At 69.4% G+C, this 55,265-nt stretch carries 55 protein-coding genes and 1 pseudogene (2 of these 56 running past the window's edge); 23 read left to right on the forward strand and 33 right to left on the reverse strand.

Going from position 1 to position 55,265, the window contains the following annotated elements:
• Positions 1-1,167: the 5' portion of an ATPase domain-containing protein gene (locus NL115_RS04425; protein ID WP_254831997.1), read on the reverse strand. 294 nt of this gene lie to the left of the window's left edge; the window shows 1,167 of its 1,461 coding nt (coding positions 1-1,167); its start codon is at positions 1,165-1,167; the stop codon falls past the left edge of the window.
• A 187-nt stretch (positions 1,168-1,354) separates the two neighbouring features.
• Between NL115_RS04425 and NL115_RS04430 the strand changes: the two genes are divergently transcribed.
• Together NL115_RS04430 and NL115_RS04435 are read left to right on the forward strand one after the other, a co-directional pair.
• Positions 1,355-2,338, forward strand: coding sequence for a WD40/YVTN/BNR-like repeat-containing protein (locus NL115_RS04430; protein ID WP_254831998.1), 984 nt, complete (start codon positions 1,355-1,357; stop codon positions 2,336-2,338).
• A 160-nt stretch (positions 2,339-2,498) separates the two neighbouring features.
• Positions 2,499-3,581: a geranylgeranyl reductase family protein gene (locus tag NL115_RS04435; protein WP_254831999.1), complete on the forward strand. Its 1,083-nt coding sequence runs from the start codon at positions 2,499-2,501 to the stop codon at positions 3,579-3,581.
• A gap of 90 nt (positions 3,582-3,671) precedes the next feature.
• On the opposite strand, the gene NL115_RS04440 is transcribed toward NL115_RS04435, so the two are convergent.
• The 3 genes from NL115_RS04440 to NL115_RS04450 all read right to left on the reverse strand — a co-directional run bounded on the left by NL115_RS04440 (position 3,672) and on the right by NL115_RS04450 (position 9,334).
• Positions 3,672-7,385, reverse strand: coding sequence for a PAS domain S-box protein (locus NL115_RS04440; protein ID WP_254832000.1), 3,714 nt, complete (start codon positions 7,383-7,385; stop codon positions 3,672-3,674).
• Positions 7,386-7,590: 205 nt separating this feature from the next.
• The gene (locus NL115_RS04445) at positions 7,591-8,820 is read right to left on the reverse strand and encodes a PGF-CTERM sorting domain-containing protein (protein ID WP_254832001.1); all 1,230 of its coding nucleotides are present in this window, start codon (positions 8,818-8,820) and stop codon (positions 7,591-7,593) included.
• Between the two features lie 142 nt (positions 8,821-8,962).
• The gene (locus NL115_RS04450; protein ID WP_254832002.1) at positions 8,963-9,334 is read right to left on the reverse strand and encodes a hypothetical protein; all 372 of its coding nucleotides are present in this window, start codon (positions 9,332-9,334) and stop codon (positions 8,963-8,965) included.
• 123 nt (positions 9,335-9,457) lie between these two features.
• Here NL115_RS04450 and NL115_RS04455 point away from each other — a divergent pair, with 123 nt between their 5' ends.
• Together NL115_RS04455 and NL115_RS04460 are read left to right on the forward strand one after the other, a co-directional pair.
• Positions 9,458-9,769, forward strand: coding sequence for a DUF7562 family protein (locus NL115_RS04455; protein WP_254832003.1), 312 nt, complete (start codon positions 9,458-9,460; stop codon positions 9,767-9,769).
• A gap of 57 nt (positions 9,770-9,826) precedes the next feature.
• Entirely contained in the window at positions 9,827-11,185 is a 1,359-nt protein-coding gene (locus NL115_RS04460; RefSeq protein WP_254832004.1) for a ribonuclease catalytic domain-containing protein, read from the forward strand.
• A 417-nt stretch (positions 11,186-11,602) separates the two neighbouring features.
• On the opposite strand, the gene NL115_RS04465 is transcribed toward NL115_RS04460, so the two are convergent.
• Entirely contained in the window at positions 11,603-11,830 is a 228-nt protein-coding gene (locus NL115_RS04465) for an H/ACA ribonucleoprotein complex subunit GAR1 (RefSeq protein WP_254832005.1), read from the reverse strand.
• 28 nt (positions 11,831-11,858) lie between these two features.
• Positions 11,859-12,137, reverse strand: coding sequence for a signal recognition particle subunit SRP19 (gene srp19, locus NL115_RS04470; protein WP_254832006.1), 279 nt, complete (start codon positions 12,135-12,137; stop codon positions 11,859-11,861).
• 224 nt (positions 12,138-12,361) lie between these two features.
• On the opposite strand from srp19, the gene NL115_RS04475 reads away from it, so the two are divergent.
• A complete protein-coding gene (locus tag NL115_RS04475) occupies positions 12,362-14,614 on the forward strand; it encodes an NADP-dependent malic enzyme (RefSeq protein WP_254832007.1) in 2,253 nt (750 codons plus the stop codon).
• A 101-nt stretch (positions 14,615-14,715) separates the two neighbouring features.
• On the opposite strand, the gene NL115_RS04480 is transcribed toward NL115_RS04475, so the two are convergent.
• From NL115_RS04480 to NL115_RS04505, 6 genes are read right to left on the reverse strand one after another with little or no spacing between them, the layout of a single operon-like run.
• The gene (locus NL115_RS04480) at positions 14,716-15,633 is read right to left on the reverse strand and encodes a bile acid:sodium symporter family protein (protein ID WP_254832008.1); all 918 of its coding nucleotides are present in this window, start codon (positions 15,631-15,633) and stop codon (positions 14,716-14,718) included.
• A complete protein-coding gene (locus tag NL115_RS04485) occupies positions 15,630-16,820 on the reverse strand; it encodes a nicotinate phosphoribosyltransferase (RefSeq protein WP_254832009.1) in 1,191 nt (396 codons plus the stop codon). The genes NL115_RS04480 and NL115_RS04485 overlap by 4 nt, the downstream gene beginning before the upstream one ends.
• 52 nt (positions 16,821-16,872) lie before the next feature.
• Positions 16,873-17,445, reverse strand: a complete 573-nt coding sequence (locus NL115_RS04490; RefSeq protein ID WP_254832010.1) for a cysteine hydrolase family protein — start codon at positions 17,443-17,445, stop codon at positions 16,873-16,875.
• Positions 17,446-17,469: 24 nt separating this feature from the next.
• Entirely contained in the window at positions 17,470-18,294 is an 825-nt protein-coding gene (locus tag NL115_RS04495; protein WP_254832011.1) for a YqcI/YcgG family protein, read from the reverse strand.
• Between the two features lie 25 nt (positions 18,295-18,319).
• Entirely contained in the window at positions 18,320-18,871 is a 552-nt protein-coding gene (locus tag NL115_RS04500) for an MOSC domain-containing protein (RefSeq protein ID WP_254832012.1), read from the reverse strand.
• A gap of 54 nt (positions 18,872-18,925) precedes the next feature.
• On the reverse strand, positions 18,926-19,309 hold the full coding sequence (locus NL115_RS04505; protein ID WP_254832013.1) for a DUF192 domain-containing protein: 384 nt from the start codon (positions 19,307-19,309) through the stop codon (positions 18,926-18,928).
• Between the two features lie 198 nt (positions 19,310-19,507).
• Between NL115_RS04505 and NL115_RS04510 the strand changes: the two genes are divergently transcribed.
• Positions 19,508-20,956, forward strand: a complete 1,449-nt coding sequence (locus NL115_RS04510; protein ID WP_254832014.1) for a hypothetical protein — start codon at positions 19,508-19,510, stop codon at positions 20,954-20,956.
• 6 nt (positions 20,957-20,962) lie between these two features.
• On the opposite strand, the gene NL115_RS04515 is transcribed toward NL115_RS04510, so the two are convergent.
• The 6 genes from NL115_RS04515 to NL115_RS04540 all read right to left on the reverse strand — a co-directional run bounded on the left by NL115_RS04515 (position 20,963) and on the right by NL115_RS04540 (position 25,315).
• Positions 20,963-21,121 (reverse strand): DUF7550 family protein, encoded by a 159-nt coding sequence (locus NL115_RS04515; RefSeq protein ID WP_254823585.1) that lies wholly within the window; start codon positions 21,119-21,121, stop codon positions 20,963-20,965.
• An 82-nt stretch (positions 21,122-21,203) separates the two neighbouring features.
• Entirely contained in the window at positions 21,204-22,661 is a 1,458-nt protein-coding gene (gene hemA / locus NL115_RS04520) for a glutamyl-tRNA reductase (RefSeq protein ID WP_254832015.1), read from the reverse strand.
• Positions 22,658-23,332 (reverse strand): precorrin-2 dehydrogenase/sirohydrochlorin ferrochelatase family protein, encoded by a 675-nt coding sequence (locus NL115_RS04525; RefSeq protein ID WP_254832016.1) that lies wholly within the window; start codon positions 23,330-23,332, stop codon positions 22,658-22,660. Before NL115_RS04525 ends, hemA begins: the two co-directional genes overlap by 4 nt.
• Positions 23,333-24,439, reverse strand: a complete 1,107-nt coding sequence (ahbB, locus tag NL115_RS04530; protein ID WP_254832017.1) for a siroheme decarboxylase subunit beta — start codon at positions 24,437-24,439, stop codon at positions 23,333-23,335.
• Positions 24,440-24,482: 43 nt separating this feature from the next.
• Entirely contained in the window at positions 24,483-24,899 is a 417-nt protein-coding gene (locus NL115_RS04535) for a DUF5778 family protein (RefSeq protein WP_254832018.1), read from the reverse strand.
• A gap of 221 nt (positions 24,900-25,120) precedes the next feature.
• Positions 25,121-25,315: a cold-shock protein gene (locus tag NL115_RS04540; protein ID WP_254823590.1), complete on the reverse strand. Its 195-nt coding sequence runs from the start codon at positions 25,313-25,315 to the stop codon at positions 25,121-25,123.
• 130 nt (positions 25,316-25,445) lie between these two features.
• Here NL115_RS04540 and uppS point away from each other — a divergent pair, with 130 nt between their 5' ends.
• Complete coding sequence (gene uppS / locus NL115_RS04545) at positions 25,446-26,372, forward strand: polyprenyl diphosphate synthase (RefSeq protein WP_254832019.1); 927 nt, start codon at positions 25,446-25,448, stop codon at positions 26,370-26,372.
• Between the two features lie 15 nt (positions 26,373-26,387).
• Here uppS and NL115_RS04550 read toward each other — a convergent pair whose 3' ends face one another.
• Positions 26,388-27,236 (reverse strand): cytochrome b family protein, encoded by an 849-nt coding sequence (locus NL115_RS04550; RefSeq protein WP_254832020.1) that lies wholly within the window; start codon positions 27,234-27,236, stop codon positions 26,388-26,390.
• Between the two features lie 174 nt (positions 27,237-27,410).
• Between NL115_RS04550 and NL115_RS04555 the strand changes: the two genes are divergently transcribed.
• The 5 genes from NL115_RS04555 (at position 27,411) to NL115_RS04580 (ending at position 29,687) form a co-directional block, all read left to right on the forward strand.
• A complete protein-coding gene (locus tag NL115_RS04555; protein WP_254832021.1) occupies positions 27,411-28,067 on the forward strand; it encodes a helix-turn-helix domain-containing protein in 657 nt (218 codons plus the stop codon).
• Positions 28,068-28,122: 55 nt separating this feature from the next.
• Positions 28,123-28,563 (forward strand): DUF2240 family protein, encoded by a 441-nt coding sequence (locus NL115_RS04560; protein ID WP_254832022.1) that lies wholly within the window; start codon positions 28,123-28,125, stop codon positions 28,561-28,563.
• The gene (locus NL115_RS04565) at positions 28,563-29,009 is read left to right on the forward strand and encodes a DUF7993 family protein (RefSeq protein ID WP_254832023.1); all 447 of its coding nucleotides are present in this window, start codon (positions 28,563-28,565) and stop codon (positions 29,007-29,009) included. The genes NL115_RS04560 and NL115_RS04565 overlap by 1 nt, the downstream gene beginning before the upstream one ends.
• Before the next feature lie 80 nt (positions 29,010-29,089).
• A complete protein-coding gene (locus NL115_RS04570) occupies positions 29,090-29,371 on the forward strand; it encodes a DUF433 domain-containing protein (protein ID WP_254832024.1) in 282 nt (93 codons plus the stop codon).
• A gap of 79 nt (positions 29,372-29,450) precedes the next feature.
• Positions 29,451-29,687, forward strand: coding sequence for a hypothetical protein (locus tag NL115_RS04580; RefSeq protein ID WP_254833147.1), 237 nt, complete (start codon positions 29,451-29,453; stop codon positions 29,685-29,687).
• A gap of 6 nt (positions 29,688-29,693) precedes the next feature.
• On the opposite strand, the gene NL115_RS04585 is transcribed toward NL115_RS04580, so the two are convergent.
• The 6 genes from NL115_RS04585 to NL115_RS04610 all read right to left on the reverse strand — a co-directional run bounded on the left by NL115_RS04585 (position 29,694) and on the right by NL115_RS04610 (position 33,833).
• Entirely contained in the window at positions 29,694-30,335 is a 642-nt protein-coding gene (locus tag NL115_RS04585; RefSeq protein WP_254832025.1) for a hypothetical protein, read from the reverse strand.
• Positions 30,336-30,481: 146 nt separating this feature from the next.
• Positions 30,482-31,294 (reverse strand): arginase family protein, encoded by an 813-nt coding sequence (locus NL115_RS04590; RefSeq protein ID WP_254832026.1) that lies wholly within the window; start codon positions 31,292-31,294, stop codon positions 30,482-30,484.
• 35 nt (positions 31,295-31,329) lie between these two features.
• A complete protein-coding gene (locus NL115_RS04595; RefSeq protein WP_254832027.1) occupies positions 31,330-31,704 on the reverse strand; it encodes a translation initiation factor IF-5A in 375 nt (124 codons plus the stop codon).
• A 120-nt stretch (positions 31,705-31,824) separates the two neighbouring features.
• Positions 31,825-32,622: a CPBP family intramembrane glutamic endopeptidase gene (locus NL115_RS04600; RefSeq protein WP_254832028.1), complete on the reverse strand. Its 798-nt coding sequence runs from the start codon at positions 32,620-32,622 to the stop codon at positions 31,825-31,827.
• Between the two features lie 118 nt (positions 32,623-32,740).
• Complete coding sequence (locus tag NL115_RS04605) at positions 32,741-33,355, reverse strand: class I SAM-dependent methyltransferase (RefSeq protein WP_254832029.1); 615 nt, start codon at positions 33,353-33,355, stop codon at positions 32,741-32,743.
• 40 nt (positions 33,356-33,395) lie between these two features.
• Complete coding sequence (locus tag NL115_RS04610) at positions 33,396-33,833, reverse strand: Rieske (2Fe-2S) protein (RefSeq protein ID WP_254832030.1); 438 nt, start codon at positions 33,831-33,833, stop codon at positions 33,396-33,398.
• 108 nt (positions 33,834-33,941) lie between these two features.
• Here NL115_RS04610 and NL115_RS04615 point away from each other — a divergent pair, with 108 nt between their 5' ends.
• Together NL115_RS04615 and NL115_RS04620 are read left to right on the forward strand one after the other, a co-directional pair.
• The gene (locus NL115_RS04615; RefSeq protein WP_254832031.1) at positions 33,942-35,552 is read left to right on the forward strand and encodes a phytoene desaturase family protein; all 1,611 of its coding nucleotides are present in this window, start codon (positions 33,942-33,944) and stop codon (positions 35,550-35,552) included.
• A gap of 2 nt (positions 35,553-35,554) precedes the next feature.
• Positions 35,555-36,451: a prenyltransferase gene (locus NL115_RS04620; RefSeq protein WP_254832032.1), complete on the forward strand. Its 897-nt coding sequence runs from the start codon at positions 35,555-35,557 to the stop codon at positions 36,449-36,451.
• Between the two features lie 705 nt (positions 36,452-37,156).
• Here the strand turns inward: NL115_RS04620 and NL115_RS04625 are convergent.
• On the reverse strand, positions 37,157-38,626 hold the full coding sequence (locus tag NL115_RS04625; RefSeq protein WP_254832033.1) for a replication factor C large subunit: 1,470 nt from the start codon (positions 38,624-38,626) through the stop codon (positions 37,157-37,159).
• A gap of 848 nt (positions 38,627-39,474) precedes the next feature.
• Between NL115_RS04625 and NL115_RS20700 the strand changes: the two are divergent.
• The 6 genes and pseudogenes from NL115_RS20700 to NL115_RS04655 form a co-directional block, all read left to right on the forward strand.
• A pseudogene (locus NL115_RS20700) lies at positions 39,475-39,792 on the forward strand (transporter substrate-binding domain-containing protein); the annotation flags it as partial.
• Between the two features lie 7 nt (positions 39,793-39,799).
• A complete protein-coding gene (locus tag NL115_RS04635) occupies positions 39,800-40,525 on the forward strand; it encodes an amino acid ABC transporter permease (RefSeq protein WP_254832035.1) in 726 nt (241 codons plus the stop codon).
• Entirely contained in the window at positions 40,522-41,286 is a 765-nt protein-coding gene (locus NL115_RS04640; protein ID WP_254832036.1) for an amino acid ABC transporter ATP-binding protein, read from the forward strand. Before NL115_RS04635 ends, NL115_RS04640 begins: the two co-directional genes overlap by 4 nt.
• A complete protein-coding gene (locus tag NL115_RS04645) occupies positions 41,283-42,275 on the forward strand; it encodes an amino acid ABC transporter permease (RefSeq protein ID WP_254832037.1) in 993 nt (330 codons plus the stop codon). The genes NL115_RS04640 and NL115_RS04645 overlap by 4 nt, the downstream gene beginning before the upstream one ends.
• Positions 42,276-42,332: 57 nt before the next feature.
• On the forward strand, positions 42,333-43,145 hold the full coding sequence (locus NL115_RS04650) for a metal-dependent hydrolase (RefSeq protein WP_254832038.1): 813 nt from the start codon (positions 42,333-42,335) through the stop codon (positions 43,143-43,145).
• On the forward strand, positions 43,142-43,678 hold the full coding sequence (locus tag NL115_RS04655) for a GNAT family N-acetyltransferase (protein ID WP_254832039.1): 537 nt from the start codon (positions 43,142-43,144) through the stop codon (positions 43,676-43,678). Before NL115_RS04650 ends, NL115_RS04655 begins: the two co-directional genes overlap by 4 nt.
• 26 nt (positions 43,679-43,704) lie before the next feature.
• Here NL115_RS04655 and NL115_RS04660 read toward each other — a convergent pair whose 3' ends face one another.
• On the reverse strand, positions 43,705-44,238 hold the full coding sequence (locus NL115_RS04660) for a DUF7978 family protein (protein WP_254832040.1): 534 nt from the start codon (positions 44,236-44,238) through the stop codon (positions 43,705-43,707).
• A gap of 74 nt (positions 44,239-44,312) precedes the next feature.
• On the reverse strand, positions 44,313-45,056 hold the full coding sequence (locus NL115_RS04665) for a metal-dependent hydrolase (protein ID WP_254832041.1): 744 nt from the start codon (positions 45,054-45,056) through the stop codon (positions 44,313-44,315).
• A 206-nt stretch (positions 45,057-45,262) separates the two neighbouring features.
• On the opposite strand from NL115_RS04665, the gene serB reads away from it, so the two are divergent.
• From serB to NL115_RS04680, 3 genes are all read left to right on the forward strand, one after another.
• On the forward strand, positions 45,263-45,895 hold the full coding sequence (serB, locus tag NL115_RS04670; protein WP_254832042.1) for a phosphoserine phosphatase SerB: 633 nt from the start codon (positions 45,263-45,265) through the stop codon (positions 45,893-45,895).
• Between the two features lie 82 nt (positions 45,896-45,977).
• Complete coding sequence (locus NL115_RS04675; protein WP_254832043.1) at positions 45,978-46,250, forward strand: hypothetical protein; 273 nt, start codon at positions 45,978-45,980, stop codon at positions 46,248-46,250.
• A 41-nt stretch (positions 46,251-46,291) separates the two neighbouring features.
• Positions 46,292-46,807, forward strand: a complete 516-nt coding sequence (locus NL115_RS04680; protein WP_254832044.1) for a hypothetical protein — start codon at positions 46,292-46,294, stop codon at positions 46,805-46,807.
• Between the two features lie 12 nt (positions 46,808-46,819).
• Here NL115_RS04680 and metX read toward each other — a convergent pair whose 3' ends face one another.
• The 5 genes from metX to NL115_RS04705 form a co-directional block, all read right to left on the reverse strand.
• Positions 46,820-48,046, reverse strand: a complete 1,227-nt coding sequence (metX, locus tag NL115_RS04685) for a homoserine O-acetyltransferase MetX (protein WP_254832045.1) — start codon at positions 48,044-48,046, stop codon at positions 46,820-46,822.
• A 1-nt stretch (position 48,047) separates the two neighbouring features.
• Complete coding sequence (locus NL115_RS04690) at positions 48,048-49,400, reverse strand: O-acetylhomoserine aminocarboxypropyltransferase/cysteine synthase family protein (RefSeq protein WP_254832046.1); 1,353 nt, start codon at positions 49,398-49,400, stop codon at positions 48,048-48,050.
• Between the two features lie 253 nt (positions 49,401-49,653).
• A complete protein-coding gene (gene carB, locus NL115_RS04695; protein ID WP_254832047.1) occupies positions 49,654-52,845 on the reverse strand; it encodes a carbamoyl-phosphate synthase large subunit in 3,192 nt (1,063 codons plus the stop codon).
• Between the two features lie 81 nt (positions 52,846-52,926).
• On the reverse strand, positions 52,927-54,981 hold the full coding sequence (locus NL115_RS04700; RefSeq protein ID WP_254832048.1) for a hypothetical protein: 2,055 nt from the start codon (positions 54,979-54,981) through the stop codon (positions 52,927-52,929).
• Positions 54,982-55,071: 90 nt separating this feature from the next.
• Positions 55,072-55,265, reverse strand: the 3' portion of a protein-coding gene (locus NL115_RS04705) for a hypothetical protein (protein ID WP_254832049.1). Its footprint extends 34 nt past the window's final position; only the last 194 of its 228 coding nucleotides appear in the window; its start codon lies off the right edge, out of view — the gene reads right to left on this strand; its stop codon occupies positions 55,072-55,074.

Here is a 55,265-nt window from a genome sequence, read left to right on the forward strand (position 1 = left end):
GTTCCGGAGGTACCGACAGAGGCTGTGGAGCTGCTCGAGCAGGCCGTCCTCGTCACGGAGCGAGAGCCGGTAGCCGGCGGTCCCGTCTATCATCACCACCTCCGTCCCGTTCTCCTCGACGTCCATCCGGACCTGATGGGCGAACTCGTCGGCGGTGAGGTCCATCGGCTCGATCTCCTCGACGCCGAGATTCCCCTCCGACATCATCTGGCCCACCGGGATGTCGATGGCCTCCGACCGGTACGTGAACTGCTCGGTGGCCTCCTCGAACAGGTAGATGGTCGAGCGCTCGCCACGGGCGGCGGCCTCCTTCATGAAGTGGGTCCCGGTGGTCGTCTTCCCCACACCCGACGGGCCCGTGATGACGCTCACCGTCCCGCGCTCGAAGCCGCCGCCGAGGAGCTGGTCGAGCTCGTCGATGCCCGAGGAGATGGTGTCCCGGGTGAACTCGCGGTCGTAGTCGCCGGGCACCAGCGACGGGAAGACGTGGATACCATCGCTCCGGATACGGAGGGCGTGCGAGCCGCCGCGGAAATCCGACCCGCGGAGCTTCTCCACCTCGATGCGCCGGCCGGTGTCGCTCCGCGAGAGCGTGAGAATCCCGTCGCCGAGGAACTGGAGGTCGTCGTCGGGACTGTTCGGTGTCGGCTGTGTGGTGTACAGCGCGGTGACGTCCCGGTTCTTCAGAAACGCCGTAAGAGAGGCCATCTCCTGACGGAACTGGTAGTTGTCGGGCGCGAGCAGCCGGAAGCCGGTCAGCGGGTCGATGACGACGCGCTTCGGGTCACGCTCCCGGACCGCCTCGACGATACGTTCTGCGGGCTCGTGGCCCTCGACCTCGGAGGGCTCGAAGGCGGTGTAGCTCCGGTCCTCGAGGAACCGGTCGGCGCTCGGGCTCAGGTCGAGAATCTCCACGCCGTCGAGGTCGAACCCCAGCCCGGCCGCGTTCTGCCGGAGGTCGGCGGCCGGCTCCTCGAACGCGACGAACAGCGGGTCGTCGCCCGCCTCGACGCCCGCGGTCAGGAAGTGGAGCGCCACGATGGTCTTGCCTGTGCCAGGGCCGCCTCGGAGGATGTAGGCCCGTCCCCCGGGAAGCCCCCCGCAGATGAGTTCGTCGAGCCCCGAGATACCGGTCGGGACCCGGCTGGAAGATTCCGGTCCGGACATTGATTGGTAGTCGTTCGCAGGCGCCGATAAGTGTAGTGGCTAATAACCTGCCTTCGTGGTGTTTTCACCTAGATATCCAAGCGATACAAACCGGACATGACCGGGTAATATCACCTGTTCAACTAGGCGAGTGGCCGGCGTCGTGCGCGCGGGCAGCCTCATGTGCCTGGGCGCCCCATCGACGCGCATGGACGCACTCCTCGTGCTGGACGACCGGCTGCTCGTCGTCGACCTCGACACCGGCGAGGCGGCCGCCTTCCTCGAGGGTCGCACCCTGGAGTGTCTGGCCGTGACCACCGGAGCGGTCGTCGTGGGAACGTTCGACGACGGCCTGTGGCGGGCCGAGCGAGGCGACGATGGCCCCGGTCCCTTCGAGCGCGTCGCGCCCGAGACGCTCCCCGAGCGCGTGACCGCGCTCGCCATCGCGCCGAGCGACCCCGAGGTCGTCTTCCTCGGTGCCGAACCGAGCGCCGTGTATCGCTCCGAGGACGGCGGGGAGAGGTGGCGTGCGTGTGCGCCGCTGACCGACCTGCCCTCGGCCGACGAGTGGTCGTTCCCGCCACGGCCGGACACTCACCACGTCCGGACGCTCGCGGTCCACCCTGCGGACCCGGCACGGCTCACAGTGGGTATCGAAGCCGGCGCGCTCGTCCGGAGCGAGGACGGGGGTCGGGGCTGGACCGAGCGCCCACCGGGGTCCCGCCGGGACAACCACGCGCTCGCGACGCACCCGGACGCGCCCGACCGGGTGTACGCGGCCGCAGGGGACGGCTACGCCGAGTCACACGACGCGGGCGCGACCTGGGACCACCCGACCACCGGGCTCGGGCACGGCTACGTCTGGGGACTGGCCGTCGACCCCGGGGACCCGGACCGTCGCTACGTCTCGGCGGCCCACGGCGCGTACGCGGCACATCGGGTCGAGAACGCCGACGCCCACGTCTACCGACGCGAGGGAGCCGGGGAGTGGCAGCGCTTCGACGGGGAGACGCTCGGCGCGGGGGTGCCCGTCGGGGAGGGCGTGTGCCGGGCAGTGCTGGCGGCACCCGCACCGGACGAGCTCGTGGTGCTGCACAACCGTGGGCTGTTCCGGTCGACGGATGCAGGAGCGTCGTTCGAGCAGGTACTGGCGGGGGAGTGGGGCGTTCCGAGAGCAATCAGCGTAATATAGATATAGAACATTTGTACCGGATACAGTACAAATATTCCAGAAATTCTCCAGCTAGACCCATATTTCGCATCGAAGTCTACCGAGACAGCAGCACCGTTCGCGTCCGTCGTCGACCCGGAGCAACAAGCTACTTAGCCGCCAGTCACCGACCACCGTCCAGATGCACGACTTCGTCGTCGTCGGCTGCGGGCCCGCGGGCGCCCGGTTCGCCCGGAGCGCCGCCGAGCGGGGCCACGACGTGCTCGTCCTCGAGCAGGGGGAGGTCGGGGAGCCCCTCGCGTGTTCGGGCCACGTCTCGCTGGACATCTGGGACTACGTCCCCGACGGCGCCCGCGAGGAGCTGTTCCAGAACGCCATCCGGGGCGCACGGTTCCACCTCGGCGGCGCCGACTCGACCGCCCACGAGTTCTACCGCGAGGGACCCATCTCGAACGCCATCGACCGGGTCGGGCTGGACCGCACCCTGGCCGAGGCCGCGGCCGAAGCGGGCGCCGACGTCCGCGACCATCATACCGTCACCGCGGTCGACGAGCGCCAGGGCGGGGTGACCGTCACCGCCCGCGGCCCGGACGGCACCGAGCGTCACGAGGCCCGGATGGTCGTCGGCGCGGACGGCCCGCGCTCGCGGGTCCGCGACGAGTGTGGCCTCCCCGAACCGGACGAGTTCCTCCACGGGGTGCTGGGCTTCGACGAGGCCCCCGACGCCCAGGACTTCGTGGACGTCCACCTCACCGTCCCGCGCTTCTTCGCGTGGCGCATCCCGCGCGGCGACGCCGGGGTCGAGTACGGACTCGCGGTCTCGCCCGGCGAGGACGAGCGCGCCCGGTTCGAGGCGCTCTGCGAGGACTACGGTGTCACGCTGGACCGGCGCTGCTCGGGACTCATCCCCGTCGGCCCGCCGAAGCGCGTCACCGGCCGGCGCTCGCTGCTCGTCGGCGACGCCGCCGCACAGACGAAACCGTTCACCGGCGGCGGCATCCTCTACGGGATGCGCGCGGCCGACCACGCCGCCCGCGAGGTCGACCCCGACGCGCCGGGGACGCTGGGCGACTACGAGCGTTCGTGGCGCGACGAGTTGCGCACCGAGCAGCGTCTCGGCCACCTCGTCCGGGCGGGCTACTCGGTCCCCGAACCGCTCCAGCGGGCCGGGCTCCGGGCGTTCTCGGGCGAAATCGGCGTCCACATGGACGAACCCTCGACGCTGTTCTCACGCGAGCAACTGCGGGCGCTGCTCGGCCGATAAGGCGGTTCGAGAGCGCGGCCCGCGCTTCAGGCGGCAGTCACGTCGCCCGTGGTCAGTGTCACGAGCCAGCCATGTCCGCGTTCGTTCCCGTCACTCGTCCGGGTCGGCAGCCGGGAGCCGGAGTTCGACGACCGCACCCCCTCCCTCGCGGTCGTCGATATGCATGGTCCCGCCACTGTTCCTGACCGTCCACTGGACGAACCAGAGGCCGAGGCCGGTGGCGTGCTGGAGCGGCGTCTCCGAGCCGGCCAGGAGGGCCTTCCGCTCCAGCTCCGGGATGCCGGGTCCGTCGTCGAGGACCCGGACGACCACCTCGTCGTCGACCGTCGCTACCGTGACCGTCACGGTGGCCCCGGGTCCACCGTGGGTGGCGGCGTTGTCGACCAGTTCGCTCAGTGCCAGTTCGAACTCCGCGTGGGCCAGTGCCGGCGCGTGGTCGGGCAGGTCCACCTCGACCGTCATGTCGTCGTAGCTGGCGCGGGCGGCCTCGACGACGTGCCCGGCGTGGGCAGCGATGTCCTCGACCCCGAGCAGGTGCGTCCCGCCGGGGTCCAGCGCGTCGTGGAACTCACGGGCGGCCTCGCCCAGCCCCAGCAGCTCCTCGGCGGCCGCCTCGATCGACGCGCCCGCTGCAGCGACCGGCTCGTCGGCAGCCTGCCGCTGGATGTCCTGGGCCCGCGCCAGGACGACGTTCATCTTGTTGCGGAGGTTGTGCCGGAGCACGCGGTCCAGGACCGAGAGCCGGCGCTCGTGTTCGGTGACATCGGTCACATCGTGGCTCACGCAGACGAGACCGTGGGAGGCGCCGGTACCGAGCTTCGGCGAGACCGTCGTCTGGTAGTACCGGTCCCGCCCCGACGAGTCCGTGATGACCGTCTCGATGGTGATGGGGTCGTCGTCGTCGTCGTCGCGGGCGTAGAACTTGGTGGCGGCGTCACCGAGTGCCTCGGCGTGTCGGTCGCTGAACACCGAGGAGACGTGCTCGCCGAGCAACGCCTCCCGGTCGCGGTCGACCAGGTCGGTGAGCGCGCCGTTGACCAGCGTGAACTGCAGGTCGGCGTCCAGCGTGTATATCGGCTCGTCGGCGGTCTCGACGATGCGCTCGTGGCGCTGGAGGAACTCCTCGCGGCGCTTGCGCCTCGTGATGTCCCGGACGACGCCGCGGACGACCGTCGTGCGACCGTCCTCGACCTGTGGTTCGCCGGTGACCCGGACCCAGCGCGTCGGCTCAGTGTCGACCTCGATCTCGACGTCGAACGGCTCGAACTCGGCGACGGCTCGCTCCATGGCCGCCTCCATTCGCTCCCGGGACTCCGGCGTGTACAGCCCCATGACCGACTCTGCGGTCGGCTCGAACGACGGTACCTGGCCGTAGATATCCCACACCTTCCCGTCCCACCACACCTCCTCCGTGACGGGGTTGTACTCCCAGCCGCTCACGTCCGCGATGTCGCGTGTCTGTTCGAGCTGCTCGACGGTCCGTTCGCGCTCCCGCTCGCGCCTCTTCCGAGCGTGGATATCCTGGATGGCGCCGCGCAGCATCCGCCGCCCGTCGACGACCTCCGACTCACCGATGGTCCGGACCCAACGGATATCGCCGTCCGGTCGGATTATCCGGAGTTCGAGGTCGTAGGGCTCGCCCTCCTCGAGCGCCCGCTCGAACGCCTCGGTGATGACCGGCCGGTCTTCGGGGTGGTAGAAACCGAGGGCGTCGTCCACACCGGGGGGCTCCGCGGCGGGGTCGAGGCCGTGGATACGGGCAACCTGCTCGGTCCACATGAGCTCGTCGGCTTCGGGGTCGTACTGCCAGCCGCCGACATCGGCGATGTTCTCGGCCCGGTCGAGCATGCCGACCGTCCGTTCGAGTTCCTGCTTCCGCTCCTCCTGGGCCGTGATGTCGCGTGCGAGCCCGACAACGCCCTCGATCTCCCCGTCGTACGTCAGTGGGGAGAGACCGATCTCGATGACAAACGGCCCGTCCTGGAGCGACATCTCCGTGACCACCTCGGCACTCTCGCGCTCGCCGGTCAGTATGGCCTCGATCGCCTCGACGTACTCGGTGTAGTCCTCGGTGTCTGAGAACAGCGACTCCCGGAACGCCTCGGTCGACATCCCGACCATCTCCTCTCGTGTCAGCCCGGTGGACTCCGCTGCGTTGCTGTCGGCGAAGATGATATCGAGGGACTCGTCGAGCACCCACGCCGCCTCCGGGACCGTCTCCAGCACCGTCTCGTAGCGCTCGAGTTCCTGCTCGCGCTCCTTGCGCTCGGTGATGTCCTGGAAGGTCCCGCGGAACGTCTCGACCTCGCCGTCGATCACGACCGGCTCACCGACCGTCCGTACCCACCGGACCTCGTCGTCGGCCCGCACGACGCGGAGGTCGAGGTCGAACGGCTCGGCCCGCGATATCGCGGCCTCGATGGCGGCCTCGATGCGGGGCCGGTCCTCCGGGTGGTAGAACTCCAGCGCCTCGTCCAGGGGTGGCTCCTCGCCGACCGGGAGGCCGAGGAGTTCGAACAGCTGGTCGGTCCAGGTGAGCGCCAGTGTCTCGGCGTCGACCACCCAGCCGGCGACATCGGCCATGGACTGGGTCCGGTCCAGCAGGTCGACCGTCCGCTCCAGTTCCTGCTCGCGCTCGCGGCGCTCCGTGATGTCCTGGAAGGTCCCCCGCAGCGTCTCGACCTCGCCCTCGGCCACGACTGGCTCTCCGATGACGCGAACCCACCGGACCTCGTCGTCCAGGCGCTGGATGCGTACGTCCACGTCGAACGCTTCCGCCGTCTCGAGGGCCGTCTCGACGGCACGCTCGATGACTGGCTGGTCATCCGGATGGTAGACCTCGAGCGCCTCCTCCAGCGGTGGCTCGTCGGTCTTCGGCAGTCCGAGTATCTCGTACACCTGATCGGTCCAGAGCACATCCAGCGTCTCCGGGTCGATCTCCCACCCACCAACGTCGGCGATATCCTGGGTCTTCCCCAGCAGGTCGACGGTCCGTTCCAGTTCCTGCTCGCGCTCGACCTGCTCGGTCACGTCCTGGATGATGCCGGTGAACCGTCGCTCGCCCCCGGGCTGGTGCTCGGCGAACGCCAGCAGCAGCGGGACCTCGTGGCCGTCGGCGTGCTGGCCGGGGAGCCGTGCCCCGGTCCAGTCGAGCGACCGCTCGCCGGTCTCCAGGTAGCGTGCCAGCCCTTCCCGGTGCGCCTCCCGGAGTCCGGGGGGTATCAGCATCGTCAGCGGCTCTCCGACCACGGCCTCGGGCGGATAGCCGAACACCTGCTCGACGGCCGGATTGGCGTACTGGACGAGGCCGTCGCCGTCGATGGTAACGATGGCGCTGGGCGCCGTCTCCGCGAGCGTACGGAACCGCTCGCGCTCGGCATCGAGCTGGAGCGAGTCCCGGCGCGCCCGCAGGAGCGAGTCGACCCGGCTCCGGAGGACCGGCTCGGAGGTCGGGAGTGGGAGCACGTCGTCGGCGATGTCGGCAGTCTCCCGAACGACCGTCGTCGGCTCCTCCGGCCCGACGACGAGCAACACCGGGAGATGGGATGCGGTCTCGGCCTTCCGCTCGGCCAGCGCCTCGGCGGCCGTCGGGTACGTGGTCGTGTCGACGAGGCAGAGGTCGAACTCGGGGAGCGGCTCGTCCGGGTCACCGACGACGACCTCACGGTCGTCGAGCCGCTCGGCGAACAGTTCCCGGTCGCGCCCCGGTTCGAGCAACAGCAGGACCCGCTCGGACGCCGGGCCCGCCCCGGCCGTTCGCTGCCCCGAACCGGACGGCCGGGCCGGACCCGACCGTTCGCTCACGGCCACCACCTCACCGGAGACGGTGACGGGCTCCCGGTCGCAGTGCCGCCCTCTCGTGTATGGTCTGGACTGGCGAGTCCGCCGAGTGCGGGACCGGCCATCGAGGGGCAGCGAGAGGGAGTGCCCATCAGTCTAGTAGCTAGAGATTGATTGACACCGTAAATTCCTATCGGCCCGGAGACCCCCGAAACCCCCGACGACCGTATCAGTCGCGCCGGCGTAGCAGCAGTGCCGCCAGCAGCAGCCCCAGCACGCCGGCGACCGGGGTGAACCCGGGCAGTCCGACTGCCGGGGTGGCTGTCGGCGTCTCTTCGGCCGGCGTCGCGGTCGCGGCGGCCGTCGGCGTCGCGGTCGGCGTCGGTGTCGCTTCGTCGACCTCCAGTCCACGGACGACGACCTCCTCGGAGGTCAGTGACCCGGACTGGGCCACCAGCGTCAGGTTCCCGGTCTGTTCGACCCGGAACCGGAACTGTCCGTCGGTCCCGGTCTGGCCGAGCGTCTCGCCGTCGAGCGAGAGAGTCGCGCCGTTGACCGGCTCGTCGTAGGCGTTCAGGACGGAGACACCGACCCGGTTCCCGACGAGTACACGGGTGCTCTCGGCGGTCAGGTTCAGTTCCGGCGTCCGCTGGGTGGTCGCGCGGACGGTCTGACCGGACTCGCCGACGGTGACCGTCCGTTCGACGGTCTGGTACCCCTCCTTCGTGATGTCGACCTCCTGCTTGGTGTTGACCGGAACGGTGAACGTGACCCGGCCGTTGGTCGCTCGCTGGGTGCCGGTCCCCTCGAGCGTGACGGCGGCGTCGGAGAGCGGCCGCGGGTCGTCGAAGTGGTCATCGAAGACGCGGAACTCCAGGTTCACGCTCCCCTGCCGCATCTCGTGGGAGCGGATGACGGTCCCGGGGACCGACAGCGAGGTCTCGTTGCGGAAGTAGCCGTCCTTCCGGAAGATGAGCGTGTAGTCACCCTGCTCGATGGTGCCGCTGGAGAACCGGCCGTTCGCGTTCGTCTTCCCCGAGACCACCACGCGCTGGCCCGACCGGATGAACACCGTCGCGTTCCGGACAGCGGTGCTACCCTCCTCGGTGAACGTCAGGGTCGCCGACCCCTTCTCCGCGACCTCGATGGTCACGTCCTGGGCCTCGGCGTTCGTAACGATTTTGGGGAAGTTACGGACGTAGGTGTCGTCCTGGATGGAGAGTTCGATATCCTCCCCTCGGGGCACGTCGATGAGCGTCCGACCGCTGGAGGTCGTCGTCTCGCTCGCGCTCCCGCCATCCCACGTCGCGTTGACCGTCGCCCCACTGACGGGGGCCCCCGCCTCGTTGACCACCTTCACGTCCAGCGTCACCTGCTCCTGTGTCGCCACCGCAGTACCGACGAACGGCGCCACCACGGAAACCACGAGGACCACACTGAGCAGTACGGCGCGTTGCATATCCGGGCCGACGGGGGGGGAACCTAAATATCCGCGGGCTCCCCGACCGCGTTTCGGGCGGGCGCTCACCTCCGATACCACCGGGCACGGCTCCTGAGGCCGTATTATCCGGAAGCAGTCGGGCAACGAGCCAGGGCCGAAATCACCGGCCGTCGCGTTCGGCCTCGGTCACGTCCACGGTGACCGGCTCGTCGGTCGCCTCGTCGTCGGTCGCCTCGCGGTCGTCACCGTCGGTCCCGCCACCCAGCAGCGTCTCGCGGAGGTCGTCGGCGAACGACTCCACCTGGTTCCGCAGCGTCGCCACCTCGTCCTCGAACGCCTCCACGGTTCGGTCGACGTAGTACACCCGCTCGGCGGGAATCCGTCGGACGACGTCCTCGCCGTCGCGTTCGTCGATCTTGCAGATCCAGTGGTCCTGGAAGTACGCCACGTTCTCGTTCTCGAGCGAGCGCTCGACGGTGCCTTCGTCGGGATGCTCGTAGACGACCGTCGCCGTTCCGAGTTCCTCGTCCATACGCGGACCTGGTCGCGTGTGACGGATACGTTCTGGGGCCCGTGGATGGGCCCTGCCGGCACCCGCACACGGACTCGTGCGCGCGAAGGTCTAAGTAGGACCGAGGGCAACCCCCGGACAGGAATGTGGGGCAGCCGAGATCGTGACCGGACGCAGGTCACGTGCATCGCCTGTGGCGAGGAGGTGCCGCGAACGGCGGCACGCGAGTACGACAAGCACGGCAACCGCTGGGAGCGCGCCGACAAGGAGTTCGAGTTCCTCTGCAAGGAGTGTCACAGCGACATCTGCCACCAGCCACGGGGGGACCTGGAGACCGTCCTCGTCGAGAGCGGCGCCGGCGAGGACGACCGGACGGCGTTCCTCCGCCGCTACACCGAACTCGCGACCGGCGAGGCCGAAAGCGAAGCAGAGAGCGAACGCGAGCGCGAGCGGTAGGGGCGCCGTCGGCGCCCGCCCAACAGGACTAACTAGCCGTTTCTCCTACCCGCCTGCATGAGCGACACGGACGCCGACGAGCAGGCGCAGGCCGGGACCGCGGAGGGGCAGGGCCCCGTCCGCATCGACGTCGAACTGGCCGATGCGCTCGCCGCCAAGCGGGAGTCCCTCTTCGAGGAGTTCGACCTCAACGACGAGTTCCCGAACGAGGTCCTCAGCGAGGCCCGCGAGCGGACGACCGACACCGAGAACGAGATCCAGTCGGAGATCGGCGAGGACTACCGCACGGACTGCCGGGACCTCACCACCTGCACCATCGACCCGGCCGACGCGCAGGACTACGACGACGCCATCTCCATCCGCCGCGACGAGGACTACTACTACCTCCACGTCCACATCGCCGACGTCACCCACTACGTCGAGCCGGGCAGCGCGATGTGGGACGAGGCCGTCGAGCGGGCCAACACCGTCTACCTGCCGGGCTACACGATGCACATGCTCCCGCCCGTGCTGGCGGAGACGGTCTGCTCACTGGTCCCCAACGAGGACCGCCTCGCACACACCGTCGAGATGAAGATCGACGCCGAGACGCTCTCGAACGAGTCCATCGACATCTACAAATCCGTCGTTCACTCCGACGAGCGGCTCACCTACAAGCAGGCCGAGAACCGCCTCGACGAACCCGACGCCGACCTCCACGAGGAGCTGTCGCTGGCGTACGAGCTGGCCGAGGCGCTCCACGAGCAGCGCAAGGCGGACGGCTCGCTCGTCCTGAACCCCAAACGCGACCGCGCCCACACAATCATCGAAGAGTGCATGCTGAAGGCCAACAAGGCCGTCACGCACGAACTCCAGTGGGTCCGCGGGCTGGAGGCGATGTTCCGCGTCCACCCCCAGCCCACCCCCGAGGAGTGGGACGAGGCCTTACAGGAGATTCAGGACCTCGACGGCGTCTCCATCCCCGGCGAGGCGTGGGACGACCCGCGCAAGGCCGTCAACGCCACCCTCGAACAGGCACCGGGCCGCCAGCTCAACAAGATCCAGTGGGCCGTGATGAAGGTCATGCCGCGGGCGAAGTACATGGCCGACCCGTTCGGCGGCCATCACGCGCTCAACTTCGAGATCTACGGCCACTTCACCTCGCCCATCCGCCGGCTCTCGGACCTCGTCAACCACTGGATAATCTACCAGAACGAGACCCCCGGAGACCATTCGCTCCCGTCGCTCTGTGACCACGCCTCCTCGAAACAGAAGGACGGCGAGACGGTCGAGCGCATCTACAAGGACTTCCTCCAGGAGGTCGGCCTCGACCCGCACGCCATCAACAACCGCGGCGTCGAGGTCGTCGAGGACCCCGGCCCCGACGAGGACCTGGACCGGCGCAAGAGCGAGGTCAGTCCGGAAGCGTTCAACTGAGGACTTTGCCATGTGAATCCAGACATTGTTCGTATATCTCCGGCATATCCTAAATGAACGCCAGAAATGTCGAATACTCGAGTGTCCATGGCTGGCGTTCCACGGACGGCCTGCCTCCGTATCAAACGCCGTGTTGCCTCGCCGCGCGACCGATTCAGGGCCTCTCTAACGGGGTAGCCGGTGTATTACTACAGCGATATCGCTCCCCCGCAGCAGCATGGACGCAGTCAGCAGATGTCAGCAGTGCGAACGACTGGTCAACGCATTCGTCAACAGCGGCTGTCCGTACTGCTCGGGTTCGTTGCGCCGATTGTCCGGGAAGTGACCGCCGGCCAGCACACCGCTCGACGGCGGTGACCGTGCTCCGGGCGAACCCCCGCCGACCCGAGGTGCGGACCTGGACCCCGTACGTTCTGCTTACCGCGCGTACACCGGCCCGCCCACCAGTGACGGCAGCACCACACCGTCGTCGGGCGTGACCGCCAGGTACGGCCGCTCGACGGGGCCGAACACGTCGACGACGCGGCCGACCGTCTCCAGGTCCTCGTCCAGCACCATCGTCCCGATATCGGGGTGGCCATCGTCCGGGCAGCGGACGATGGCGAGGCCCTGGGCGGTCCGGACCACCTCGCCGAGTCGCCTCATCGCTCACCTCGCATCCTGAACACCGCGCTCACTCCCGCAACGCCGTCAGGTACGCGGCGACGGCGCCGAGCAGGTCTGACTTGCCGGCGTCGTCGGCGTCCTGTACGAGGACGCGCCCCCGCGGTTCGAACTCGCGGACGTACGTCTTGTCGCGCTCGATGACGGCGTCGTAGCCGACCTGCTGGACGGCCTTCGCGAGCTCGTCGACCGTCGGCTCCTCGACCGCGAGGTCCCGTGGGACCCGGCGACCCTCCCCGCGAGAGTAGGCGGCATCGAAGTAGGCGGGGTAGAGGACGTTCTCGACCATACCGAGGGGAGTGGGGGCCGCGGTAAATGGGTTTCCGATACCGTCCGTATCGTGCGTCGGGTCCAGGCTGACCGAGGTGCCAGCGCCTTCGTGCGGAGCGATGGCGGGTCGCGGAACGTCGGTGGCCGTCGCCTGCGAGAGCCCTGCGCGGCAAAAAGCGCGGCAAAACCCGCCACCCCCGCCCGTTCGGATAGCTTTTTACGCGTTTCCGACGCCACATCGGTATGGGACTCGACGAGGATTCGCTCGACTATCACGAACGCGACCCTCCCGGCAAACTGGAGATCTCGACGACGAAGCCGACCAACACGCAGCGGGACCTCTCACTGGCCTACTCGCCCGGCGTCGCGGCACCGTGCCGCGAGATCCGCGACAACCCGGACGACGCCTTCAGCTACACCGCGAAGGGGAACATGGTCGGGGTGGTCTCGAACGGGACCGCCGTTCTCGGACTGGGCGACATCGGCGCACAGGCCTCCAAGCCCGTGATGGAGGGGAAGGGGGTGCTGTTCAAGCGGTTCGCCGACATCGACGTCTTCGATATCGAACTCGACCAGGACGACCCGAAGGACATCATCCAGTCGGTGTCGGCGATGGAGCCGACGTTCGGCGGCATCAATCTGGAGGATATCAAGGCCCCCGAGTGCTTCGAGGTCGAGGAGCGGCTGCGCGAGGAGATGGACATCCCCGTCTTCCACGACGACCAGCACGGGACCGCCATCATCTCCGGCGCGGCGCTCGTCAACGCCGCAGACATCGCCGGCAAGGACCTCTCGGACCTCGAAATCGTCTTCTCCGGTGCCGGCGCCTCGGCCATCGCGACGGCCCGCTTCTACGTCTCGCTCGGCGCGAAGCGCGAGAACATCACGATGTGTGACTCCTCGGGCATCATCACCCAGGAGCGCGCCGACGCGGGCGACGTCAACGAGTTCAAGCAGGAGTTCGCCAGCGACCGCCCGGCGGGCGACCTCGCGGACGCCATGGAGGGCGCGGACGTGTTCGTCGGCCTCTCCATCGGCGGCCTCGTGAGCCAGGAGATGATCCAGTCGATGGCCGACGACCCCATCGTCTTCGCGATGGCGAACCCGGACCCCGAGATCGGCTACGAGGCGGCCAAGCACGCCCGGGACGACACCGTCATCATGGCGACGGGGCGCTCGGACTACCCGAATCAGGTGAACAACGTGCTGGGCTTCCCGTTCATCTTCCGCGGCGCGCTGGACGTGCGCGCGACGGAGATAAACGAGGAGATGAAGGTCGCCGCCGCCGAGGCGCTCGCGGACCTCGCCCGGCAGGACGTGCCTGACGCCGTCGTGAAGGCGTACGGCGACGAACCGCTCCAGTTCGGCCCGGAGTACATCATCCCGAAGCCGCTGGACCCGCGGGTCCTGTTCGAGGTCGCGCCGGCCGTCGCGGACGCGGCCGTCGAGTCGGGCTGTGCCCGCAAGGAACTCGACCGCGAGCAGTACGTCGAGCGGCTCGAAGCGCGGCTGGGCAAGTCCCGCGAGATGATGCGGGTCGTCCTCAACAAGGCCAAGAGCGAACCAAAACGGGTCGTTCTCGCCGAGGGCGACGACGAGAAGATGGTCCGGGCGGCGTTCCAGCTCCAGGAGCAGGGTATCGCCGAGCCGGTCCTGGTCGGCGACCGCGAGGAGATCTGGGCGACGGCCGAGCGCCTCGGCCTGGACTTCTCGCCGGAGATCGTCGACCCCGAGGAGGGGAACCTCGACCCGTACGCCGAGCGCCTCCACCAGCTCCGCCGGCGGAAGGGTATCACCCGCCGCGAGGCGGACGAACTCATCCAGGACGGCAACTACCTCGGCAGCGTGATGGTGGAGATGGGCGACGCCGACGCGATGCTGACGGGGCTGATGCACCACTACCCCAGCGCCCTGCGCCCGCCGCTGCAGGTCATCGGCACCGCCGACGACGCCGACTACGCGGCCGGCGTCTACATGCTGACGTTCAAGAACAGAGTCGTCTTCTGCGCCGACGCCACCGTCAACCAGGAGCCCGACGAGGAGGTGCTCGCGGAGGTCACGAAACAGACCGCCAAACTCGCCCGCCGGTTCAACATCGAGCCCCGGGCCGCGCTGCTGTCGTACTCGGACTTCGGCAGCGTCGACAACGAGGGCACGCGCAAGCCCCGCGAGGCCGCGCGGATGCTCCACGGCGACGACGAGGTCGACTTCCCGGTCGACGGCGAGATGCAGGCCGATACCGCCGTCGTCGAGGAGATGCTCGAGGGCGACTACGACTTCGCGGATCTCGACGAGCCCGCGAACGTGCTCGTCTTCCCGAACCTCGAGGCCGGCAACATCGCGTACAAACTGCTCCAGCGCCTCGGCGGCGCCGAGGCCATCGGCCCGATGCTGGTCGGCATGGACAAGCCCGTCCACGTCCTCCAGCGCGGCGACGAGGTCAAGGACATCGTCAACCTCGCAGGCGTCGCCGTCGTCGACGCGCAGGAAGACTGAGGCGGAGACTGTAGATTCTCTACTATATCTAGAATTGTCGAGTAACGAGGATTACTCGCTTCAGAAGGCGTTACTCTTCACCGAATTCTGAGCATATCAGCTCAGCTTCCGCGCCGGAACCACCGCGCCAGCCCCGCACTCGTCACGAGTTCGATGACCCCGAACGCCACCGCCGGAAGTGCCGCGGCCGGCGGGAAGCCCGCCGAGACGACCAGCGCGGCCGCGACCGCGAAGTCGCGCATCCCGACCGAGAGCGTCGTCGCCACGCGCGCCGAGCGGTCGAACGGGCTGCTCGCGAGCCACCCCGCGCCGTAGCCCGCGGGGTTGAGCGCGAGCGCACCCACGGCCACGAGCGCGAGCCGCGACCCGCCCGCGCGCAGGAGGTCGGCGTTCTCGGCCGTCACGCCGCCGATGATGACGACCACCAGCACCGCCGCCACGGAGGGATAGAGGTGGTCGTACCGCCCCACGCGCGCCGGATATCGGGTCCGCAGGCCCACAGCGACGAGCATCGGCAGGACGACGGCCAGCGCCAGCCCGCGGACGATACGGAGCGTGTCGAACGCGACGGCATCGCCGACGAGGAGCGTCACGGCGCCGGGGACGAGGGCGACGCTGCCGAGCCCCACGAGCACGAGGACCGCGGAGGCCAGCGCCGTATCGCCGTCGGCGAGTTCGGTCATCACGGGCGTGACGAGTTCGGGTGTCACCGCGCCCAGCACGACGAACCCGACGGTGAGCGCCGGCCCCAGCCCGAGCAGGCGCGCGACGGCGAACGCCGCCAGCACCATCCCGGTCTGGACGACCAGCGCCACCGCAAGCGCCCGGCGGTCGACCGCGCGGAAGGCGCCGACCGACAGCGTGAGCGAGACCGCGCCGACCATCGCGGCGAGGATGGGCGTCGAGAGCGCTGTCACGGCGCCGAGTTCGGGCACCGCGAACCCCACGACGACGGCGAGCACCACCCAGCCGACGAGGTACTCATCGACGAGCCGGGCGGCGCGGCTCGCGACGCTCACTCGCCGTCGTTCGCCGTATCGCCCTCGAACACCAGCCCGGCGTCCTCGCGGGCCCGTTCGATGCTCTCGTCGAGGTCGAACTCGGTGGCGACCTCGCCCCCTTCGACCACCGGTTCCAGCAACGGCTCGCCGTCAGCCGGACCGTCTTCACGGGCGAGGCCGAGGTGATGTGCACCGTCCGGCGTCCGGTACACCTGTTTCGGGAGCGAGAGCTTCCCGCGCTTGGCACTGGGGTCGCCCTCGACCGCGACGAGGTCGAGCCCGAAGTCGACGGAGTCGGCGTCGCTGATGGCGCCGCCGACGCCGAACCCGTCGGCCACGTCGCGCAACTCGCGGAGGTCCTCGGGCTCCAGACCCCCGGAGACGAAGACGTCCACGTCCTCGTGGCCGCGGGCGTCGAGTTCCCAGCGAACCTCCCGGCAGATGTGCCGGAAGTCACCCCGCCGGGAGCCCGTCGTGTCGAGGCGGACCCCGCTCAGGTCGTCGACGGCCTCGGCGGCGCGGATGGCCTCGTCGACCTCGTCGCTGTACGTGTCCACGAGCGCCGTCCGGGAGACGTCGGCGTCGACGTGTGCGTCGAAGGCGCGCCACGCGGCCTCCTGCTCGCCACGGCCGAAGCAGATGACCAGGGCGTGGGGCATCGTCCCCGTCGCCTCGCGACCCAGCACCTCGCCGGCAGCCACGTGCGAGAAGCCGTCCAGCCCCGCGAGCAGCGCCGAGCGCTCCAGCACCGCCGCGAGCGACGGGTGGAGGTGGCGCGCACCGAAGGAGACGACCGGCGTGTCGGGCGCGGCTCGCCGCAACTCGTGCGCAGCGGAGGCAAAAGCGGTGGCCTGCGAGAGGAATCCGAGGAGGGAGGTCTCGTGGCGGGCGAAGTCGCGGTAGGGTCCCTCGATACGGACGACGGGCCCGCCGTCGAAGAAGGTGCCCGGCGGGAGCGCGTGCACGTCGACAGGCAGCCCCTCGAACAGGTGGACGGCGTCCTCGATGCCGGCGAACAGGTGCGGGTCGCCAGAGGGGAACTGCCCGAGTGTCACCTCGGCGACGACGTGCGGGTTCCGGTCGGCCCCGTCCAGCGCCGCCTCCGTCCGAAGGAAGTACGCGTCGGTGGCGGTACCGTCGCGGATGGCGGCGGGCGGGACGATATCGAACGGGTGGTCGGTCCCGTGGTCCGGTTCCTCGGTCATGCCCGTCGAGACTCGTGGCGCGTCGAAAAAGGTGGGGACTCCCGTGCCGACGCTACCGGAGCGTGCCGAGCACCGCAGCGGTGTCGGCGACCGTCGCGAACTCGCCGGAGAGCTGCGCGAGCGCCGTCCGGTGGACGGTCTCGGGGTCGAACCGCTCGCCGTCGTAGGAGCGGGCGAACGTGGCGCAGGCGTCCGCGACCAGAACGACGTCGAACCCGCGGTTCTCGGCCATCCGGGCGGTGGTGGAGACGCAGTGGTCCGTCGTCAGGCCCGCGAGGACGAGCGTCCGGCGGCCGCGGTCGCGGAGCCACCACTCCAGGTCCGTGTCGACGAAGGCGCCGTTGACGGACTTGACGAACTCCGGCTCCGTGCCGTCTGGCGAGAGCCCCGGCTTGAACGCGAACCCGGGGGTCTCGCGCTTCAGCGGCGAGTCGGCCTCCACCGAATCGTGCCGGACGTGGGCGACGGGCTGCTCGCGTTCACGCCACGCCGCGAGCAGGTCACGGGCGTTCGCTTCGGCATCGGGGTTGTTCCGCTCGCCCCAACGGGGCTCGTCGAAGCCGACCTGGAAGTCGACGAGGACGAGCACCGCATCGTCGGGTATCGCGAGCGCATCATGGGACATGCCGGGCATCTCGAATCGGAGACGTTAGTCGCCGGCCGACCCGGACGCGGGCATCACGGGGTCGAACCGCTGGTCGACCTTCGGGTGCTCGCGGGAGAACGTCACCGGGCACGCGTCGGGTGCCTGCGACTCATCCTCCGGGAGCATGTACTGGTGCCACTCGCGGTCGCCGGGAACGCCCCAGTCGCCGAGGTTGGCGTGCGGGCAGACGCCGTCGTACCGTTCGAGGTTGTTCTGGATGGTCTCGCGGGCACGCTGGCCGGCCTCCGTGTCGGCGGTGATGCCCTCGAACAGCGTCCGGGGCTGGAAGGTGATCTCGAGCCCGACCGGACAGTAGCGCGAGCGGTAGGTGTCGTAGAAGGGCGCCCGGCAGGTCGGGAACATCGGCTCGCCGCCGAAGCAGAACTCCCAGAACCGGCTGTCCGTCTCGGTCGGGATGTCGTCGGGCCACGGCGACGGGTCGTGGACGTGCAGCACCTTCAGCACGTGCCAGAGCACCTCGTGGTAGTCGGCCTCCGTCTGCACGTCCGCTTCGGGGCGGAAGAACACGACGAACGAGGCCCGCCCCTCGCGGTCCTCGTACACGTCGAGGTACTCGAGCAGCGAATCACGGAAGGCCAGGAGTGCGTCACGGTCGCTCGTGGACGGGACCGCAGTGTACAGTGGTTCCCCGTTGGCGACCGACTCGGCGCCGAAGAAGCAGGGAAACGACTCCCCCTCGTGTTCACCGGTCAGGCTCTCGCGGAAGGTTCGCCAGTGGCGCTCGACCCACGCCGGCATCTCGCCGGCCTCGACCCGCTCGGCGAGGGTTGCCTGGTCCATGACGGACTGGAACCCCGGCTCGTTCATACCCGGAATTGGGGACCGAGCGGATTCAATTCTCCGGTCCGTCGTGCTCCTCGTCGCCGGTCGCGAGCGCCGCCACGGTGTCGCCGACGGCGACCGTCCCGCCCTCGAGGATGCGTGCCCGGAGGCCCCCACGGTGGACCAGCGCCTCGCGGATACCCTCGCGCTCGAGGTGGCGCTCCAGGTACGAACAGGGTTCGCACAGTTCGGTCCCCACACAGACGGCCTCCCCGACCCGGAACCGCTCGCCCACGAGGTGGTTGAGTGCGATACCCTCGGTCGTGACGTTGCGCCGGTGGACGCCCGGCTCGAGGGCGATGTCGTAGTCGGCCTCGACCGCGTCGAGAGCCTCCTGTTCGATGAGGGTGAGGTCGCTCCCGTCGCGGCTGGCGGCTTCGCCGCCAGCTGATAATCTCTCGGCGGAGCCGAGAAATCGGCTGGCGAACGTCCCCTCGGCGTCGAAGTAGCGGTCGCCCCGGAGCCCCGCCCCAGCCTCGGCCGTTACGGACTCACGCGACTCGACCGGCGCGCCCTGCTCGGGCGCGACGTGGATGGCGCGGACGGTCCCGTCACTGGTCATATCCGGTCCAGGGACGCGCCCGACCTGATGGTTTCGCCCCCGTGGAACCCACCCTCATCCCTCGCCGGCTGTCACGTCCGCCCCCGTTTCGTCCAGCACCCTGACCGTATCACCCGGTTCGACCCCGTCGGCGGCACCAGCCGGGAGCTCGATGACGGTGTCCGCCTTCGCGCGGCCCGTTCCACGCCACGCCCGCATCCGCTCTACGGCCTGTACCTCGCCGTCGACGAGCCACACCGCGTCGATGTCGAACGGGACGAACACCATGTGCAGGCCCCGTGTCGTGACGCGGCCGAAGCGGAACACGAGCGCGAAGTCGTCCGGCACCGAGCGGCGGAACATGAGGCCGATACCCTGCGAGAAGAGCCCGTCGGCGAACTCGACGGTCGTCGCTAGCGTCCGCTCGGCCCCCGCCGCGGACTCGTGAGCGACACGCACGACGGAGGAGTCGCGAGGTCGAGCCAAATAGCTTGTGGGGAGTTCGAGTTCGGAGTGAAATCCGTTCCTTCGACCCGAATGCGAGATATTATCCGATTAAGCGCCCGTTTAACGGATAGTGTTTCGGCTCCCCGGCCACCGACGCTCGTCCCGCTAGCGGGCGAAGGGTTTAGCGGCCGGCGGCCGTCCTGCCCGGCAGTGCGCCCCGCCCTCCCCGCCGTCTGCTGTGCCCTCTTGCTGGTCCTCGCCGGGTGTAGCGTCGGATACGACGACTCCGGGACGACCGAAACGGCGGTGCCGACACCCGGACCGACGGCCACGCCCGCGGACGGCAGTGGGCCCACATCGACCGCCACCGGCACAGCCACACCGGCTGCGTCGCCATCACCGACCCCGACATTCCCCGAGCCGACGGCCACCGCCATCGAGACGCCGACGGCGCCAACCACGCAGGAACCGGGCGGCCTCGGCGGCCTCTTCGGCGGGAGTGGCGAGGACTCCATCGCGGTCCAGGGCGGGGAGCTGCCCCTGGGCCCGACGCGGGTGTACGACCGGACCCGACGACTCCTCGGGACGGACGCCCCGCGCCCGAACGCGGTCCAGTTGCTGGACACCACCGGCAACACGACGCGGCCGCCCGAGTTCCAGCGTCTGCTCGGCCTCGAACAGAACGTGACCGAGGTCGAGGCCGTCGCCTTCGTCGTCGGCCCCCGGACGGTCTACGTCAACAGCAACATCACCGACCGGCCGCCGTTCCTCGAGCACGTCCTCGCCCACGAGTTCACCCACACCATCCAGTTCCGGCGGGGCGACATCGGCCGCGTGACGGCAGCCACGGCGTCGGGGCCGGATGGCCGCTTCGCCAGTACCGCCGTCATCGAGGGCGGCGCGAGCTACGTCGAGGACCGCTACTGGCTGGCCTACATGGTGAACCGGTCGGCCCCCGGCCCGCGGCCGGCTCGCGACCTGGAGCGACGCTACCGGAACAGCGACGGCGCCGCGCGCTACGCCTTCGCGCCGTACTGGTTCGGCTACCGGTATCTGACGGCGACCGTCGACTCCCCCGCCGACCTGTCCGCCGTGTACGCCGACCCGCCGACGACGAGCGAGCAGGTGCTCCACCCCGGTGTCCGCGACGAGCCGGTCCCCCTGAACATCACGCTCCGCGGCGAGACCGAGGGCGTCTGGCAGGAGACGTTCGCACCCCCGCGGGGCCGCGTCGGCGAGGCGTTCGTCCGGGTGGCGCTCGGTACCGAACTCCGCGACGAGCGGGCCGCCCGCGCCGCGGCCGGCTGGGGCAACGACACCCGCATCGCGTTCAACAACGAGAGCGGCGCCCGGGGCTACGCGTGGGTGCTGCGGTTCGACGACGAGGGGAACGCCAGGGAGTTCGACGACGCCCTCGCCGACTACCTCGACGAACGGACCGGGACCGGTCCGCTGGCCGACGACCGGACCGGCCGCCAGTGGGCGACGACGCTCGACGGGCGGCCCATCGCCTATCGCCTCCGCCGGACGGACGACCGGACGGCGGTGCTGCTGCTCGGAACGCCGGCGTTCGCGGACGCTGATACGACGACCGTCCGCGAGGTGGACGGGCGCGTGGTCGTCACGACCGACCGCGAGGCGGACCGCGAGAACGGGTAGCGGCCGTTACAGGGTGAGCGCGAGCGGGACGCCGAAGACGAGCGCGAGGCCCACCAGCGCGACGACAAAGCCGATGGCGACCTGCCGGGCAGTGTACGCGCTCTGCGGGGCGGTCGTGCGGCCCTCGTCGTCGTCCTCGTGACCGTGGTCGTGGTCGTCTGCCATATCCGAGCCTCCGTCGGGGCGCACTTGCCAGTATCGGTCCGTGGTCGGCGTCGAAGGAGTACGGGGAAGCGCCTGGGGTGGGTCAGTCCGAACCGGTCGCGATGCGGTCGAGGACGGTATCGGGCATCTGCTTGCGCATCTCGGCGGGGATGTCCTCTGCGTCTATCGCGCCTGCGGGAACGTCCTCTGCGTCTATCGCGCCTGCGGGAACGTCCTCTGCGTCTATCGCGCCTGCGGGAACGTCCTCTGCGTCGACGGCACCCGAGGGGATTCCCTCCCCGACATCGTCGGGGTCGACCTTCATCCCGGGACCGAACAGTTCGAGCGCGGAGTTGATGGTGGTCCAGTCACCCTTCTCGGCGGCCTCGCGGATGCTCTTGGTCGGCGCCGACAGCAACTGGTTGACCAGCGCGTCCGCCATCGCCTCGACGGCGGCCTCCTGCTCGTCGGTCAGACCGTCGGACTCCATCGTGGAGACGGCCTTGCCGACCTCGCGGGCCTTCACGCGCTCGGCGCCCTCGTACATGGCCGCGATGATCTGGTCGGCGCGCTTGCGCTTGTACTGGCTGAGGAGGTGGTCCAGTTCCTCGGCGACCATTGTCTCGACCCGGTCGGCGGCCTCGGCCCGGGCCTCCCGGGTCCGGTCGGTCACGTCCTCGAGCGCGTCGAGGTCGTGGACGGTCACGTTCTCGAGACCGTCGGCAGCGGGCGCCACGTCACGCGGCGAGGCGAGGTCGACGACGAACGTCTCGCCCGCCTCGGAGAGGTACTCGGCGTCGAGCACGTGCTCGTCGCTCCCGGTCGCCGTGAGGACGAGCCCGGCCGACGTGGCGGTCTCGGGGAGCGCTCTCAGTCCGACCGCCCGGGCCGGCGTCTCCTCGACATCGCCGGCGAGGTGTTCGGCACGCTCGGGCGAGCGGTTCGCGACCGTCAGCGAGGCGACCTCGCCGTCGAGCGCGCGAACCGCGAGCGTCCCCATCTCCCCGGCGCCGACGACGAGCGCGTCCTCGGCCGAGAGGTCGCCGAGTTCGCGCTCGGCCAGCTCCACGGCGGCGCTCCCCAGCGAGACGACGCCCTCGTTGATGCCGGTCTCGTCACGGGCGCGCTCGCCGACGTGGAGCGCCTTCGTGAGGGCGTCCTCCAGCACGGGGCCGATGCCGCCGGCCTCGCGGGCCGTCACGAACGCACGCCGGACCTGGCCGATAATCTGGTCCTCGCCGAGGACGAGCGACTCCAGCCCGCACGCCACGCGGATGAGGTGTTCCAGCGACGCCTCGTGGTCGAGGTCGATGCGAGCGTCCTCTAGCCCGGCCGTGTAGCGGTCGAGCGCCGCGCGGCCCGTCGCCGCGTCGTCCGTGACGACGTACGCCTCGACGCGGTTACAGGTCTGGAGACAGAACGCCTCGCGGACGCCCGGCTGGGAGAGGAGCGTCTCCACACCCCGGCACTGTGACTCGACGGCGGCCCGTTCGATGTGGTCGAGACTGGCATGCCGGTGGGAGATGCTGACGCCGGAGACCAGGCCAGTTGGAACAGTCATTCGTCACCTACCACCTCGGAAACGACCTCGGTGGCTCTTTTCCGGCCGTTGGCACTACCCGTACCTAAAGCCTTCCAAACGTTCGAGTCGCGAACCACCCGCCGGACGGCGGTTCGCCGGAGCCCGGAGTCGACCCCGCGTTCCTGCAGGTCCGCCCGGATGCCACCGGTCAACTCGGCCATCGCGCCGGCCCCCGCGAGTTCCGTCTCCAGCCGCTCGCGGAGGTGCTTCGAGAGCGCCGGGCTGGCCCCGCCGGTCGCGAGGCTCGCGACGACGGGCTCGTCGCGCACCGTCGCCGGGACGACCACCTCACCGACGGGCCGACGGTCGGTCCCCGAGCGGTCGGCCCGGTTGTAGAGGACGCCTCGCTCGTCGGCCGCTTCCCCGACGGCCGCGTTCAGGTCGGCGTCGTCGGTGGCAGCCACGACCAGCGCCGGCTCGACGCGGTCGAACCAGTCGGGCACCGCGTCGGGCGTGGGCGCCGCGCGGACGAACTCCACCGTCCCATCCGTATCGGCGTCACCCTCGGGTTCGAACCCGTCCGTGAACTCGGGACTGACGACCACGACCCGCGCCTCGCGGGCGAAGCGACGAGCCTTGCGCGCCCCGACGGGACCGCCCCCGAAGACGAGGACCGTCTCCCCGCGGAAATCGTGGTGGAGCGGAATCATCTAGTCGTCGCCGACCTCCGTCTCCGCGGAGTCGGCAGGAGCGCCCTCGGTGTTCGCGTCGGCGCGCTCGTCGAGCCGGATACCGGTCTTCTTCAGGATGCGCGTCGAGAACAGCGTGTCCCAGTCGTCCTCGCCGACGTCCCAGAACTCGGCCATCCGCTCCCGTACCTGCTGGACGCGCTCGTCGCTCTCAGCCTCGCTGCGGCCGTGGGTCATCGCGAAGAAGTTGTACGGCCAGACGCCCTCGTGGCGCGGGCGCTCGTAGCAGTGCGTGACGAAGTCGAGAGCGGCGATAGCGGGGCCCACCTCGTCAACCACGTCGTCGGGAACGTTCCAGACGGTCATGCCGTTCTCCGTGTACCCCAGCGCGTAGTGATTGGGCACGACGCCGACACGCCGGACCTTCCCCTCCACGTCGAAGCGCTGGAGCGTCGCCAGCACCCACTCGACCGGCTGGTCAATCTCGCTCGCGACATCCGCGTACGGTGTCGCCGTGAGGGGCAGGCCGTCCTGCACCGCAAGCACGAGGTCGCGCTCGCGGGGCGTGAGGTGGTCGCGGTCGGTCGGCGCCACGTCCGGACCCAGGCCCGAGAGGTCCACGTCGCCCTCCTCGATAGGCCCGTCGACGAGGAACTTGGCCTCGACACGGAACTCCTGCTGTTTCGGGAGGTTGTACGTCTCCTGGCCCGTCTCGGCCTCGATTGCGTCCAGCACCTCGCGCACGCGGTCGGCGTCGGCGACGCTGACGACGAACCACATGTTGAGATGAGGGTGCTCGCGCTCGTAGTTGTGTGCGACCTCGCGGTGCGCGTTGACCTGCTCGGCCACCGCCTCGTAGCGGTCCTCGGGCGCGTGCATCGCGACCAGCGTCGCGGCGCCACCGATAGCCTCGGCGTTGACGAGCGCGCCGAATCGCGTCAGTGTGCCGGCCTCGTCCATCGCCCGGATGCGGGCCAGCAGCTCGTCGGCGTCGATGTCGATGTCGCGCTCGCGGAGCGCAGCCGCAGCGGGCTCGAAGGGGCGCTCGGCGACGGGGAACCCGCCCTGGAAGGCGTTGACGATCGCGCGGTCGACCCGGTCGAGCGACGGGTCGGCGTCCTCGCTCATACCCGGAACTCGGGGGCAGAGTCGGATAAGCGTCGCGTTCCCGTCAGTCGCCGTCGCCACGAACGCCGACAACGCTGTCCACGTGGTCGAGGGTCTCGACCGCCGCGACGACGCCGTCCTGGTCGACGACGGCCTCGTAGTAGATGACGACGGCGTAGTGGCCCTCACGGAGCAACTGCTGGCACTCCCAGACGAACTCCTCGCCGTCCAGCGTGAGCCCCTGATGCTGGTTGACGCCGAATTCGGGGTCGTCGTTGCCGGAGTAGACGTAGGTGTCCTCGGGCACGATGTCGGGGTGGTGCTCGGCGATGCGGTCGCCGGCGTCGAGGGTGAGCTGGTGGAGCGCGGGCTCGTCCTCGCCCGAGAGGTCCGTGTGGACGATGATACCGTTGAGTTCGATATCGCCAGGCTCTAGCAGCGCACGCGTCCGCTGGTAGAGGTCCTCGTCGATGGTCTCCATGCCGACGGGTTCACCACGGCCGGATAAACCGCTAGCGGTCGCCGACGGCTGCCGGCCGGGGCGAGGCCGGAAGCAGTCGATGTCATATCGGCCGGGGCTGGAAGACAGAGCGAACTGAAGTGGCGAGTGCTGCGGCTCACCGGCTATGACTGCGCGCCCGCGACAAGTCGCGCGACCGCGCCGCAGTTCCGTGCCGCTACGTCTCCGTGGTCGTCTGTCCTTCAGACGCGGGTCGGGTTCTGGGCCCGGGGGCCCTTCTCGGACTCGACGATGTCGAACTCGAGCTCCTCGCCCTCTTCGAGGTCGGGACCCTCGATGTCGTCCATGTGGACGAACACGTCCTCGTCCGCCTCGTCAGTCTCGATGAAACCGTAGCCGCCAGTGTCGTTGAAGAACACGACCTTACCAGTCGCCATTGCAACTCTCTGGTGGATACGCCTGTATAAAAAGCCTGCGACCATCGGTACCGCCACGACGGCCCGTCCGGCATGAACACCCGGTATGACCAGTCAAAAGACCCATACTTGCCGGGCGTCCGGTTCGCATATGACCGGGTGGCTGCGCCGGCGCGCGCTCGCGCTGTACGAACACCTGCTGGAGCGCGAACTGGACGGCGCGCCGGAACACGTCGCCGTCATCCAGGACGGGAACCGCCGCTACGCCCGTCAGTCGGGCGACGAGGCGACCGAGGGCCACCGCGCCGGCGCGCAGACGACCGAGCAGATGCTCCACTGGTGCAACGAACTCGGGGTGCGAGAGCTCACTCTCTACGCCTTCTCGACGGAGAACTTCGAGCGCCCGCCCGAGGAGCGCGAACACCTGTTCGACCTCATCGAGGACAAACTCCGGGAGTTCGCCGACCGCGAGGAGGTCCACGAGAACGAGGTCCGCATCCGCGCCATCGGTGAACTCGACCGACTCCCGCCCCGCGTCCGTGACGCCATCGACTACGCCGACCGCCGGACCGGCGACTACGACGAGTTCCACCTCAACATCGCGCTCGCCTACGGTGGCCGCGCGGAACTGCTGAGCGCGGCCCGTGACCTCGCCGAGGACGTGTCCGCCGGTGACCTCGACCCCGCCGATATCGACGTCGAAACCATCGAAACACAGCTGTACGAGGGGCCCGCGCGCGCCGTCGACCTCATCATCCGCACCGGCGGCGACGAGCGCACCTCGAACTTCCTCCCGTGGCACGCCAACGGCAACGAGGCCGCCGTCTTCTTCTGCTCACCGTACTGGCCGGAGTTCCGCCGCGTCGATTTCCTCCGGGCGGTCCGGACCTACCAGGCCCGCGAGGCCTCGTGGCGTCGCACCCGTGCCGAGCGTGCCGTCGCGCTCCTGCGCGCGGTCGGGGACGCCGAACTCGGCGAGGCGCGACGGGTTCTGGGTCGGGTCCGTGACCGGGCGGAGACCGAGGACCACGAGCTGGACCTGCCCGAGGCCGACGCGGCTGTCGAGACGGCCGACTGAGCGACGGCGACAGATCTACTTCGGTGGCCGCAGGCGGTAGTAGCGTCGGTTCAGCTCGAACATGTACCCCTCCCGCATCGACTTCAGCACCGCGTAGGTGAGAAAGCCCCCGACGAACGGGAGCAGGAACGTCAGGTCGAACAGCAGGTGCGGTGCCACCGGGACGAGGTTCTTCGCAGAGTACGCGGCGATGGTGAACGCGAAGATGACGCCGGAGACGCCGACCGCCGCCCAGAACGGCTGCTCGACGGGCCGCCGGGCCGCACCCTTGTTCAGGAACGGCACGATGGCGATGAACCCGACCACGACCAGGTTGGCGACGACGCCGTAGGTCCGGTCGGCCATCAGCTTCTCCCCGCCCAGCAGCGCCAGGTCCGGGTTCAGCGGCCCCAGCTTGAGCAGCCCGAACGACCAGTACAGATACCAGTCCGGCAGGATGACCGCCGGCGTCTGATTCGGGTTGGACGGTGCCCCGATATGTGGTGGAAGGGCGGCTGCGAGGAAGACGACCATACCGACGAAGAAACTCGTCAGCGCGAGATTCCGGATCATCTCGTGGGGCCACACCGGGAACGCCAGCACGTCGCGTTCGACGTAGTCGCTCTCGGTTCGCAGGTCCTGGTCCTCGCGCCGGGCCCGCTCGAAGTACTCGTAGGTCACCTGCGAGAGGCCCTGGGTGCGCTCCTTGCGCTCGCCCCAGGTCGGTGTCTCGTCGTCCGGGGCGACGATACCGCTCCCGTCGGCGGCGGCCTCCTTGCCGCCGTCAGAGCGGACCTCTGACGACGTTCGGCTCGCGTCGCTCGCCTCGCCGTCGTCGGTCCGGGGCTGGTCTCGGTCCGTCTGCTCGTGGGAATCGTGGGTCATTCGTTGGAGGGTGCGTTGTCTCTGCAGTTTACGGCCCGGTGCGGGCAGCTGGGTCGTCCGGGACGTGGCAGGGCAGTTCCGCCGTCGTCTAGCTCCGCGTACGGGAGGCAGGGACGACACACTGCTGGAGGTCATCCGGATGGCTTTAAGTCGAGGACTCGGATACCCGTGGACATGCGGTACCTGACGGTCCGACTGGTCCCCCGGGAAGAGCCGGGATTCCACCCCCTCGGCGAGCGACTGCTGGCGGAGCCCTCCCTCCAGCGCGAGGCGGTCCATCACTTCGAACTCCTCGACGACGGGACGCTCCTGTTGCTCGCGGAGGGGAGCGGCGACCGCGACCGCTACGAGGAGATCATGGCGTCCGAACCCACCGTCCGTGACTACATGGTCTCGGGCAGGGAGCGATGGATGGCGGTCAGCCAGTTCGAGACGAACGAGGCTATCCGGGAGGTACTGGCGTGGCAGCAGCGCGAGGACATCGTCGTCGAGACGCCGGTGCAGTTCCAGCAGGACGGGAGCCAGCAGATGACACTCATCGGCGAGGACGAATCGTTCCGGGCGCTGTACGAGGAGGCGACATCGCAGGACTCGTTCGACATCGAGGTCGTCGAGACCGGCGAGTACACACCGGACACCGACCGGCTGGCCCGGACGCTCACCACCAGGCAGCAGGAGATCATGGCCGCGGCCGTCGACCTCGGCTACTACCGGGAACCACGGGAGGCCACACACGAGGACATCGCCGGGGCGCTCGACCTGTCGCCGTCCGCCGTCGGCAAGCATCTGCGCCGGATCGAGGAACGGGTGTTCGCCGCGCTGGCCAGGTGACCACGTCCAGCGTCGCACCGACCGATATATGCCCGCCGCCGAACACGACGCCTGCATGAGCCTGCGCGTCGCCATCGGGGCCCCGTTCCAGCGCGAGGGGACCTCGGAACTCCCGGAGGGGACGTTCTTCAAGAAGCTCTCGCTCGACTGGGAGTGGTTCACGCCGGACCAGGCCCGCCGTCTGGCGGACATCGGCGTCGGCGAGGGCCTGCTGAAGCGCGAGGAGAACCGCCTCGTCGCACAGTTCGACCCCGCCACGGTGGAGGTGCCCGAGGAGTTCCAGCCCGACGAGTCGCTGCTCCAGGAGCGCTCGACGTTCGACCGCGTCCTCTCGGCGCTCGCGGGCGAGGGCGTCGAGAAGCAGGAGGCCGTCGCGTCGATGAACCGGCTGAAGGCCGACCGCGGGCTGACGATGGACGGCGCCGCCGTCCTGTACGCCCACCGGCAGGGCGCCGACGTGGCCGGGCTCGCCGAGCGCGCCCGGGAGGAGCTGTAGTGGTCGACGAGCGCGTCACGGACGGCCGACGCATCGCACAGCTGCTCGCCGCGGAGCTACGCGGCCACGAGCGCGGCGCGCTCGGTCGGCTGGCGGTCACGGACGTACGCGACGTCGAGGGGAGCGAACACGGCGAGTTCGCCTACGGCGTGGCGCTCCTGCCACCGGGCGAGACGGCCGACCGACGCAACCCGGACGTGGAGACGCGCGCGGCGGTCGAGCGGCTGGCCGACGTGTACGTCCACGAGAGTCGGGCGCGTGTGGAGTTCCGCATCGCGCCCGACGCGGCCGCCGACGCTGGGCGGGAGGCGGCCGCCGAGGAGGCGTCGGGCCTGCGTGTCCGCCCGAAAGCGACCACACCGCCGCGGACGATTCTCTTCCTGGAGTCGGGTGTCGCCGCGAAGCGGGCGCTTCCGGTGTTCCGGGCTGTCGTCGAGGAGGGGTAGCTGGTCGTCAGCAAGAGTCGGCACGGCCCTGCGTGCCCAGCGCCCGGAAGTTCAAGTGTGAGAGTGGCGTAACAGCTCGTATGAGCCAGGTCGCGAGGCGAATCGCGGAGGAGGTCCACGACGAGCCACATCTGGAGGGCCGGCGCCTCACCGTCCGCTTCGTGAAGGAGCAGGTCGAGGACCGTGGTCTCGATCCCCGGACGGTCGCGGACCGCCACGACCTGGACCTCGCGGACGTATACCGGGCACTCACGTACTACCACGACCATCCCGAGGAGATGCGGGCCGTCGAGCGTCGGCGCCAGTGGGCCATCGAGGAGCACGAGCGCCTGACGACCGACCCCGACGACGTCCGCGACTGATGGGGTACCGGATACTCGCCGACGAGAACGTCGAGCGAGCGACAATCAACTACCTCCACAAACTCGACCACGACATCGAGTGGCTCGGGGCCGACGACGAGGAGATCGCCCGGTACGCCCGCGAGACCGACCGGCTGATCTCACCCAGGACGACGACTTCTTCACCGAACTGGACATCGAGCGGACGGCAGGAGTCCTCTTCCAGCAGGACGGGACGCTCTCGGCGCGCGAAGTCGGCGATATCGTCCACGAACTATCGGAGTACGTCGACCAGTCCGCGGTCGTCCTCGAATACGTGAGTCGGAACTGGTTGTGACGACCGTTACTCGAGAACCTCGACCGAGAGCGAGAAGCCCCACGTGAACGTGGCGCTCGGGTCGTCGCCGGAGCGCGCACGCGGGTCCTTCCAGACCTCCACCTGTTCCTCCCAGCGGTACGTCCCCGGCGGGAAGTAGCCCCGGTGCTGGTAGTCGTCCCAGACCTCGTACTCGTTGGTGAGCGACGCACCGCCGGGGTAGGTGCGGGGATTGCAACCGTACAGGGCGTAGCCGCGTCGGCCACGGGTCTCGGGCACCCACCGCTCGCCGGTGCGGTCCTCCGGTGCCAGTGCGTCGGGCGGGGGGAGCCACAGCCCCGTGGGGTCGTCGCTGCCGGCCTTCATGCGGTTGAACAGGCAGCAGCCGTCCTCGCTCACCGAGATGGCCCGCTTCGGCGCGAGGTTCGTCGTCGTGACCGTGATGCGGGGCGGATGCTCGGCGTTCGCAACTGGCTCGAGCAACTCGACCTCCATCCGGACATCGTGCTCGTCCACCACGTCGTCCACCTGGGCGACGGCCACCCACCGCTCGTCGGTGTCGGGTCCCAGCAGGTGTCGGCCGGCTCCCGGCGCGACCATCCCCTTGCACCCGGCCAGCCCCGCGAGCCCCGCAGCACCGGCGGCCGCGAGGTACGCGCGTCGCTTCATTGTAACCAGCCAGTGTATCGACTGGCATAAGCTATATGCCAGTCTGAACGGCAATTACAACCCTAGCAGTGGATATAATACCCGAGAGTTTGAAATAACCAAAATACCGCAGAGGAAACCGCATAATCTCGCCGGGAGAGCTCCCCTCACATCTCGGCCGCGTGCGCGAACACGAACTCCCGGAGCAGTTTCGCCCCCAGTACCGCGGCCTGCCCGTCGTCGCGGTCGTTGACCTCCACGCAGTCGAAGCCGTCGGCGTGGGGCGCGACGGTCCGCACCACGTCTCGCATCTCCCGGCTCGACAGACCGAACGGCTCGGGGGTGCCCGTCCCGGGGGCGACCGAGGGGTCGGCGGCGTCGACATCGACGCTCAGGTAGACGGATTCGTCGTCGAAATCGGCCACCCAGTCGGGCACCGCTTCGGGTGGAACGGCCTCCACGTCGGCCTCGCTCGCTCGCTCCCACTCGGCCTCGCTACCCGCTCGCGCGCCCAGCACGACCGCCTCGTCCGCGACTTCGAGCGCGTGCCGGGTGACGGTGCTGTGCGAGAGCGGGTCGCCGCCGAGTTCCTCGCGGAGGTCGAGGTGCGCGTCCAGACAGACGAAGACATCCGGGTCCACCGCACGGACGCCCGCAATCGAGACGGTGTGCTCGCCGCCCACGAGTAGCGGGACGGCCCCGCCGTCGGCCCGGATATCGCCCAGCTGGTCGGTGAGGAAGTCGAGATACTCGTCGGCGTCGGCCCACGGCTCCACATCGTCGGCGTCGTGGACCGCGCAGTCGGTGAACAGCTGGTCCGTGCGGTGGTCGTAGTTCTCGAAGCCCCGGGCGTAGCGCCGGACCTGCGCGGGGCCGAACCGCGTGCCGGGCTGGAAGGAGGTCGAGCGGTCCAGCGGCGCGCCGACGAGGACGTAGTCGCCGTCGGAACGGGATGCAGTCGCGCCAGGGAACTGTATCATCAGGAGAGGAACGGGCCGGGAATCGTCGCGTGGCCTCAGACCAGCTTGCGGTTGCCCTCGTACTCGAGGTACTCGATCTCGTCGTCGGCCGTGATGTCCTCGCTGCCAGGGATGCGCATCGTGATGGTCTCGTACGTCTCGAGGTCCATCACCTGCATCTCGCCGCTGTCGGTGGAGACGACCTGGCCCTGCTTGCGCTCGATGATGGGGACCCACACCTTCGCGTCGACGGGCTGGGTGAAGTTGCGCTTCTGGCCGTCGAAGACACCCGTTCCCTCCACACGGGCCTTCGCGCTGCCGTGCTTGCCGGGTTTGGACGTGCTGTACGCCGTGATCTTCGACGGCGTGTCCTCGATCATCACGTAGTTCCCCTCCTGCAGTTCGCGAACCTCCGTCTGCTCTCGCGCCATGCTCTGGCGTTCCGGTTGCGCCGGTATAAACGGTACGGAACGGGGGAGCGGTCGTCCTGCGCCGGCAGACGCACTCCCGGAGTCGGGGCCGTTGTCGGGGCCGTTGTCGGGGGGCCTCCCTCAGAGGCCGGCTGTGCCCACGTACGCGAACACGAACAGCGTCGCGTTGTAGAACCCGTGGAGCAGCGCCGGCACGACGATGTTCCGGGTGCGCTCGTAGGCCACGCCCAGCACCGTCGAGAGGACGAAGATGATGGCGACGGTCGTCAGGGTGGCGCCGAGCGCGCCGACGACGGCGAACGCGTGGATGCTGGCGAACAGCGCGCCCGCGCCGACGACGGCACCGACCGGGCCGACGGTGGCCCGGAGGCGGCCCTGAACCGCACCCCGGAACAGTATCTCCTCGGCGGGACCGATGGCGACCACCGAGAGGGCCGCCAGCGCAAGGAAGAGGACGGGCATCGCCTCGCCGAAGCCACCGATGGCGTTGGGTGCCGCCTCGACACCGAGGCTGGCGAGCGCGACCAGGCTGACCGTCACGCCGGCCAGGGCGAGCAGGGTGCCGCCGGTAATCCAGCCCACGTCACGCCGCGTCGGGCGCCGGGCTGGGATTGCGACCCCGTACTGCCGGGCGAACCAGAGCCCCACGGCGGCGTAGCCGGCCATCGTGAGGACCGTGCTAGCGAGCAGGGTCGGCGGCGCGAACGCCGCCGCGCCCGTCAGGAAGACCTCGACGATGACGGGGACGAGCCCGAGGAGGGTCCCGGCGAGGAGGCCGAGAACGGTCAATCCGGCGGCGACCAGCGCCGCGCGAGCGACTGCCCGCGCGTCGCGCCGGCCCCCGCGTGCGGTCGCATCGCTGGGGCGCTCGCCCGCGGCGTCGGCCCTGCGGATGGCGGAGATGGCGTCTGAACTCATGCTACTGGTCCGGCCGCCCCACCGACTCGGGGCCGGGCTCGACGACCGGAGGTACCCGATAGTACGCGCGGCGAGAGCATCAACACAGCAGGTCCCGTGCTACCTCGGACGGACGTTCCTACCCGGACAGCTCGGCCAGCACGAACAGCGCCTCGCTCCCGAGGGGGTCGTCGACGAGGCGCTCCCAGACCACCTCGAATCCCGCGTCCCGGAGCTGGTCGAGCGTGGTGGCGCGGCCGGGCGTCGACCAGAACATCGGGTGGCCGCTCCGGAGCCAGTCGCTGGCCGTCGAGTTCCCGCTCCCCCGGCCGACGGTAAGCAGGAGCCGTCCACCCGGCCGCAGCACGCGCGCGAACTCCCGGTAGACGGCGGGATGCTCCTCGTGTGGGACGTGGAAGACGGAGTGGTAGGCGGTCACGGCGTCGGCGCTGTCGTCCGCAACGGGGAGCGCAGTCATGTCACCCTGCAGGAGTGGCGCGTCGGCAATCCGCTCCCGTGCGAGGCCCAACTGGACGCGGGAGAAATCCAGTCCCAGCGTGTCTGCGGGGAGGTTCGCCAGCGTCCGGGCGCCGTCGCCACAGCCCACGTCGAGAACCGTCGCGTCGTCGGGCAGGTCGGCCACGAGTTCGTCCAGCAGGGCGGCGTCCGGGCCGTCCGGGTTCCGCATCCGCGCGTAGTCGTCGGCCACCGCGTCCCACGCCTCGCGGACCCGCCGGCGTCGCTGGTCGCTCATACGCGTCCTTGGGTTCGGCACGGTATGGCGGTTCCGTCGCTCAGAACCGCAGGTGCGAGGTGGAGTCGGGGACATCGTCGTCATCGTCGTCGTCGGAGCCAGCGCCGGCCGGCCCCTCGTGGCTGAACGTCACGTCGTCGTCGGTGAGGTACACCTCGCCGAGTTCCACGGTCACCGCGACCTCGGCCAGGTCCGACCCGGCGGCCGGGCCGTTGTCGCAGTGACCGGTCGCGGCGTCGAAGACAGAGCCGTGCTTCGGGCAGACGATACCACCGTCGCGGACGACGGCGCCGATGTCCTCGCGGTAGAGCTCCTGGTCGGTCTCGTGCTGGCAGTAGTTCCGCCAGGCGGCGACCCCGTCGGCGAGTCGGAGGAGGAACACCTCCTGGAGGGAGCCGCCGGGCTCCTCGACGGTGAACAGCCAGCCGCCCTGCTCGGGCACGTCGTCCGCGCTCGTCAGGTGCGTGCGGGGGGACACGGGCGTGGATAACGAGTAGAACCGACAAAACTCCGCTGCCGGACACGGTCCCCCCTGTGGACCGCCCCGACCGGACGACTTTAGCCCGCGCCAGCCCTTCATGGACGTATGCAAGGGCTCGACGGCGAACGGATCGCCGTAATCGGTGGCGGTTTCGGTGGCCTCTCGACGGCCTGTTACCTCGCCGACGCCGGTGCGGACGTGACTGTCTTCGAGAAGAACGAGCAGCTCGGGGGGCGTGCCTCCCGACTCGAGGCGGAGGGGTTCAAATTCGACATGGGGCCCTCCTGGTACCTGATGCCGGACGTGTTCGAGCGGTTCTTCGGCCACTTCGACCGAGCACCCGAGGACTACTACTCGCTGACGCGGCTCGACCCGCACTATCGGGTCTTCTTCAAGGACGGCGACAGCGTCGACATGGTCGCCGACCGCGAGGCCAACGCCGAGACGTTCGAGTCCTACGCCGAGGGTGCCGGCGAGACCTTCCAGAACTACCTCGACACCTCCGAGTACCACTACGAGACGGCGATGGACAACTTCGTCTACGAGGACCGCACCTCGCTGCGCGACTACGTCGACCTCGACGTGATGAAGGCCGCGCCCGTCGGCCTCAAACTGCTCGGGACGATGGACGGCTACGTCTCGAACCACTTCGACCACCCGAAGCTCCAGCAGATCATGCAGTACACGCTGGTGTTCCTCGGGGGCGCGCCGCAGAACACGCCGGCGCTGTACAACATCATGAGCCACGTCGACTTCAACCTCGGCGTCTACTACCCCGACGGCGGCATCGGCGCCGTCGTCGACGCGCTCGTGGAACTCGGCGGCGAACTCGGCGTGACCTACGAGACGGGCGCGCCGGTCGAGGAGATCATCACCCGGCGCGAGGGCTTCGAGCTCGTCGTCGGCGAGGCCGCCGAGACGGGGCTCCCGACCCGGACCGAGGGCGGGAGCGACGCGGCGACGGCCGTCGACGGCGAGCCGGCGGAAGCGACGCCCGACGGCGGCGCGGCGACGGAGCACCGGGCGTCGTTCGACTACGTCGTGAGCGACGCCGACTACGCCCACACCGAGCAGGAACTGCTCCCCGAACACGAGCGCGGCTACGACGCTGACTACTGGGACTCCCGGACGTACGCGCCGTCGGCGTTCCTGCTGTACATGGGTGTCGAGGGCGACGTCGACCCGCTGGAGCACCACACGCTCGTCCTCCCGACGGACTGGGACGAGCACTTCGAGACCATCTTCGACGACCCGGCGTGGCCCGACGACCCCGCCTACTACGTCTGTGTCCCCTCGGAGACGGACCCCACCGTCGCGCCGGAGGGCCACAGCAACCTGTTCGTCCTCGTCCCCATCGCGCCGGACCTGGAGGACGGCCCCGAGACACGTGAGAAGTACCGCGAACTCGTGCTCGACGACCTCGCCGAGAACACGGGCGTCGAGTTGCGCGACCGCATCGTCTTCGAGGAGTCGTTCTCCGTCTCGGAGTTCGCCGACCGCTACAACTCGATGCAGGGCACGGCGCTCGGGATGGCCCACACGCTCCGCCAGACCGCGTTCCTCCGGCCGCCCCACCGCTCGAAGGAGGTCGACGGCCTCTACTTCACGGGGTCGTACACGACGCCCGGTATCGGCGTCCCGATGTGTCTGGTGAGTGGCCAGCACACCGCCGACTGCGTCATCGAGGACCTCGCGGGGAGCGCCCCCGACCGATAGCCATGGCCGAGCAGGAATCGCTGGCGCTGGAGCGCGTGCTGCCGCCCGAGGACACCGCCGTCGGCTACTTGCTCCGACTGTCGCGCCCCCGATTCTGGCTGTATCTCGCGGGGCCCGTGGTGGTGGGTGTGGCGTACGCCGCCGGCTCGGTCGGCGAACTGTTCGCCCCGCTCGCGCTCGCGCTGTTCGCGTACTTCCTGCTCCCCGCGAACGTCTTCCTCTACGGCGTCAACGACATCTTCGACGCCGACATCGACGCGGAGAACCCGAAGAAGGAGGGCCGGGAGGTCCGGTACCAGGGTTCCCGCCTCGTCGTCGCGGCCGTCGTCGTCTCGGGGCTGCTGGGACTGGTGTTCGTCCCGTTCCTCCCGCTCGCCGCAGTGGGGACACTGGCCCTGTTCGGCTTCCTCTCGGTCGAGTACTCGGCGCCGCCGCTGCGCTTCAAGACGACGCCGTTCCTCGACTCGCTCTCGAACGGCCTCTACATCCTCCCCGGCGTCGTGGCGTACACGGCGCTCGCCGGGCAACTGCCACCGCTGGGCGCCATCGTCGGCGGCTGGCTCTGGACGATGGGGATGCACACGTTCTCCGCGATTCCGGACATCGAACCCGACCGCGCCGCCGGCATCGAGACGACCGCGACCTACCTCGGGCGGTTCAACACCTTCCTCTACTGCGCGCTGATGTGGCTCCTGGCGGCGGTGGCGTTCGTCTACGTCCACCCCTTCTTCACGGTGGTGCTGATGCTGTACCCGCTGCTGGTGTTCGGCATCACCTTCGCCCGCGTGGACGTGGACGAGGCCTACTGGTGGTACCCCATCATCAACTCGCTCGCCGGGATGGTCATCACGATGGGTGGGCTGTACGTACTGGTCTACGGCAACCCGTTCGTGGGGTAGGGCGGCAGCTGCGAATCGCTTTGCCGTTCAAACGATGACCGAAGCGGCGGAACCCTGTACGAAGCCCTCGGCCGCTCCGGGGCCGCGGCTCGCTGTGCTCCTTGCCTCGCTCCCTTCGGTCGCTCGGCTGCGGTGCTTGCGTCGCCGGGGCACCGCGGAGCGGCCTCGCCCTTCGAGTCCGCCAGGACACAGAACGTGTCACGGGCGCGGCGGCCCTGCCCTTCCCCGGGGCGCACGGCCTCGCGGGCAAGCCGCTCGGCACACGCTCCCGGCCGACGAGCGGCTGCTCGGCCGGCCGGTTCCACTAACAGGAAGCGCGCTCGCACCATCCCAGCGAACCCGCGACCGAAGGGAGCGTGGTGAGCGCATCCGGCGCGAGCGCGGGGAGGTGTGGGGGCACCAGCACTCCGCTGGAACCACTACGCGCGTCGCTCGACCCGAAACACCTCCCCCTGGCGGACTCGAAGGGCGAGCGCTCTCGGGGAAGACGGCCGACGCAAGCACCGCAGGCGCCTCCGGCGCCCGAGGAGCGCAGCGAGGCCCTCAACCCGAGAGTGCGAGGGCTTCGTAGTTGTTGTCGCTGAAATTGTTGGCAGAGAACACAAGGACTTCGTATGGTCCGAATTAGTAATATACTAGAGGTTTTAGAGCAAAATATTCGACCTAATCGTTGAATGTCGCTAATTAGCACTTTAATTCCTGTCTCTACATGAAATCGCCTAGCCCGGACTGCTGGTCGTCATCCTCCGCGGCCTCCGCGTCGGCCTCGCGGCCCTCCTCCTCCCCGTCGCCCGAGCCATCGTCACCGCCACCGAGCGTCGCCTGCGCGACTTCCTCGTCTTCGCCGTCGGCATCGTCACCCTCCTCCCCGTCCATCTCCGACTCCGCCACACCACCAGCGAACGCGCCACCCGAATGCTCCACCGCCTCCTGCTCGCGCAGTTCCTCTGCGTCGGCCACGATGTCCTGCACCTTGTTCGTCGACTCGCCGCTGCCCGTGACGAAGGAGACGTGCTCTGCCTCCAGTTCGTAGCGGGCGGCCATCAACACCGTCAACTCGCGATTCTTGCAGTGGTGGGTCATCACCGCGAGGAACGGCATGATCTCACGCCGAGCGGTCGCCGTCGACACCCCGGCGGACTCGGCGATGCGCTCGGCGATGTAGTCCCGCGTCGAGTCCCGGTACGACCGATAGGGGGCGCCGCCGTAGCGCGTCCAGCCACCGCGGTCGCGGGTACGGGCGGCCGCGACACCCGCCGCGATGTTGTCGGTCGCGTAGCGCCAGTACGTGTAGTTCTGCGTCGCCCGCACGCGTCCGAGCCAGCGGTCGGCCTTCGCGAGGTAGCCGTACGCGTCAGCCACCTCGTCGCCCTCGTACACCGTCGGGACCTTGTCCTCGACCCACTGGAGCAGGTCGTCGGGCGTCTCGTCCGTGTCGTAGGCGGTCTGGAGGGCCTCCTCCGGCGACTGCTCCTTGAGCACCGCGTCGAGCAGCGAGAAGATGTCCTGCGTGCGGTCGCGGTCGCTCGTCGAGACGTCGTCCTCGGTGATGCGGTCCCGCCCCTCGGCGGCGGCCTGCAGGTCCTTGATGGCCCCGCGGAGGTCGCCGTCGTTGGTGCTCGCGATACGGTCCAGCGCGGCGTCCTCGTACTGGATATCCTCCTTGCGGCAGATGTCCCGGAGGACGGGGAGGATGGAGCGCTTGCCCACGTCCCGGAACTCGATATCCCGACAGGCGCTCCGCAACCCGCGTGACATCTCGTAGAAGTCGTTGGCGATGAGGACGATGGGCTGGTTGGCCGACTTCACGAGGTCCGTCATCGCGCGGGCGCCGCCGCGGTCCTTGTGCTGGTGGAGGTTGTCCGCCTCGTCGAGGATGACCAGTTGCCGGCCCGTCGAGGTGAGCGACTGGTTCATCGCCGCGCCGCCGGCCACCTTCTTGATCTTGTCAGCGGTCCGCGAGTCGCTGGCGTTGAGTTCCATCACCGACCAGCCCATGTCGTTCGCGAGCGCGTGCGCGGCGCTGGTCTTCCCCACGCCGGGCGCGCCGTAGATGATGACCGCCTCGCCGTGGTCGTCCCACGACCGGGCCCACTCGTGGAGCTGGTCCCGGGCCTTGTCGTTGCCCCGGACCTCCGACAGCGTCGTGGGCCGGTACTTCTCCGTCCAGTCCATTTAGCGGAGGGAAGCGGGGGTTGGGGTTAGTGGTTGCGGAGGGGCGTCCGTCGAACCGAGCGAACGGCACACGAGGGGCACCCGACCCACCCCGACATGAGGTAGCACGGAACTAGCGTCCATTTCCACGAGCTGTTGCACCGACCATCTACACTAACAAGCACCCACAATTGACGAGCGTCGACCAATTCCGCCAATACTAGAGCACCATTCAATCGAACGGTTCTCACACGAGGGACGAAGGCAAAGGTACTATGGTTGCGTTATATGTATACGAATGTATGCCAAGTGACCGCGGAACCGACCGTCGTTCGTACCTCAAAGCCCTCGCTGCCACTGGCGGCGCCGCGATGCTCGCAGGCTGTACCGGTGACGGTGGTGACGGTGGCGGCGACGGCGGTGACGGCGGTGACGGCGGCGATGGTGGCAGCTTCATGCCCGCCTCGCTGGACGACCTCTCGGGCCACCCCGTCGGCGCGCAGAAGGGGACCACCGGCGAGAGTGTCATCCAGAAGCAGCTCATCGAGCAGAACAAGCTGGAGGAGTCAAACTACAACGCCTACGACAACTACACCCTCGCGGTGCAGGACCTGGAGAACGGTAACATCGACGCCATCGTGCTTGACGAACCGGTCGGGAACACGTTCGCCGACCAGCGCGCCGTGCAGGTCGCGTTCGTCTACGAGACGGGCGAGCGCTACGGCTTCGGCATCCGCCAGGGCGACAGCGACCGCCAGCAGGCCCTCAACGAGGGGCTCCAGGCTGTCCGCGACAACGGCACCTACGAGGAGCTCCGCAACGAGTGGTTCGGCTCGGAGGACGGCGGCAGCAGTGGCGACAGCGGTGGGAGCGACGGTGGCGACGGCGGGTCCGGAGGGCCCGAGATCGTCGCCGGGACCGCGCCGGGGTTCCCGCCGTTCGAGATCAAGCAGGACGGCGAGCTGACCGGGTTCGACGTGGAACTGTTCGAGGCCATCGTCGCCGAGACGGAGTACCAGTTCGGCGGCTGGAAGGAGTTCGAGTTCGACGCGCTCATCCCGTCGCTCCGTGACGACAAGATCGACGCCATCGCGGCGGCGATGACCATCACCGATGAGCGGGACAACGCCATCGACTTCTCGGACCCGTACTACAGCGCCGACCAGTCAATCATCGTCCGCGAGAACTGAGCCGATGACCACTGTGTTCGCGTCGGTCGCCGGTCGGCTCGACCCCGGCGTGGTGCTCCAGGCCGGCGACTGGGCGTTCGTGCTCAGGAACGCCGACTTCCTGCTCCTCGGCGCCGGAATCACGGTCGCGCTGACACTGACCAGCGTCGTCCTCGGCCTGCTGGCGGGGCTCCCCGCCGGCATCGTCGAGGTGTACGGCTCCGGCCCCGTCGCGGCCGCGGTGAACCGCGCGGGCGTCCTGCTCCGAGGGACCCCCCTCCTGGTCATCCTGGCGTTCACGTTCTTCGTCAACCCCATCAACGTCGGCGCGTTCGAGGCCGCGACCCTCGGGCTGGGGCTCCGCAGCGCGGCCTACCAGTCCCAGATCTTCCGTGGCGCCATCCAGAGCGTCGGCGAGGGGCAGATGGAGGCGGCCCGCTCGGTCGGGATGAGCCAGTTCGAGGCCATCCGGCACGTCGTCGTGCCACAGGCGCTCCGGCGCTCGATTCCAGGCTTCCAGAACGAGTTCACCATCGTCCTGAAGGACACCAGCGTCGCCTTCTTCATCGGCCTCTCGGAGCTGCTGACGCGGGGATTCAACCTGTTCACCCAGCCCGGCCAGTCGACGTCCGTGCTGGAGGTCATCCTCGCGGTCTCGCTGGTCTACTTCGTCCTGACCGTCCTCACCAACCAGGGGCTGGAACTGCTCGGTCGTCGCTTCGCCATCCCGGGCACGGGAGGTGAACGATGAGCGACGCGAACGCGCTCCTCGAGTTCGAGGACGTCCACCAGTCCTACGGCGAGGAGAAGGTGCTCCGCGGCATCGACTTCGAGATGGAGCGTGGCGACGTGGAGGTCGTCATCGGGCCCTCGGGGAGCGGCAAGTCGACGATGCTCCGCTGTGTGAACCGCCTCACCGAGATCGATTCCGGCACCATCTACCTCGACGGTGAGCCCGTCACGACCCCGGAGACGGACGTGAACGCGCTCCGGCGTCGGGTCGGGATGGTGTTCCAGGATTTCAACCTGTTCGCCCACCGGACCGCGCTGGGCAACGTCACACTCGGGCTGCGCGAGGTGCTGGGCCACTCGAAGGAGGAGGCCCGCGCCGAGGCGATGAGCCAGCTCGAACGTGTCGGGCTGGCCGACCAGGCCGACTCCTACCCCGCTGAGCTGTCGGGCGGCCAGAAACAGCGCGTCGGCATCGCCCGCGCGCTGGCGATGGACCCGGAGCTGATGCTGTTCGACGAGCCGACGAGCGCGCTCGACCCCGAACTCATCGGCGAGGTGCTGCGCGTGATGCGTGACCTCGCCGACGACGGGATGACGATGCTGTGTGTCACCCACGAGATGGGGTTCGCACAGGAGGCGGCCTCGACCATCTCCTTCCTCGACGAGGGGACGGTCGTCGAGCGTGGACCGCCCGAGCAGCTGTTCGAGGACCCCGAGCACGAACGGACGGGTGAGTTCCTCGAACGGCTGACCAGCCTCCACGGGGGCCAGCACGGATGAGCACCGAGACCGCCGACGAGCCGGGGAGTTCGGCGACCACACGCGGCACCGTCGGTGTCGAACTCGGCCGGCGACCGCTGTTCTACGCCGTGCTGGGCCCGTTCTGGGCCTGGCTCGTCGTCCGGTGGGTGTACGACTGGGTAGTCGTCCCGGGGACGAACGTGACCTCGCGGGAGACGTTCTTCCCGACCCAGCCGTTCGTGTCGGCGGGCGAGGCCCTCCGGCAGGCGGCCGCGCCGGGCCCTCTCGCGGGCCTGCTGGACTGGCTTGCGGGCGGACTGGACTTCATCGCCTTCGGTATCGAGGCGCTCCCGCAACTCGCAGCCGGTGCCTGGGTCACCATCGTCCTCACCGTCGTCTCTATCCTCGCAGGGCTGGTGCTGGCGGTGCCGCTGAGCGTGGCCCGGGTCTACGGTAATCGCGTGGCCCGGTATCCCGCACTCGCGGCGACGGAACTCATCCGTGGGACGCCACTGCTCGCACAGCTGTTCGTCCTCTACTTCGGGCTGGGGCTCACCCAGTACGTCCGGGAGGTGCCCGGCGTCGGCGTGGGCGTCCTGCCCGACACGGCGGTGATGGTCGCGCTCATCGGCTTCACCATCAACTCGGCGGCCTACCAGTCCGAGTACATCCGGTCGGCGCTGCTGTCGGTCGACTCGGGCCAGCTGACGGCCGGTCGCGCCATCGGCCTCTCGAAGGTCGACGCCATCCGGCACGTCGTCCTGCCCCAGGGGCTCCGGTTCGCCATCCCGGGCTGGTCGAACGAGCTGGTCTACCTCATCAAGTACTCCTCGCTGGCCTCGTTCATCACGGTCCGGGAGCTGTTCTTCCGGGCCGAGGCCATCGGCAACGACACCTACCTGTACGTCCAGATCTACACCGCCGCCGCGCTGTTCTACATCGCGCTGGTCGTCTCGGCGTCGGCGTTCATGAGCTACGTCGAGGGCCGCGTCGCCATCCCCGGGCTGGGGACCAAGGGCCGGCGGTAGGTCGCGGCCACCACACCCGCCGAAACCGCTTTGCCCACCGCGGCCCGCCCTCCGGGCGTGCCATCGACGGTCGTCCACGTCGCCTTCGGGCTCCTCGTCGCTGCAGCCGTGCTCGGGCCCTACTTCGACCGTCGGGCCCTGCTCGCGGTCGCGGCCGCCGTCGTCTTCGTCGACCTGGACACCGTCACGAGCCTCGCCCTCGAATCGACCCACCGGGCGCTGTTCCACACGGTCCTCATCCCGCTGTTCGCCGCGACCTACCTGTACGCGGAGACGCACCTGGGCGAGCGCTCGCTGGTCCGCGAGCGGTACGGGGACAGAGGCGTGCGGGTGGCGTGGGCCGCCATCGCCGCGGTCGTCGTCTCGGCCATCGGCCTCGACCTCACCAACCCCGCCGGGGTGAACCTCCTCTACCCGCTTCACGACCAGTTCTACGCATTCGACGGGGCCGCCAACTACTCCAGCCAGGCCGGCTTCCAGCAGTCGTTCGTGGAGATCGGGACCGCGACGCCGGAGCCGAGCGGTGGCGGTGGGGGCGGCGCTCGCGTCGACGTGGGCGGGCAGGGCTCGACCCGCGACTACCACGTCGGCAGCGGTATCGACCCGGACAAGGGCCGCGAGCCGAAGGACGTCCGGCGGGTCTTCCCGGTCGTCTTCCGGGGCTGGCAGCTCCTGCTCGTCGTCGCGAGCGTCATCGGCCTGACGGTCCGCGCCCGGCTCTCACCCGAGGTGGCGATGGCCGAGACGACGCGGGCCCCCTCCGAGACGGACGGCGACGCGGAGCCGGCGGTCCGTCGGGTCGGCGACGACAGCGCCCCCCTGGATTCGGAGGCCAACGAGACATCCGACGGCGAGGGGGATGCGCCGTGACCAGCCCCACCGCGGGGCCGGACCCGGACCCGACCGTCCGGCCGTACGACCCGGACCACGATGCCGAGGCGTTGTGGGCCGGCAAGCGGTCGTTCGAACTCGGGCTCGGGGAGGCAGGGAACACCGAGAAGGAAGCTGCGTACGCCGAGAAGCTCACCGCGGACTACCGCACGGACTGGCTCAACTGGGTCCGGCGCTGCGTCGAGACTGACCCCGGCTGCGTGCTGGTCGCGGTCCCGGCGCGCGAGGTCACGGACGGGCCGCCGCTCGCGGGCTACGCGTTCCTGCTCCCCGAGCGACTGGCGTTCGTCTGGGACGCGGCCGTCCTGAACGAGCTGTGGGTCGCCCCGCGCAACCGTGGGACTGGACTCGCGGACGAGCTGTTCGAGGGGGTGCTGGCCCACGCCCGCGAGCAGACCCTGCCGCTGGACCGGCTCCTGCTGGACGTGGACACGGAGAACGAGCGGGCCCGCGCCTTCTACGAACGCCACGGCTTCACCGGGTGGGGCGAACTCGTGGCGCGTGACCTCTGAGCCGGGGGGCTCGTGGCCGCCGGGCGTCAGTCGGTGACCGTCGCGATGAGGCCGCCGACAGTGCCGAACACGAGGGGGTAGACCAGGCCCGCGAGGAGGACACCCGTCGCGAGCACCGGACCGGTTCCCTCGGCCTGGAACAGGAACAGCTCGACGAGCACGAGCACGAGGTAGCCGAGCACGACGCCAGCAGCGCCCAGCAGCGCCTCGGCCGGTTCGTCGATATCGCCGTACTGTCCGACGGCGAGGCCAGCCGCGATGAGGACCAGCGGCGGGACGACGTAGAGAAGGGTGGTGAACCCATCCTCGCCACCGATAAAGCTCCCGGTGCCGCTCCCGAGGAAGCCCAGGTCGACCATCGTCTCCACGAAGTGGGCGTTGAAGAACACCCAGCCGACGGCCTTCCACGTCGGGATGTCGGTCGCCTGACGGAGGATGTTGTCGCGGATGCTGCCGGAGGTGATGATGAAGACGAGGACGTAGCCGACCAGTTCCGCGGCAGCACCGACGGCGGCGCCGACCGCGAGCGGGACCTTCCTGTTGCCGACTGAAACTGACATTCCGTTCGGCCGGTCACGGGGCCGCCGAAAGTAGTTTCCGGCCGACGGGTTCCGAGAACCAACCACACACCCCTTCAGTCGTCCGTCGGGACGGGGTCGGCTTCCGAGCTACTCGCAGCCTCGCTCCCCCCGCCGTCGGCCGGCGATGCGGTGGTCCGGCTGGCCGCGTCGGAGTGGGCGGCCAGCCAGCCGACGAGCGGCGCCGCGGCGAGCACGAGCAGTTGCCAGCCCGACTCGACGATATCGACGATACGCTCGGAGTTCCCGTTCGGCCCGCGAACCGGGTTGAATGGCGAGGGGATGAAGAATTCGGCCGTCCCGCCCTGCTGCCCGACGTAGACGGCGTACCCCTCCGTCCCGAACTGGACGTACGACTGGGCGAACAGCTCCTGATTGGAGAACACGATGCTCCCGACGAACGCGTAGAACTGGTCGTGGAGCGGCCAGAACGGGTTGGCCGTCGCGACGTTCAGGAGGTCGAGGCCGATGCCGGCGGCGGCGTAGACGACGACCGCGACCCACGCCAGCCGCACGCCGGCGGCGCCGAGACGCTCGGCCACGAGCCGGTCCCGCCGCGCGTCGGCGTAGAGGACGGCCGCCGCGAGCCCGGGGATGAACAGCGTGTGCAGGACGGCCCCGTGGGTACTCTCGGGGACGGGGAGCCCGCCAGGTACCGCGAGCAACCCGAGGAGGGCGTCGAGGTCCGGCGCAGCACCGGCCGCTCCCGCGACGACGGCGGCCCGCCGGTCGAACGCGGCACCGAGCGCTGCGGCCGCGAGAATCACCCCGAGCGCCGCGTGGACGACCGTCGGTGGCATGGGTCGGCCTGGGGCGTGTGCGAGTATCAACGTTCTGCCGGTGTGGTGGGGGACGACCGTTCGGTTCCGGAGAACAGGAGGCGCCCGTGTGGTGAGGAGTGGGGCGCGAGCGCTCCGCGGGAACCACCACGCGCGTCGCTCGGCCGAACGACAAGGCAACTCCAACGCGGGGGATTCAAGCCCGAACCCGGCGAACGACCGCGCAGATGCTCATCGCGTTCGACTTCGACGGGACGCTCAGCGACTCCGAGATGACCGTGCTACTGGGGGGCGAGCAGGGCGTAGCCGAGGAGATGGCCGACATCACCGAGCGGGCGATGAACGACGAGATGTCCTACGCCGAGAGCCTGCGCTCGCGGGCGGAACTGCTGCGGGGGCTGGAAGAGAAGAAGGCCGACCGCGCGTTCGGCCGGGTGGAACTGCGCCCGGGCGCCGCCGAGGTCATCGACGCGCTCCGTGACGCCGGCCACACGGTCGCCATCCTCACCGGCGGGTTCGAGCGCGGCGTCGCCCGCGCGCTCGACGACGCCGGCACGGACGTGGACACGGTGGTCGCCAACCGGCTCCCCATCCGGAACGGCAAGCTGACCGGCGACGTCGAGGGGCCGCTCATCGAGGGCACCAAGGACGAGGCGCTGGAGGACCTCGCCGACGAGGTGGGCGTCGAGATGACCGACACGGTCGCCGTCGGCGACGGGGCGAACGACCTGCCGATGCTGGAGGTGGCAGGCCTCGCCGTGGGGTACGAACCGAAGCCGGCCGTCGAACCCCACTGCGACGTTGTCGTCGAGTCGATGGCCGAGCTACAGGAGCTGCTGACCGAGCGCGGCGTCCTCTGAGGCGGTCCAGTCGATGGCCGAGACCGACGCGTCTGACGCACGTCGTACGAGGTTTGACGGCCGCTGCCACCCATCCTCGGGTATGGCATTCGGCATCGGACTGTTGTTTCGCGGCCTCCGGTGGGGCCCCCGGCGACTGGCGCTGTGGGCCGGAGCCAACCCGCTCCGGACGGCTGGTGGGGTCGGCGCGCTCATCGCGGCCTGGGTCATCGTCGCCTCGCTCTCGTCCGGGACCGGCGTGATACCGGCCCTGGCCGGCGTCACGCTCGAACGGTTCCTGCGGTTCTCGCGAGCACACCCGGCGTATCCGGTCGCGGTCGTCGTGGGGAGCGCGACGCTGCTGCTGTTGCGGTGAGTCCCCGGAACTGACTTTCCGCTGCCCACCCGAAGGGGCGCATGGACCAATCCGACCCGCCGGACGCGGCGGCGTTCGTCGAGTACTGTCGGACCCAGGCCGCACTCTGCTCCGGGCGCGTCCAGCAGCTGGGGGAGGAAGCCGACGAGCTACTGGACGAGGTCGACGACGAACTGGCGGCGCTCCGCGGTGACCTCGACGACGCGACCGAGGGTATCGCGACCCCGCCCTCGACGGCCGAGCCCGAGCGCCCCGAGGCGGGCGGCGACGAGGCCGAGGCAGCCGCTGACGCCGCCGAGTCAGCCGTGTCGACCGTCGAGCACAAGCAGACGCTGGTCGAGGCGAAACAGGCCCGCATGAACGCGTTCAACGACCTCGCCGGCGGCTACGCCGACCTCGCAGCGGAGCTGGACGATGTCGAGGACGGCGACGAGGCACTGGAGCGCGTGGTCGCATTCGAGGTCGAACGGGACGCCCCCGCGTACTTCCCGGACCGCGAGACGCTGGCCGAGACGGTCGCCGAGGGTGAGGAAGACGAAGCCGACGCGGACGAGTGAGAAGTCGGCGCCTCAGTCAGAGAACAGGCTCGTATGGACCGGCGCGAACTCGCTCTCGCGCTCGTCGTCGTCGCGGGTGTCCGTGACGGACTTGCCGCGAACGCCGTCGGCCAGGAAATCGGCGAGCGGCGGCCCCACGCGGTCCGGCTCGACGAGGAAGGCGTCGTGGCCGTGGTCGCTCTCGATGACGTGGTGGGCAGTGCGTGCGCCCGCAGTCCGGAACGCCGCCGCCAGTTCCTCGCCCTGCTCGACGGTGAAGTGCCAGTCGCCGGTGAAGGAGACGACCATCGCCTCGCCGTCGAACGCGGCGAGCGCGTCGGCATCGGACTCGTAGCCCGACGCCAGGTCGTAGTTGTCCATCGCCCGCGAGAGGTAGAGATACGAGTTGGGGTCGAACCGCTCGGCGAACTTCTCGCCCTGGTAGTCCAGGTACGACTCCACGTCCCGGTAGGGGAAGAAGTCGGCCGCGGGGTCGACCGGGAACGTATCGCGGGCGGCGTCCCTGGAGGCCGAGCGGCGGCCGAACTTGTCGCTCATCGACGACTTCGAGAGGTAGGTGACGTGTCCGATCTGCCGGGCGATGGCCAGCCCGTTCTCCGGGCGCGGGCCCTCGCCGTAGTAGTCGCCGCCCTGCCACGCCGGGTCGGAGGTGATGGCGCGGCGGGCGATACCGTCGAGCGCGACAATCTGTGGGTCGAGACGAGCAGCCGTCGCCACGGGGATGACGCGGTCGACGTGGTCGGGGTGGCGCTTCGCCCAGTCCAGCGCGTTCATCCCGCCGACGGAGCCGCCGACGACGGCGTGCAGGTTCGGGACGCCGATGTGGTCGAGGAGGCGGCGCTGCGCGCGGGTCCAGTCCCCGACCGTGACCGGCGGGAAGCGCGTCCCCCAGTGCTCGCCGTCCTCGTCTCTCGTCTCCGGGCCCGACGAACCGTAACAGGAGCCCGGGACGTTCACACAGACGACGTAGTAGGAGGTGGTGTCGACGGCCTTGCCAGCGCCGACGATGTCGTCCCACCAGGCCCGTGCCTGGCCAGCCGTGTCGGGGCCGCCGCTCCGGCGGCGCCGTCCCGCGACATGGGCGCTCCCGGTGAGCGCGTGGCAGACGAGGACGGCGTTGTCGCCGGTGAACTCCCCGTACGCCTCGTACGAGAGTTCGAGGTCCTCGATGGCCTCACCACACTCGAAGGTGAACTCGCCGACCGAGACCGTATCGGCCTCGTGGGGGACACCCTCCATGTCAGTCCCCCCCCGCGCCCGTCCGGGCGCCCCCGTCGGTCGCGCGCGAGACGCGCTCGATGGCCTGCTCGAGGTCCGCCACCACGTCGGCGGGGTCCTCGATGCCGACCGAGAGCCGGACGAGGTCCGGCGTCACGCCGGAGGCGCGCTGCTCGTCCTCGCTCAACTGCGCGTGCGTCGTCGACGCGGGGTGAATGAGCAGCGTCCGGGCGTCGCCGATGTTGGCGAGGAAGCGCGCGAGGTCCACGTTCTCGCAGACGCGCTTGCCGGCCTCGAAGCCACCCTCGAGGCCGAAGGCGATCATCCCGCCGAAGCCGCCGTCGAGATACTTGCGGGCGTTGTCGTGTGTCTCGTGCGATTCCAGTCCGGGATAGGTGACCCACGCCACGTCCTCGTGGTCGGCGAGGAACTCGGCGACGAGGGCGGCGTTCTCACAGTGGCGCTCCATCCGGAGCGAGAGCGTCTCCAAGCCCTGCAGCGTCGCCCACGCGTCGAACGGGGACTGCTGGCTCCCGACCGAGCGCACGGCGCGCTGGCGCGCGGCCATCGTGAGCGCGCCGTCGCCGAACGTCTCGGCGAAGTTCAGCCCGTGGAACGACGGGTTCGGCCCGCCGACCTCGGGGTACTTCTCCGGGTAGTCGGCCCACGGGAAACTGCCGTCCTCGACGAGGACGCCGCCCACGGTGGTGCCGGAGCCGTGAATCCACTTCGTCGTCGACTCCCAGACGAGGTCCGCGCCGTGCTCGAACGGGCGACAGAGCGCCGGCGTCGCGAACGTGTTGTCGACCAGCAGCGGGATGCCGTGGTCGTGGGCGACCTCGGCGATGGCCTCGAACGGCGGCACGACGAGCGACGGGTTCCCGACGCTCTCGACGTGGACGTAGGCGGTGTCCTCGTCGATGGCCGCGGCGTACGCGTCGGGGTCGAGGGTGTCGACGAACCGCGCCTCGATGCCGCGCCGGCCGGCGGTCCCAGAGAGGTACGAGTGCGTGCCGCCGTAGATGGAGGAGGAGGAGACGATGTTGTCGCCGGCCTCGGCGAGGACGAAGGTGGCGGCGTCGAGCGCGGCCATGCCGCTGGCCGTGGCGAGCGCGTCCGAGCCACCGTGGAGCGATGCGAGACGGCGCTCCAGCTTGCGCGTAGTGGGGTTGCTGATGCGCGAGTAGATGTGGTCGACCTCGTCCAGCGCGTACAGGTCGGCCGCGGTGTCGGCGTCCGGGAACTCGTAGGAGGAGGTCTGGTGGATAGCCGTCGCGGAGGCGCCCGTCTCGGGGTCGGGCTCGTGGCCCGCGTGGACACAGCGGGTGCCGAAGCCGAGGTCGGCGAGATTCGCATCCGACTGCTCGTCGTTCATGTGTGTCGTGCATATATCTCTAGAAATCTATAACCCACAGTTACGGCAATATTTGCTATACGGGGAGGGCAGCTGTGTCTGGGAAAGGGTTGCACACTTCGGCCGAGGGCGAGAGCAGAGCGAGTGAACTGGTGAGAGCCTCAGATAAGTCATCAAATGCAGAGATTATACCCAAATATCTGTAATATACTTCCAGATTCTCTTAGAGCCAGCAGAGAGAACAGATTCCCCGGTAAGCCGGGTCGCCTACACCCTACTCCTCACGCACGCCCCACTGCCGACGCTCGCGGGGACGGTCCGACAGCGACTCGACATCCAGCGGCTCGTCTTTCGTCTCGATAGCCTCCAGCGCCGCCTTCGCGGAGGGTAGCGTCGAGAAGTAGGTAATCGTCTCCTCGACGGCGACCTCGAGCGGTTCGCGCTCGCGCGAGACCACGAGGTCGACCTCGCCGTCCTTGATGGCCTGTTCGAGGTCGTCGAACTGCTGCACGTCGAAGTGGCGCTCGAAGCCCTCGCGGACCTCGGCCACGTCCTCGTCCAGTTGCGACAGCTCGCGCACCGAGTCCAGGTCGACGTGGGCGACGCCCTCCGTCGGGATGGCCTTGCCCGTCGCGGACTGGGCCTTGAGGTAGGCCTTGCCGAACGAGCGGGCGGTGCCCATGACCTCGCCGGTGGACTTCATCTCCGGGCCGAGGCGCGGGTCGCTGCCCGGCAGACGGTCGAACGGCAGGACGACCTCCTTCACGGAGACGTGCTCGGGCACCATCTCGTGGGCGCGCAGCTCGTCCAGCGAGGAGCCCGCCATCACCTTCGCCGCCAGCTTCGCGATGGGCACCCCCGTCGCCTTCGAGACGAAGGGCACCGTGCGCGAGGAGCGCGGGTTCGCCTCCAGCACGAACACCTCGCCGTCGCGCACGGCGAGCTGGACGTTCAGCAGGCCGACCGTGTCCAGCGCCACCGCGATATCCTTCGTGACCTCACGCACCCGCTCCAGCACCTCCTCGGAGAGCGAACGGGGCGGAATCATGCAGGCCGAGTCGCCCGAGTGGACCCCGGCGGTCTCGACGTGCTCCATGATGCCGCCGATGAGGACGTCGTCGCCATCAGCCACCGCGTCGACGTCCAGTTCGACGGCGTCGGCGAGGAACTCGTCGACGAGGATGGGCTTGTCCGGGGAGACGCGCACGGCCTCCTCGATGTATCCCTTCAGCTCCTCGTCGGAGTGGACCACGTCCATCGCGCGCCCGCCCAGCACGTACGACGGCCGGACGAGGACGGGATAGCCCAGGTCGTTGGCGAGGTCGAGGGCCTCGGCCTCGCTCGTGGCCGTGCCGCCCGAGGGCTGGGAGATGCCCAGGTCGTCCATCAGGCGGTTGAAGCGGTCGCGGTCCTCGGCGAGGTCCATCGCCTCGACCGAGGTCCCCATGATGTCGCAGTCCAGGTCGCGGCGCTCCAGTTCGTCCTCCAGCGGCTCGCCGATGTTGACGGAGGTCTGGCCACCGAACTGGACCATCACGCCGTCGGCGTCGGTCTCCTCGACCACATCGGCCACCTCCTCGGCCGTGATGGGTTCGAAGAACAGGCCGTCGGAGGTGTCGTAGTCCGTCGACACCGTCTCCGGGTTGTTGTTGACGACGTGCGCGTCGATGCCCGACTCGCGCAGCGCACGGACCGCGTGCACCGCACAGTAGTCGAACTCGACACCCTGCCCGATACGGATGGGGCCACCGCCAACCACGACCACGGACTCGTTGTCGCGCTCGACCTGCACCTCGTCGCGTGAGATACCCGACACCGGGTCACGGGCCGAGTAGTAGTACGGCGTGCTGGCGGCGAACTCGCCGGCGCAGGTGTCGACCTGCTTGAACCGGCGGTCGATGGAGGCCTCCTCGACCTCGTCGATGGGGCCCTGCTGCGGGTTGGCCTCCGACGCGAACTCCGGGGCGGTCCCGGCGCCGTCGGCGATGGCCGCGGTCTGGTGGTCCGTGAAGCCGATGTTGGCCGCGCCGGAGAAGTCGCCGTTCTGCGCGTCCGCGGCGGCGTCGGCGATGGTCTCGAACCGCTCGACGTACCACTCCTTGATGCGGGTCAGTTCGACGACCTCGTCGACGGAGTAGCCACGGTCGAACGCCTCGAACATCGCGTACGGGCGGTCCGGCGTCGGCGTCTCGAGGAAGTCCCGCTCGAGCCGCTCGTCGCTCACATCCACCCAGTCGACGGCGGGCTGGTACTCAGAGGAGCGCAGCGCCTTCAGCAGCGACTCCTCGAACGTGCGGCCGATGGACATCGCCTCGCCGGTCGACTTCATCGCCGTGCCGAGCGTGAAGTCCACATCGGTGAACTTGTCCTTCGGCCAGCGCGGCACCTTCGTCACGACGTAGTCGATGGCCGGCTCGAACGCCGCCGTCGTCTGGCCGGTGATCTCGTTCTCGATCTCGTGGAGGCGCTTGCCCAGCGCGACCTTCGCGGTGACGCGGGCGATGGGGTAGCCCGTCGCCTTCGACGCCAGCGCGGAGGAGCGCGAGACGCGGGGGTTCACCTCGACGACGCGGTACTCCCCACCCGGGGTCCCGTCGTCGCGCCACGCGAACTGGATGTTACAGCCACCCTGGATGCCGAGTTCGCGAATCACTTCGAGCGCCGCGTCGCGCATCTCCTGGTGGCCCTCGTCCGGGATGACCTGCGACGGCGTGACGACCGTCGACTCCCCGGTGTGGATGCCCATCGGGTCGAGGTTCTCCATGTTGCAGATGATGATACACGAGTCGTCGGCGTCGCGCATCACCTCGTACTCCAGTTCGACCCAGCCGTCGATGGACTCGGTGATCATCACCTCGCTGTTGCGCGAGAGGCGCAGGCCCTTGCGGACGCGCTCGCGCATCTCGTCCATCTCGTGGATGACGCCCGACCCCGCGCCACCCAGCGTGTACGTCGTCCGCATGATGGCGGGAAGGCCACCGACCGTGTCGACAGCGTCGTCGATCTCGTCGCTGCTGTTGATGGTGACGGACTCGGGCACGGGCTGGCCGATGGACTCCATCCGCTCGCGGAAGAGGTCACGATCCTCCGTCGCGTAGATGGTGTCCAGCGGCGTGCCCATGATGTCGACATCGAACTCGTCGAGGACACCCTCCTCGGCGAGTTCGGCGGTGACGTTCAGCCCCGTCTGTCCGCCGAGGCCGGCGATGACGCCGTCCGGGCGCTCCGCCTCGATGACCTCGGCGATGGCCTCGGTGGTGATGGGCTCGACGTACACCTCGTCGGCCATCTCCGGGTCGGTCATGATGGTCGCGGGATTCGAGTTGACGAGGACGACTCGGGCGCCCTCCTCCTGCAGGGCGCGACACGCCTGCGCGCCGGAGTAGTCGAACTCGGCGGCCTGTCCGATCTGAATCGGTCCGCTCCCGATAAGTAGGATGGTCCGGTCCTCGCCGGTTACGCTCATTACCGCGACCTGGTCCGCACATCGTAATAAGGGCGACGAAACGTTACGAATCTCGGAACCTCGTTTCGAAATTCGCAAACCTTACGGCGACCCACCGCGCCCCCGGCGAACCGCGAGCAGCCCCACCAGCCCGAGTACCCCGAAGAGCGCCGCGAGCGGCCCGAACCCGGGGGCCCCGGCGTCCGTCACCGAGAGCGTCGTTCCGGGCGGTGGCGCGGTGACGGTCGGGGTCGGCGACGGGGGTGGGAGCTGGGCCGTCCGAGCGAGGAGCTGCCCGTCGTCCGACGGGAACGGCCTGTCGGTGGGGCCGTCCCCGCCGGGACCGTCGAACTGCCCGTTCCGGTTGCTGTCGTAGACGGCGATGAGCCGAACCGGGCGCGGCGCCTCCTCGTCGCGTGGCTGTATCGGAATCGTCCCGTTCACCCGGACCGGCTCACCGGCGGTGACGGGAAACGCGATGTACCGACCGCTTCGGTTCTGTACGACCACGTAGCCCGGTCCTGGGAAGTGGGCAGTGACCCCGAACCGGATGGTCGAGCCCTCCGGCCCGCGACGGACCCGGCGGACGGTCGCGTCACGTAGCGTCGGCCGCTGGCCCACCAGCGCCTCCGCGCGGTGGAAGGTCGTCCCGTTCCGGGCGAGCGTCAGTGTCAGCGTTCGACCGGCCGGCAGGGGACCGAGGTCGAACGTGGCGTCGGGGGTGCCCTCCGGCCGGTCCAGGGTTCCTCGCTCGGCCGGGAACGTCCGCTGGGCCAGCGTCTCGTTCCCCGACTGGACCCGGAGCGTCAGTTCCGAGTTCACCGCGAGGTTCGACCCTACCCGCGCGACGAACGTCCCGTCCGTCCCGACGACGGCCAGCTCCCGGGTCCCATCGACCGACGCGTTCCGCGCGACCGCGACAACGCCGTCGGGCTCCCCGACGACGAGCCGCCCCTCGTGCCGCTCCGGGTCGCCGCCGGGGACGGTCAGCGACGGGCGCAGGAAGGTATCCGAGTCGTTCGCCGGCCGGACGGTCTCACCACCCTGGCGGAGCCGCAACCGGCCGGTGTCGAGCACGACGTAGAACGTGTCGTTCCCCCGGTCGGCGACGGTCGACACCCCCGGACCCAGGAGCGCCACACCGGGAGAGGTACCGGAGTCGGCCTCCCTCTCGGTGCCGTCATCGACCGGCTCCGGACCGCCGGGCCGCTCGGCGATCACGGCGAAGCGCCCCCCGGTGGCGTTCGCTGCACGGAGGAGTCGCTGGGTCGCGTTCGACCCGGTGACGTTCGCGTACGCCCGTGCGAGCCGCGCCGAACGGAGCTCCAGTGCCGCCACCTCGTCGGGAACGACGACCGAGGACCGTTCCAGTTCCCTCGCCCCGATGCCACGCCGGAGCTCCCCGGCGGTGCGAAGCTCGCCGGCGAGCGCGGGTGCCGCGCGGTAGGTGGCGATCTCCCGATCCGGCCCGGGGTCGACCGGCCGGGCGAGGAGGTCGAACCACTCGGTCCGGCGGCTGGTACCGTTCCGCGTCGACCGTTCGAGCGCCACCTGGTACCTGCCCGGCACGTCGAGTTCACCGTCGCAGCCACCGTCTACCTCCAGCGCAGCCGTGTCCAGCAGGAGTCGGAACGAACCGCTCTCGGCGTCGGCGAGCACCCGGTGCCGGCTCTCGCGGAGGTCGACACGGAGCCGCTCACAGGAGGTTCCGGATGGGCTGGTGACGTTCAGGCTCGCGTCCGTCGCGTCCAGTGCCTGGAAGAACCGGACCGTCGCGTTCGGTCCCGTCGTGTCGGCGTACTCGGCGCCGAGCCGCTCGGCCGCGAACGCCACCACCAGCGTATCACTGACTCGGACGCGGTCGTCGACCTCCAGTTCCCCGGCCCGGTGGGCCGTGGCCACGTCGTCGACCCCGTCGAGTGCGTCGTACGAGCGAGCCGAGCCGACGAGTAGCGTCAGGTTCCCGCCGGTAGCGTTCTCGTGGGGCTCGACGACGCTCGCGGGCGCGCTCGGGGCGCTGCTACCGGCGACGCCGGCCACGGCGACGAACGGTGTGATCGTCGTCAGAACGGTCACGAATACCACGGACAGGACGATGAGCCGCCGTCGACGGGGCAGCCGCTGGTCGGCCGACCCGGTACCGGTCGTGGAGGGCATCGGTTGAGAGGAACGGCCCGGCTGGTAAGTGTCTTTACGCCCTCGTCTGCGGACGGGAACTGGACGGGGAGAAACGGCCGACGGGCCGGCTCACTGCGGCTCGTCGAGTCGATAGCGGTAGGGGTGGTCCCTGATGACCTCCACCTCGCCGGCCTCGGCCTGCCGGCCGAGCACCGTGGCGATGCGGTGGGCACTCTCGAACTCCTCGCCGTGCTCCTCCAGCAGGTCGAGAATCTCGCGCGCGGTCAGGGGCTGCTCCGCATCGGCGTCGGAGATGACCGACC

The organism is Haloglomus salinum (genome assembly GCF_024298825.1).
Taxonomy (GTDB): domain Archaea; phylum Halobacteriota; class Halobacteria; order Halobacteriales; family Haloarculaceae; genus Haloglomus; species Haloglomus salinum.

Excerpts from the sequence above, each read along its gene's own strand:
- uppS (WP_254832019.1), top strand. The coding sequence starts at position 25,446 with ATGACCGGGTGGCTGCGCCGGCGCGCGCTCGCGCTGTACGAACACCTG.
- NL115_RS04500 (WP_254832012.1), bottom strand. The coding sequence starts at position 18,871 with ATGACCAGTGACGGGACCGTCCGCGCCATCCACGTCGCGCCCGAGCAG.
- NL115_RS04595 (WP_254832027.1), bottom strand. The coding sequence starts at position 31,704 with ATGGCGCGAGAGCAGACGGAGGTTCGCGAACTGCAGGAGGGGAACTAC.
- NL115_RS04475 (WP_254832007.1), top strand. The coding sequence starts at position 12,362 with ATGGGACTCGACGAGGATTCGCTCGACTATCACGAACGCGACCCTCCC.
- NL115_RS04540 (WP_254823590.1), bottom strand. The coding sequence starts at position 25,315 with ATGGCGACTGGTAAGGTCGTGTTCTTCAACGACACTGGCGGCTACGGT.
- metX (WP_254832045.1), bottom strand. The coding sequence starts at position 48,046 with ATGGAGGGTGTCCCCCACGAGGCCGATACGGTCTCGGTCGGCGAGTTC.
- NL115_RS04590 (WP_254832026.1), bottom strand. The coding sequence starts at position 31,294 with ATGATACAGTTCCCTGGCGCGACTGCATCCCGTTCCGACGGCGACTAC.
- NL115_RS04535 (WP_254832018.1), bottom strand. The coding sequence starts at position 24,899 with ATGGAGACCATCGACGAGGACCTCTACCAGCGGACGCGTGCGCTGCTA.
- NL115_RS04640 (WP_254832036.1), top strand. The coding sequence starts at position 40,522 with ATGAGCGACGCGAACGCGCTCCTCGAGTTCGAGGACGTCCACCAGTCC.
- NL115_RS04455 (WP_254832003.1), top strand. The coding sequence starts at position 9,458 with ATGTGGGGCAGCCGAGATCGTGACCGGACGCAGGTCACGTGCATCGCC.
- NL115_RS04690 (WP_254832046.1), bottom strand. The coding sequence starts at position 49,400 with ATGAACGACGAGCAGTCGGATGCGAATCTCGCCGACCTCGGCTTCGGC.
- NL115_RS04600 (WP_254832028.1), bottom strand. The coding sequence starts at position 32,622 with ATGAGTTCAGACGCCATCTCCGCCATCCGCAGGGCCGACGCCGCGGGC.
- NL115_RS04555 (WP_254832021.1), top strand. The coding sequence starts at position 27,411 with ATGCGGTACCTGACGGTCCGACTGGTCCCCCGGGAAGAGCCGGGATTC.
- NL115_RS04635 (WP_254832035.1), top strand. The coding sequence starts at position 39,800 with ATGACCACTGTGTTCGCGTCGGTCGCCGGTCGGCTCGACCCCGGCGTG.
- NL115_RS04465 (WP_254832005.1), bottom strand. The coding sequence starts at position 11,830 with ATGAGGCGACTCGGCGAGGTGGTCCGGACCGCCCAGGGCCTCGCCATC.
- NL115_RS04490 (WP_254832010.1), bottom strand. The coding sequence starts at position 17,445 with ATGTCCCATGATGCGCTCGCGATACCCGACGATGCGGTGCTCGTCCTC.
- NL115_RS04680 (WP_254832044.1), top strand. The coding sequence starts at position 46,292 with ATGGACCAATCCGACCCGCCGGACGCGGCGGCGTTCGTCGAGTACTGT.
- NL115_RS04495 (WP_254832011.1), bottom strand. The coding sequence starts at position 18,294 with ATGAACGAGCCGGGGTTCCAGTCCGTCATGGACCAGGCAACCCTCGCC.
- NL115_RS04625 (WP_254832033.1), bottom strand. The coding sequence starts at position 38,626 with ATGGACTGGACGGAGAAGTACCGGCCCACGACGCTGTCGGAGGTCCGG.
- NL115_RS04485 (WP_254832009.1), bottom strand. The coding sequence starts at position 16,820 with ATGACCGAGGAACCGGACCACGGGACCGACCACCCGTTCGATATCGTC.
- NL115_RS04550 (WP_254832020.1), bottom strand. The coding sequence starts at position 27,236 with ATGACCCACGATTCCCACGAGCAGACGGACCGAGACCAGCCCCGGACC.
- NL115_RS04445 (WP_254832001.1), bottom strand. The coding sequence starts at position 8,820 with ATGCAACGCGCCGTACTGCTCAGTGTGGTCCTCGTGGTTTCCGTGGTG.
- NL115_RS04430 (WP_254831998.1), top strand. The coding sequence starts at position 1,355 with ATGGACGCACTCCTCGTGCTGGACGACCGGCTGCTCGTCGTCGACCTC.
- NL115_RS04460 (WP_254832004.1), top strand. The coding sequence starts at position 9,827 with ATGAGCGACACGGACGCCGACGAGCAGGCGCAGGCCGGGACCGCGGAG.
- NL115_RS04620 (WP_254832032.1), top strand. The coding sequence starts at position 35,555 with ATGGCCGAGCAGGAATCGCTGGCGCTGGAGCGCGTGCTGCCGCCCGAG.
- NL115_RS04675 (WP_254832043.1), top strand. The coding sequence starts at position 45,978 with ATGGCATTCGGCATCGGACTGTTGTTTCGCGGCCTCCGGTGGGGCCCC.
- NL115_RS04615 (WP_254832031.1), top strand. The coding sequence starts at position 33,942 with ATGCAAGGGCTCGACGGCGAACGGATCGCCGTAATCGGTGGCGGTTTC.
- NL115_RS04450 (WP_254832002.1), bottom strand. The coding sequence starts at position 9,334 with ATGGACGAGGAACTCGGAACGGCGACGGTCGTCTACGAGCATCCCGAC.
- srp19 (WP_254832006.1), bottom strand. The coding sequence starts at position 12,137 with ATGGTCGAGAACGTCCTCTACCCCGCCTACTTCGATGCCGCCTACTCT.
- NL115_RS04585 (WP_254832025.1), bottom strand. The coding sequence starts at position 30,335 with ATGAAGCGACGCGCGTACCTCGCGGCCGCCGGTGCTGCGGGGCTCGCG.
- NL115_RS04525 (WP_254832016.1), bottom strand. The coding sequence starts at position 23,332 with ATGATTCCGCTCCACCACGATTTCCGCGGGGAGACGGTCCTCGTCTTC.
- NL115_RS04660 (WP_254832040.1), bottom strand. The coding sequence starts at position 44,238 with ATGTCAGTTTCAGTCGGCAACAGGAAGGTCCCGCTCGCGGTCGGCGCC.
- hemA (WP_254832015.1), bottom strand. The coding sequence starts at position 22,661 with ATGACTGTTCCAACTGGCCTGGTCTCCGGCGTCAGCATCTCCCACCGG.
- NL115_RS04570 (WP_254832024.1), top strand. The coding sequence starts at position 29,090 with ATGAGCCAGGTCGCGAGGCGAATCGCGGAGGAGGTCCACGACGAGCCA.
- NL115_RS04665 (WP_254832041.1), bottom strand. The coding sequence starts at position 45,056 with ATGCCACCGACGGTCGTCCACGCGGCGCTCGGGGTGATTCTCGCGGCC.
- serB (WP_254832042.1), top strand. The coding sequence starts at position 45,263 with ATGCTCATCGCGTTCGACTTCGACGGGACGCTCAGCGACTCCGAGATG.
- NL115_RS04560 (WP_254832022.1), top strand. The coding sequence starts at position 28,123 with ATGAGCCTGCGCGTCGCCATCGGGGCCCCGTTCCAGCGCGAGGGGACC.
- NL115_RS04700 (WP_254832048.1), bottom strand. The coding sequence starts at position 54,981 with ATGCCCTCCACGACCGGTACCGGGTCGGCCGACCAGCGGCTGCCCCGT.
- NL115_RS04645 (WP_254832037.1), top strand. The coding sequence starts at position 41,283 with ATGAGCACCGAGACCGCCGACGAGCCGGGGAGTTCGGCGACCACACGC.
- NL115_RS04605 (WP_254832029.1), bottom strand. The coding sequence starts at position 33,355 with ATGAGCGACCAGCGACGCCGGCGGGTCCGCGAGGCGTGGGACGCGGTG.
- carB (WP_254832047.1), bottom strand. The coding sequence starts at position 52,845 with ATGAGCGTAACCGGCGAGGACCGGACCATCCTACTTATCGGGAGCGGA.
- NL115_RS04435 (WP_254831999.1), top strand. The coding sequence starts at position 2,499 with ATGCACGACTTCGTCGTCGTCGGCTGCGGGCCCGCGGGCGCCCGGTTC.
- ahbB (WP_254832017.1), bottom strand. The coding sequence starts at position 24,439 with ATGAGCGAGGACGCCGACCCGTCGCTCGACCGGGTCGACCGCGCGATC.
- NL115_RS04515 (WP_254823585.1), bottom strand. The coding sequence starts at position 21,121 with ATGGCAGACGACCACGACCACGGTCACGAGGACGACGACGAGGGCCGC.